Genomic DNA, 54,990 nt, shown 5'->3' on the forward strand with positions numbered 1-54,990 from the left:
AGGGGGGGGGGGGGGGGGGGGGGGGGGGGGGGGGGGGGTGGTGGGGGGGGGGGTGGGTGGGGGGGGTGGGGGGGGGGGGGGGGGGGGGGTGGTTGGGGGGGGGGGGGGGGGGGGGGGGGGGGGGGGGGGGGTGTGCGGGGGGGGGGGGGGGGGGGGGGGGGGGGGGGGGGGGGGGGGGGGGGCCCCCCCCCCCCCCCCCGCTGGGGTGGGGTGATGCGTGCCTGCGCTCGGGTCAAGGGGTCACAGGCGGGGTGGTACGGGGTGGTAGGGGGTGGGCGTGCCCGACCGTTGATACGCGCCGGGCGGGCCGTACGACTCAGACGTTCGCCGCCGCCCGACGGCGCACGACCACGAAGCCGAGCACCGCGGCCGCGGCGGTGGCCGCCGCGCCGGACGCGACCAGGAACGCGTGGTCGCCGCCCTGCTGCCCGAGCTCCGCGCCGGCCGCGACGCCGCCCTTGGGAACGACGGTGGTCTGCTTGCCGTGGGCGGCCGGGGCCGGGGTGGTCTGCTCGGTGCACTTCTCGGGCAGCTTCGGGAAGGCGACGTACGCGTACGGGGCGTCGCCGCCCTCGCTGCGCTGGCCGAACTTCGGCGTGTAGGTGTCGGCGCCCGTGATCTTCAGGCCGTAGCGGCCGTCGACCGGGTGCTGCCGGTCGGCGGTGCCGGCCACCGCGCCCTTGTCGGTGATCAGGACGGCCCGGGGGCCCTTCGCCTTGTCGTTGACCAGCGTGACGGTCCAGTTCGGGAAGACGGAGGCGAACTCCTGGCGGACGGTGCAGCCCGTGACCTTCGGCTGGGTGAGCGGGGTGCCGGCCGCCGGCGTGGGCTTGCCGTCGCCCTCGTCGCCGATCCAGGTGGCGCGCAGGCTGCCGTCCCAGCTGAGCGAGACGCGGATCTCGCCGCCGAAGTCGGCCTCGTCGCGCGTCTTCTTCTGGTCGACCTTGAGCGTGCCGACCTCCTTCTCGCCCTGGAGGATCTTGGCGGTGAAGATGCCTCCGTCCTTGACGTAGACGAGGCCCTTGTAGCCGTGGCCGAGGTCCTGGCGCTTGAACAGCTTGCCGAGCTCACCGCCGTCCTCGGAGCCGTCGTCGACGACGACCGCCGAGATGTCGCCGTTGCCCTTGAGGGTGATCTCGACGCCCTGGACGACCCGCGTGTCCTGGGCCTTGGCGCCCGGGGCGGTGCCCGCCCGCAGGGAGACCATCAGGTCCTCGTCGCCCTTGAAGATCCGGGCGGTGTAGAGGCCCGGCTCCACCTGGTGGACCTTGGCGACGAGGCCGTTGACCAGCGGGACGTCGTGGTCGGGCGTGGCGGGCACAGCGGGCGCCGGGGCGGCCGGCTTCGGCGCGTCCGCGGCGAAGGCCGCTCCGGCGGTGAGGGCCGGGGTGAGGGCCACGCCGGCGACGACGGCGGTGGAGAGGGCGGTGCGAAGGGCGTTGCGCATGACGACTCCTGTGAAGACAGGTGGATGGAGGAAAGAGCCGCATGCCCGCTGATGTGTCTCGTCCGGGTGGGGCCGTAGGAGTTCCCGCTGGCTGCTGAGAAAGAATTTAATGATCTTGTATGCGGGACCTGTCCGCTCCATGTCACGGGGCTGTGACAGCCGTCACGGGCACACGTGTCCACCAGCGCGTTCACCCCCGCGAACGCTGCGTTCGCCACCGTGAAGAAGGTGCCCCCTGTACACGCCGCTACGCGCGTAGATATGCTCGACTGGTGACCATGCCCACCACTGCCTCCGCAGCAGCGGCTTTCGCCGACGTGACCTCGTCCGACAGCTCGCTGCGCCGCTTCCTCCACGGGCTCCCCGGTGTGGACCCCGTGGGTCTCGAAGCGCGCGCCGCGTCTCTCGGCACCCGTTCGATCAAGACGACGGCCAAGGCGTACGCCATCGACCTGGCCATCTCGATGATCGACCTGACGACGCTCGAAGGCGCGGACACCCCGGGCAAGGTCCGGGCGCTCGCCGCCAAGGCCGTCAACCCCGATCCGACCGACCGTTCGACCCCGACGACCGCCGCGGTCTGCGTCTACCCCGACATGGTGGCCACCGCCAAGGCCGCCGTCGCGGGCTCCGGCGTCAAGGTCGCCTCCGTCGCCACCGCCTTCCCGGCCGGCCGGGCCGCCCTGCCCGTCAAGCTCGCGGACACCCGCGACGCGGTCGCCGCCGGCGCCGACGAGATCGACATGGTGATCGACCGCGGCGCCTTCCTGGCCGGCGACTACCTGAAGGTCTACGAGGAGATCCGGGCCGTGAAGGAGGCCTCCGGGGCCGCCCGGCTCAAGGTGATCTTCGAGACCGGCGAACTCTCGACGTACGACAACATCCGCCGCGCCTCCTGGCTCGGCATGATGGCGGGCGCCGACTTCATCAAGACCTCGACCGGCAAGGTCGCGGTCAACGCCACCCCGGCGAACACGCTGCTGATGCTGGAGGCGGTCCGCGACTTCCGCGCCCAGACCGGCGTCCAGATCGGCGTGAAGCCCGCCGGCGGCATCCGCACCTCCAAGGACGCCATCAAGTTCCTGGTCCTGGTCAACGAGACCGCGGGGCCGGACTGGCTGGACAACCACTGGTTCCGCTTCGGCGCCTCCAGCCTGCTCAACGACCTGCTCATGCAGCGTCAGAAGCTGGCGACCGGCCGCTACTCCGGCCCCGACTACGTGACGGTGGACTGATCGACATGACCTCCCCCTTCGAATACGCACCCGCGCCCGAGTCGCGCTCGGTCGTCGACATCGCGCCCAGCTACGGCCTGTTCATCGACGGCGAGTTCACCGAGGCGGCCGACGGCAAGGTCTTCAAGACCGTCTCCCCCGCGACCGAGGAGGTGCTCTCCGAGGTCGCCCAGGCCGGCGCCGAGGACGTCGACCGCGCGGTGAAGGCGGCCCGCAAGGCCTTCGAGAAGTGGTCCGCGCTGCCCGGCTCCGAGCGCGCCAAGTACCTCTTCCGGATCGCCCGGATCATCCAGGAGCGCAGCCGCGAGCTGGCCGTCCTGGAGACCCTGGACAACGGCAAGCCGATCAAGGAGACCCGCGACGCGGACCTCCCCCTGGTCGCCGCGCACTTCTTCTACTACGCGGGCTGGGCCGACAAGCTCGACCACGCCGGCTTCGGCGCGAACCCGAAGCCGCTGGGCGTGGCCGGCCAGGTCATCCCGTGGAACTTCCCGCTGCTCATGCTGGCGTGGAAGATCGCCCCGGCCCTCGCCACCGGCAACACGGTCGTCCTGAAGCCGGCCGAGACCACCCCGCTGACCGCCCTGTTCTTCGCGGACATCTGCCGCCAGGCCGGGCTGCCGAAGGGCGTCGTCAACATCCTTCCCGGCTACGGGGAGACGGGCGCCGCGCTGGTCGCGCACCCGGACGTCAACAAGGTCGCCTTCACCGGCTCCACCGCCGTCGGCAAGGCCATCGCGCGCCAGATCGCCGGCACGGACAAGAAGGTCACCCTGGAGCTGGGCGGCAAGGGCGCCAACATCGTCTTCGACGACGCGCCCATCGACCAGGCCGTCGAGGGCATCGTCAACGGCATCTTCTTCAACCAGGGCCAGGTCTGCTGCGCGGGCTCCCGCCTCCTGGTCCAGGAGTCGATCCACGACGAGCTGCTCGACTCGCTCAAGCGCCGGCTGAACACGCTGCGCTTGGGCGACCCGCTCGACAAGAACACCGACATCGGCGCGATCAACTCCTCCGAGCAGCTGGCCCGGATCACCTCGCTGGTCGACCAGGGCGAGGCGGAGGGCGCCGAGCGCTGGACCGCGGCCTGCGAGATCCCGGCGGCCGGCTACTGGTTCGCCCCGACGGTGTTCAGCAAGGTCTCGCAGGCGCACACCATCGCCCGCGACGAGATCTTCGGCCCGGTGCTTTCGGTGCTGACCTTCCGTACGCCGGACGAGGCGGTCGCCAAGGCCAACAACAGCCAGTACGGCCTGTCGGCGGGCATCTGGACGGAGAAGGGCAGCCGCATCCTCGCGGTCGCCAACAAGCTCCGGGCGGGCGTCGTCTGGGCCAACACGTTCAACAAGTTCGACCCGACCTCGCCGTTCGGCGGCTACAAGGAGTCGGGCTTCGGCCGCGAGGGCGGCCGCCACGGTCTGGAGGCTTACCTCGATGTCTGAGAAGTCCGAGCAGCGACTGAGTGTCCTCAAGACCTACAAGCTGTACATCGGGGGCAAGTTCCCCCGCTCCGAGAGCGGCCGGGTGTACGAGGTGACGACGAAATCATCAGCCGCTGACGCGGCGGGCAAGGGCAAGTGGCTGGCCAACGTCCCGCAGTCGTCCCGCAAGGACGCCCGTGACGCGGTCGTCGCGGCGCGCAAGGCGTTCGGCGGCTGGTCGGGCGCCACGGCGTACAACCGCGGCCAGATCCTCTACCGCATCGCCGAGATGCTGGAGGGCCGCCGCGAGCAGTTCGTGCGCGAGGTCGCGGACGCGGAGGGCCTTTCGAAGTCCAAGGCCGCGGCGGTCGTGGACGCGGCGATCGACCGCTGGGTCTGGTACGCGGGCTGGACGGACAAGATCGCCCAGGTCGTGGGCGGCGCCAACCCGGTCGCGGGCCCGTACTTCAACCTGTCGACCCCGGAGCCGACCGGCGTCGTGACGGTCCTGGCCCCTCAGGAGTCGTCCTTCCTGGGCCTGGTGTCGGTGATCGCCCCGGTCATCGCCACCGGCAACACGGCGGTCGTCGTGACCAGCGAGAAGGCCCCGCTGCCCGCGCTGTCCCTCGGCGAGGTGCTGGCCACCTCCGACCTGCCGGGCGGCGTGGTCAACATCCTGTCCGGCAAGGCGTCCGAGATGGGCCCGCACCTGGCGGCCCACCAGGACGTCAACGCGATCGACCTGACGGGCGCGGGCGCGGACCTGGCGCGCGAGCTGGAGATCGCGGCGGCGGACAACCTCAAGCGCGTACTGCGCCCCCGCTCCGTGGACTTCACGGCCGACCCGGGCACGGACCGCATGACGGCCTTCCTGGAGACCAAGACGGTCTGGCACCCGACCGGCTCGCTGGGCGCGAGCGGGTCGGCGTACTAGAGGTTCAGGAACGCCGAACGGCCCCCGGGTTCGAAGCCCGGGGGCCGTTCTGTCATGCCCGCCCGCGTTCCACCAGGCCGGCCACCCCGTCGAGCACGCACTCCAGGCCGGTCTCGAACAGCCACCCGGCGTCGTCCTTGCGGGCCGCGGCCCGCGTGTAGCGGCGGTAGGTGGGATAGCGGCCGGTGTTCATCAGGTACTCCATCTGCGGTGCGAGGCCCCGTCGGGTGTCGTCGCCGCTCTCCCAGCCGTTCTCCGCCATGTACTGGCCGAGCGCCGCCTCCGACTGGGTCGCTCCGTGCACGTACGCGTGGACGGTCCGGAACACGGCCATCATCGCGTCCTCGTCCAGACCGAGGCCGTCCAGGGACGCCAGCTGACGCTCCGCACCCGCCATCCGGTTCGGGGTCAGCGCGAACAGCGGCGCGGGCATCTGGGCCAGCCAGGGGTGCCGCAGCATCATCGCGCGCGTCCGCTGCGCGTGCACCCGCAGCGTCTCGCGCCAGCCGGAGAGCTCTCCGGGCCCGTCGAGCTCGGCGGAGACCTGGTCGACCATCAGCGCCCACAGGTCCTCCTTGCCGGAGACGTGCCGGTACGCGGCCATGGGCGCGACGCCCAGCTCGGTCGCGATCCGCCGCATCGTCAGGGCGGCGAAACCCTCCCGATCGGCGAGCTCGACGGCGACCGCCGCGATGCGCTGCGGGGTCAGCGACGCCCGGGGCGAGGCCGCCGGCCGGTCCAGGCGCTCCCACAGCGAGACCTCGCCCGGCTCCTGCTCGTCTTCCTTCGCCACTTCGGCCTCCCTCTCCTTGCGTACAGCGTATGCGGAGTAGACGGCGTACACATCGATGTGTACGTTGTACGCCTCAGCGTGTACGTCGTACACATCACCTTTTCCAGGGGGAACCATGAGCTCGCCGCTGCGCCTCGCCGTCATCCAGGGCTCCACCCGCGAAGGCCGCCTCGGGCCCGTCGTCGCGAACTGGCTGCGCACCCACGCGGACGCCCGCCCGGACATGACCGTCGACCTGATCGACCTCGCGGAGACCCCGCTGCCCACCGTCTTCCCGCAGCTCGGACAGGCCCCGGCGGACCAGGCGGACCGCGCCCTGCTGCGCGCGGTCTCGCCCCGGCTCGCCGCCGCCGACGCCTTCGTCGTCGTCACCCCGGAGTACAACCACAGCTACCCGGCGGCCCTGAAGAACGCGATCGACTGGCACAACCGGGAGTGGCACGCCAAGCCGGTCGCATTCGTCGCCTACGGCGGATTCTCGGCCGGCCTGCGCGCGGTCGAGCATCTGCGCGGGGTCTTCGCCGAACTGCACGCCGTCACCATCCGCGAGGCCGTCGGACTCCAAGGCGTCTGGGGGCAGTTCGACGCCGACGGCAAGGCGACCGACCCGGCCGCGGACGCCGCCGCGAAGTCCATGCTCGACCAGCTCGCCTGGTGGGGCGAGGCGCTGCGCGACGCCCGCGCCAAGAAGCCCTACACCGCGTGAGGGGCCCGCGCCATGACGACCACCGCAAGCACCGCACCCGCCGCGACGGCGACGCCCCCGAACTCCGGCCGCATCCCCTACCTGGGCGTCTCCGGCCTCATGCTGGGCATCGTCCTCGGCACCCTCGACGGCACCGTCGTCGGCACCGCCCTGCCCACCATCGTGGGCGAACTCGGCGGCCTCGACCGGCTGTCCTGGGTGGTCACCGCGTACCTGCTCACCGCCGCCGTCGCCACGCCCCTGTGGGGCAAGTTCGGCGACCTGTACGGGCGCAAGGGCGCCTACCTCTCCGCCGTGGTCGTCTTCCTCGCCGGCTCGGTCCTCTCCGGCCTCGCCGCGACCATGGACCAGCTCATCGCCTTCCGCGCCCTGCAGGGCATCGGCGCGGGCGGGCTGATGGTCGGCGCGTTCGCCCTGATCGGCACGTTGGTCTCGCCCCGGGACAGCCCCAGGATCCAGGCGATCACCGGGGCGATGCTGCCGGTCGCCTTCGCCGGCGGCCCGCTGCTCGGCGGCTTCCTCACCGACCACTACAGCTGGCGCTGGGCGTTCTACGTGAACCTGCCGGTCGGCCTCGCCGCCGTGCTGCTCGTCGCCCTCACCCTGCGCGTACGGACCCCGCGCGTGCGCGCCCGGGTCGACTGGGCGGGCGCCCTGCTCCTGACCGCCGGCACCCTCGCCCTCACCCTGCTCGCGAGCTGGGCGGGCACCTCGTACTCCTGGACGTCACCGCGGATCCTCGTCCTGGGCGCGGTCGCCGTGGTGGCCCTCGCCGCCCTGGTACGGGTGGAGCGGCGCGCCGAGGAACCGGTCCTCCCGCCCCGGCTGTTCGCCGGACGCAACTTCACCGTGGCTCAGATCCTGAGCTTCCTGGTCGGCGCGGGCATGCTCGCGGCGATGAACTACCTGCCTCAATACCTGCAGTTCGTGCGCGGCAGGTCCTCGACGGCGAGCGGCCTGCTGCTGCTCCCGATGATGCTCGCCATGGTCGCGGTCCAGGTGACCACCGGCCGGATCATCGCCCGCACCGGCCGCTACCGGGTGTACCCGATCCTCGGCGGGGCGCTGATGACCGCGGGCGCGCTCGCCCTGCTGCTGCTTCGCGTGGACACGCCCACGGCCCTCGCGTCCGCGCTCACCGTCGTCATCGGCGCGGGCATGGGCTTCCTGATGCAGTCGACGATGCTCATCACGATGTACGGCGCGCCGCCGCGCGACATGGGCGCGGCGAGCGGCACGGTCACCCTGGTCCGCACGATCGGCGGCTCGCTGGGCGTCGCCGTCCTCGGCGCGGTCTTCACCGCCCGCCTGGGCGGCGTCGACCCGAACCTGACCCCCGAGCAGGCGCATGCCCTGCCCGGACCGGCGCGGGAGGCCTTCCGGGCGGCCGTGACAGACGGCCTGCACGGGGTCGCGGCGGGCGTCGCCGTGCTGGCCGCGATCGCGTTCGTGGTCGCCTGGTCGGTGCGGGAGGTCCCGCTGGACCGGGCGACGGACGGGTCCTGAGCCCTGGACGGGCCGGCCTCAGAGCGGAAGCAGCCCCGTCGCCTCGCCGACGACCGGGAGGGTGCCCAGCGAACCGCCCTTCGTGACCGGGTCGGTGGCCATGGTCGTGCTGACCGGCTGGAAGTCGGCGACCTGCGTGCCCACGCCGTTGTCCAGCGGGTCCACGCCGGTGTTGGCCAGCGGGTCGAGCTGCAGGTCCTTCACCGGGGCGACGGCGTACGGGAGGGCGTCGACGACGCCCTGCGCGGCCTCTGTGGTGTCGGAGCCGGCCAGCGTGCCCACGGGCAGCGGCACCGGCGCCGTGGCGGCCTGGGCGGCCCCGCCGAGGCCCAGCACCGCGCCGGCGGCGGTGACCGTCAGGCCTGCCGTGCGGAGAAGGGAGCGGCGGGGCGAGGTGGCGGCGTGGCGTGCCATGGGGATCCCCTGTCGATCGGGTAACGGGAAGGGCACCGAGCGTAGTTCCGGTGTGATGCTGGATACCAACGGCCGCCTGGAGTGGTCCCCTGAACGGGGTAATGCTTCACACTGGTGTCCCGTGAGTTCCCAACCGATTCCGACTCGTGTCGTCCTGCTCGCGGGCCCTTCCGGCTCCGGCAAGTCGTCCCTCGCCGCCGTCGCCGGCCTTCCGGTGCTCCGCCTCGACGACTTCTACAAGGAGGGCGACGACCCGACCCTCCCCCTCGTCGACGGTGCCGCCGACATCGACTGGGACTCGCCGCTCTCCTGGGACGCCGACGCCGCGGTCGCCGCGATCACCGAGCTGTGCCGCACCGGCCGCACCGAGGTCCCGGTGTACGACATCGCCACCAGCGCCCGGGTCGACCGGGAGCGACTGGACATCGAGCGCACCCCGCTGTTCGTCGCGGAGGGCATCTTCGCGGCCGAGATCGTCACCCGCTGCCAGGAACTGGGCGTGCTGGCCGACGCGCTGTGCCTGCGCGGCCGCCCCTCGACGACGTTCCGCCGCCGGCTGCTGCGGGACCTCAGGGAGGGCCGTAAGTCGGTCCCGTTCCTGCTGCGCCGCGGCTGGCGGCTGATGCGCTCCGAGCGTTCGATCGTCGCCCGGCAGACCGCGCTGGGCGCGCACCCGTGCGCCAAGCACGAGGCCCTGGGCCGCCTCGCGGCCGCGGCGGCGGGCCGCCACCGCTCGGCGACCACCGCCGCGTAGCGGGAAGGGACCCGCGCACAACACGACGCGGGGCGGACAAGACCCCCCGGCTTGTCCGCCCCGCGCTTTCGTACCCCCGTACGTCCCCCGTACGTCCCCCGTACGTTCCCCCCGTGTCTCCCCCGTGTCCCCCCGTTACCTGCTCCCCCGTGCGGGTACCCCCGTGTCCCCCGTGGGTTCCCGCGACCTTCAGGCCACCAGCTCGCCGAAGGACTCCTCCTCGTCACGGCCGAAGGCCAGCACCTCGTCCTCGCGCAGTCGCCGCAGCGAGCGCCAGATGCTCGACTTCACCGTGCCGACACTGATGTCCAGGATCTCCGCGATCTCCGGATCGGTCCGGCCCTCGTAGTACCGCAGCACCAGCATGGTGCGCTGCAGTTCGGGCAGCCGGGCCAGCGCCTGCCAGAGCACCGTGCGCAGCTCGGTGCCGCGCATCGCGTCGGTCTCGCCCACCGTCTCCGGCAGCTCCTCCGTCGGGTACTCGTTGAGCTTGCGCCGGCGCCAGGCGCTGATGTGCAGATTGGTCATGGTGCGACGCAGGTAGCCGCCGACGGCCGCCTTGTCGCTGATCCGGTCCCAGGCGCGGTACGTGGAGAACAGCGCGCTCTGGAGCAGGTCCTCGGCCTCGAAGCGGTCGCCGGTCAGGTGGTAGGCGGTGGCGTACAGGGAGGCGCGACGTTCCTGGACGTAGGCCGTGAACTCGGCCTCCGACAGGCTCGTACGCTCCCCCTGCACCTCCCCGTACGCCGCTCCCCCGTCAGCCACGGCCGCCATGTACGGCGCCTTGCGCTGACGTCCGACGGTCGTCCGAACGCACCCCCGTCCGTTCGTCACACCGCCGGACTCCTTCACGCTCCGTACGGTGTGGAGTCGCGTGACAACTGCGCTTGAGGTGGTGCTGTGCAGTGCGTTCATCTCGCGCCCCCCATCGGTCGGAGTCTGCTTCGGTCCGTGTGCAAATGAGCTTGCCCGCGCCACTTCATGGCGGTGTCCGTCGACTGTCACAGGCGTGTCACAGGGGAGAGGTCGTACGAAGGTGTCGTACTGGAGAACGGTCACGGTCGAACTCCGGCGGCCCATGCGCCAGAATGACCCGGTGCCTTTCCTGTTGCTGATCGAGGACGACGACGCCATCCGCACGGCCCTCGAGCTCTCGCTGACCCGCCAGGGCCACCGTGTGGCCACCGCGGCGTCCGGTGAGGACGGCCTGAAGCTGCTGCGCGAGCAGCGGCCCGACCTGGTCGTGCTGGACGTGATGCTGCCCGGAATCGACGGCTTCGAGGTGTGCCGCCGGATCCGGCGCACCGACCAGCTGCCGATCATCCTGCTCACCGCGCGCAGCGACGACATCGACGTGGTGGTGGGCCTGGAGTCGGGCGCCGACGACTACGTGGTGAAGCCCGTGCAGGGCCGGGTGCTGGACGCCCGGATCCGGGCCGTGCTGCGCCGCGGCGAGCGCGAGTCCACGGACTCCGCCGCCTTCGGGTCGCTGGTGATCGACCGTGCGGCCATGACCGTGACGAAGAACGGGGAGGACCTGCAGCTCACGCCGACCGAGCTGCGGCTGCTCCTCGAACTGAGCCGGCGGCCCGGACAGGCCCTGTCGCGGCAGCAGTTGCTGCGGCTGGTCTGGGAGCACGACTACCTGGGCGACTCCCGGCTCGTCGACGCCTGCGTGCAGCGGCTGCGCGCCAAGGTGGAGGACGTGCCGTCCTCGCCGACCCTGATCCGTACCGTGCGCGGTGTGGGCTACCGGCTGGACGTCCCTGCGTGAGGAAGGGGATATTCGCCGGCCTGCGGCTGACCAGTCTGCGACTGCGGCTCGTCGTGGTCTTCGCGCTGGTCGCGCTGACCGCCGCCGTGTCCGCGTCGGGGATCGCGTACTGGCTCAATCGCGAGGCGGTGCTGACGCGCGTCCAGGACGGGGCGCTGAACGACTTCCGGCGGCAGATGCAGAACCGGGTGGCCGGGATGCCGCTGCGGCCGAGCGCGGACGAACTGCGCATCACCGCCGAGCAGATGGCGGGGAGCGGCGCCGGGTACAGCGTGCTGCTGCTCGGCGAGCGGGACGCCGGCAAGCCGATCATCGGCGCCTCCGACCCGGACGCCTTCACGCTGGCCGACGTGCCCGCCTCGCTGCAGGAGGCCGTCAACACCGAGCGGAAGATCACCGAGACCAACGCCTACCCGTACCACCTGTTCTGGCAGCGGACGCAGGCCGGCGGCAAGCCGTACCTGGTCGGCGGCACGCGGATCGCGGGCGGCGGGCCGACCGGCTACATGTTCAAGTCCCTGGAGGCCGAGCGGGCGGACATGAACTCGCTGGCCTGGTCGCTGGGGATCGCGACGGCGCTGGCCCTGATCGGATCGGCGCTGCTCGCGCAGGCCGCGGCGACGACCGTGCTGCGGCCGGTGCACCGGCTCGGCGAGGCGGCGCGGCGGCTCGGCGAGGGCAAGCTGGACACCCGGCTGCGGGTCTCCGGCACGGACGAACTCGCCGAACTGTCACGGACGTTCAACGTCACGGCCGAGTCGCTGCAGAAGAAGGTCGCGGACATGAGCGCGCGGGAGGAGGCGAGCCGCCGGTTCGTCGCCGACATGTCGCACGAGCTGCGCACCCCGCTGACCGCGCTGACCGCCGTGACCGAGGTCCTGGAGGACGAGCAGGACGATCTCGACCCGATGATCGCGCCGGCGGTGGCGCTGGTGGTCAGCGAGACGCGGCGGCTGAACAACCTGGTGGAGAACCTGATGGAGGTGACCCGCTTCGACGCGGGCACCGCCCGCCTGGTCCTGGACGACGTGGACGTCGCCGACATGGTGACCGCCTGCATCGACGCGCGGGCCTGGCTGGACGCGGTCGAACTGGACGCCGAGCGCGGGATCATGGCGCGGCTCGACCCGCGCCGGCTCGACGTGATCCTGGCGAACCTGATCGGCAACGCGCTCAAGCACGGCGGCTCGCCGGTGCGGGTGGCGGTGCGGACCGAGGACGAGGAACTGATCATCGAGGTGCGGGACCACGGTCCGGGGATCCCGGAGGCGGTGCTGCCGCACGTCTTCGACCGCTTCTACAAGGCGAGCGCCCAGCGGCCGCGGTCGGACGGCTCCGGCCTCGGACTCTCCATCGCCATGGAGAACGCGCACATCCACGGCGGCGACATCACCGCCGCCAACTCCCCGGACGGCGACGGCGCGGTGTTCGTGCTGCGTCTGCCGCGGGACGCCTCGGAGATCGCCGACACGGAGGACAGGGACCAGTGAGGTCGGGTACGGGGCGGGCCCTGGCGCGCGTGGCGACGGCGGTCGCCTGTGCGGCGCTGCTCGCGGGCTGCGGGATCCGGACGACGTCGGTGCCCGTGGACGCGGGGGCGGCGCCCTCGCGGGCCGCGTGCAGCGTGGACACGCCGCAGCCGCAGACGCGGCCGGGGACGCCGCTGCGGGTGTACCTGGTGTGCGGCTCGCAGCTGGAGGCCGTGGACCGCCGGACGAACCTGCCGGAGCAGCGGGTCTCCGGCAACCGGGTCGCGACGGCGTCGGCGCTGCTGGTGGAGCTGCAGCTCGATCCGTCGGACGCGGAGCGCACGGCCGGGTTCAGCACGGCCGTGAAGGGACCGCTGGTGGTGACCGGCGGCCGGGGAAGCGATCCGAAGGACACGCTGCGGCTGAGCCGGCAGCCGGAGGACCTCACGCCGATCGCGCTCTCGCAGATCGTCTGCACCTTCGCCGAGAGCCCGGCCGGCGGCGCGGGCCGCACGGTCCTGCTCGGCGGCCCGGGCGCGTACCCCCTGCACCGCTACCGCTGCACCGAACAGCTCAAGGCCCGCCCGGACGCGGCGGCCCCGACGGTCGCCGCGACGGCGACGCCGGGGGCCGGTTCCGGTTCCCCCGCGGAGTCCTGAGAGGCACGGAACCGATTCCGGCGGTGGGCGCGTCTTGGGTCACGTGCAGCGTCAAGGTACGGGCGGCAGTGCCGCCATCCACTTCCGCGGGGCGAGGTTCGTCCTCCTCCTCGCGCATCTGCTGCTCGTGGCGTGGCTGACGCTCCGCCCGCTGGACGTGCCGTGGGTGACGGCCCCCAATCTGGAGCCGCTGGCCGGCATCCGCGCCGACCTGGCGCTGGGCCCGGCGCAGGCCGTCCGGCACATCGGCGAGCAGCTGCTGCTGCTCGCCCCGCTCGGGGTCCTGCTGCCGCTGGCCGACGGGCGGCTGAACGTGTCGACGTGGGCGTCGTTCGCCCGCACGGTCACCGCGGGGGCGATGTTCTCGCTGGCCATCGAGCTGCTGCAGACGAGCGTGCCGGGGCAGGTCGTGGACGTGGACTCGCTGCTCCTGAACACCGCCGGCGTGGCGCTCGCGCATCTGCTGGTCGTCCCGGCCGGCCGGGCGCTGCTGCGCCGCCGGGCGGGCCGCGCCTCCGCCCCGGGCGGCAGCCGGACCCGGGTGCGGACCCTGCTGCGGGAGGAGACGCCCCAGGGGGCGACCCCGACGATTCCCAGGGTCGGGATCGCACCATAGACCGACGCTTTGTCCCCTCCCGGCGGCCACCATGGAGTCATCGGGAGCCCGACGGAGCGGCTCCCCGTGAAGAAGGAGCCCACCATGGCCGCACTTGTCCGCCCTCGCGAAGGACGCATGATCGGCGGAGTGTGCGCGGGTCTGGCGCGGCGCTTCGGCATGTCGGCGACCACGATGCGGGTCATCTTCCTGGTCTCGTGCCTGCTGCCCGGTCCGCAGTTCCTCATCTACCTCGCCCTGTGGGTGTTCCTGCCCCAGGAGAAGAACCCCTCGACGGCCTGGTGAGCCGGCACACAGCCGTGGGGCACACGCCCGTCACGGGTGTGTGCCCCACGGATGGGCGCGGTGGGCGTCAGCCGATCGGCAGGCCGCCCGGCAGACCGCCGAGTGCGCCGCCCGCCAGACCGCCGAGCGCGCCGGTCGGCAGCGCCGAGTTGGTGGCCAGGCCGTTGACCGGCAGGCCGCCGAGCAGGGGGCCCAGCGGGGACTGGGCGAGCGCGTTCGGGGCGGTCTGGGTGACCTGCTGCGCGGCGGAGTCGCTCGCCGCCGGCAGGTTCTCCGCGGCCGAGCCGACCGCGCCCTCGCCCGCGGTCAGGGAGTCGGCGGCACCGGCCGGCAGCTCGGTGAGGCCGTCCGCCACCGGCAGGGCCTGCACGGTGTCCAGGGCGCCCGCGGCGTCGTGGGTCATGGGCGCGGCGGAGGCGCCTCCGGCGGCAGCGGCGGCGAAAGCGGCACCGAGAGCGGCGACACCGAGCGTCTTGGCAGACTGCTTCATCGAGAAATCATCCTTGGGGGATCGGAGAAACCCGGACTCGAGGAATCTGGGAATGATGAGCGGCTCTGCAACCTAGCCAGCGGAACGTGACCGCCGCAAACATCTCGGGGCGACCGGAATTCGTGTCTCCCGGCTGTCCCGATCCCCTCCGAACTGCGCTTACTCAGCCTGCCGTCGACGCGGAACCGCTGGTCGCAGCGGTCTGCCGGAACAGCCATTCGGATTTCAGCTCGGCATAACCGGGCTTGATGACGTCGTTGATCATGGCCAGTCGTTCATCGAAAGGAATGAACGCTGATTTCATCGCATTGACGGTGAACCACTGCATGTCGTCGAGCGTGTAACCGAATGTCTCGACCAGGTGCTCGAACTCGCGGCTCATGCTGGTGCCGCTCATCAGCCGGTTGTCGGTGTTGACCGTGGCCCGGAAGTGCAGGGTGCGCAGCAGGCCGATGGGGTGCTCGGCGTACGAGGCGGCGGCGCCGGTCTGCAGGTTGGAGGTGGGGCACAGTTCCAGCGGGATGCGCTTGTCGCGCACGTACGCGGCGAGCCGGCCGAGCCGCACCTCGCCGTCCTCGCCGACCTCGATGTCGTCGATGATCCGCACGCCGTGGCCGAGCCGGTCGGCGCCGCACCACTGCAGGGCCTGCCAGATGGACGGCAGCCCGAAGGCCTCGCCGGCGTGGATGGTGAAGTGGTTGTTCTCCCGCTTCAGGTACTCGAAGGCGTCGAGGTGCCGGGTGGGCGGGTAGCCGGCCTCGGCGCCGGCGATGTCGAAGCCGACGACGCCGGAGTCCCGGTAGCGGTTGGCGAGTTCGGCGATCTCCAGGGCGCGGGCCGCGTGCCGCATGGCGGTGAGCAGTGCGCCGACGCGGATCCGGTGCCCGGCCTCACGGGCCCGGCGCTCGCCCTCGCGGAAGCCCTCGTTGACCGTCTCGACGACCTCCTCGAGGGTCAGCCCGGCCTCCAGGTGCTGCTCGGGGGCGTAGCGGACCTCGGCGTACACGACCCCGTCCTCGGCGAGGTCCTGGGCGCACTCGGCGGCGACGCGGAAGAGGGCCTCGCGGGTCTGCATGACGGCGCAGGTGTGCGCGAAGGTCTCCAGATAGCGCTCCAGGGAGCCGGAGTCGGCGGCCTCGCGGAACCAGACGCCGAGCTTGTCGGGCTCGGTCTCGGGCAGTCCGTCGTATCCGGTCTCGCGGGCGATCTCGATGATGGTGCCGGGACGCAGTCCGCCGTCGAGGTGGTCGTGGAGCAGCACCTTCGGGGCACGGCGGATCTGGTCCGCGGTGGGAACGTGGGGAGTCTGGCTCGTCATTTCCGCACTGTAGCCCCTACGCGCGTAGATCACCTCCTCTCAACTCGCTTGTCGATACGTAACAGTGACCGCACGTACGGATGGCGTACACCTCTGCTTCTGAGACTGTTCTGCCATGGCCCAGTTCGCACTCGTAGGAACGTCCGGCGGCCGGCGACCCCGGCTCGGGCGGCCCGTCGGCGCCTCGCGCACGGAGACCGCGGTCGGCGGCGTGGTGCTGCTGCTGCCGGACGGCGTGCCCGCTTCCGGGCGGGGGCCGTCCGTACGGGCGCACGCGGCCGCGCTGCCGCTGGGCCGGCGGCTGGTGCGGGCGGGACGCTCCGAGGGGCTCGTGGCGCACGTGGTGGGCTACCGGGGGCGCGGCTGGAACGGGGCGGACGCGCGGCTCGCCGAGGACGCCGAGTGGGCGGTCACGGAGGCGGTACGGCGCTACGGGGACGTCCCGGTGTGCCTCGCGGGGCACGGCATGGGGGCACGGGCGGCGCTGCGGGCCGCGGGGCATCCGGCGGTCGGCGCGGTGCTCGCGATGGCGCCCTGGCTGCCGGAGGACGACATGGCGGCCGAGCCGGAGCCGGTGCGGCAGCTGGTCGGGCGGCGGGTCCTGATGGTGCACGGCACCAACGACGCGCGTTCGGACCCGGAGCTGTCCTACCGGCTCGCGGAGCGGGCGAAGAAAACGAACCGCGAGACCTGCCGGTTCGAAGTCCACTCGGACGGGCACGCGTTGCGCCAGCACCACGACGAAGTGCTGTCGCTGGCCGCGGACTTCGTGCTCGGCTCCCTGTTCGCCCGGCCGTACGCGCGGCCGGTCGCGGACGCGCTGGCGGCCCCGCCGCCGCTGGGGCTGCGGATGCCGCTGGCGGCGGGCTTCGGACGCTCGCTGCGGCCGTAGGCGGACCGTACGGGACTACTGCCCGCCGCGGTCCCACTCCGGGAGCAGGGTGCCGCGCTTGCTCAGCAGGAACTTCTTGAAGGCGGCCACCGGGGGCGTGTCCGGGTGGCCGTCCAGCCAGGCCACGCCGATCTCGCGGACCGCGCGCGGGGCCGTCACGTTCAGCTCGACGACACCGGGCCGGGCCACGGCGGGCGGCGGCAGCAGTGCCACGCCGAGGCCCGCGGCGACCAGACCGCGCAGGGTCTCGGCCTCCTCGCCCTCGAACGCGACCCGGGGTTTGAAGCCGGCCTCGGCGCAGAGGTCGTCGGTGATGCGGCGCAGCCCGTAGCCGGGCTCCAGGGTGACGAAGGTTTCGTCGGCGGCCTCCGCGAGCCGCACCCGCTTGCGCCCGGCGAGCCGGTGGTCGTCCGGCACCACCAGACGCAGCCGCTGCTCGTCGAGCCGGCGGGCCACCAGGTCGGGGGCGTCCGGCACCGGGGAGGTGAGGCACAGGTCGAGGTCGCCGGCGCGCAGCCGCTCGATCATGGCCTCGCCGTAGTTCTGCACGAGGGTGAAACGGACCCGGGGGTGGTCGACCCGGAAGGCCCGGATGAGGCCGGGCACGGTCTCGGAGCCCATGGTGTGCAGAAAGCCGAAGGCGACCCGGCCGGCCGTCGGGTCGGCGTCGGCGCGCACCGAGTCGGCGGCCTTCTCCACCTCCGCGAGGGCGCGTTCGGCGGAGGCGAGGAAGGTGCGGCCCGCCGGGGTGAGCGCGACGGTGCGGCCACGGCGGGCGAACAGGGCGACGCCCAGGTCCTCTTCGAGCCGGACCATGGCCCGCGACAGCGTCGACTGCGGCACGCCGAGGTCGGCGGCGGCGCGGGTGACGTGCTCGTGCCGGGCGACGGCGGCGAAGTACGCGAGCCGCGGCGCGAGCAGCAGGCCCATGTCTTCTTCGTTACTGTTCGGTGACAGGCGAGGCTGTGACCTGTACTCATGCACCATGGGAACGATTAAAGCCGTTCCGTGCATTGGACGCATCAAACGGCACCGGCCTACGGTCGACGCATGCCTCCTGCCAGTACCAAGGCGGCCGCCACCGACGCGGTCGCCGACACCCGCCTTTCCCCCGGCCGCCCCGGTCACCGCCGGATGAGCCTGGCGCTCTTCGCCGCGGGAGTGGCCGCCTTCGCCCTCCTCTACTCCACCCAGGCCCTGCTGCCCGCCGTCTCCGCGGAGTTCGGGGCCACCGCCTCGTCCGCGTCCTGGACGGTGTCCGCGGCCACCGGCGCGCTGGCGCTGTGCGTGCTGCCGCTGAGCGCCCTGTCCGAGCGCTTCGGCCGCCGCCCGATGATGACGGTCTCGCTGGTCGTCGCGGTCGTGGTGGGCCTGCTGGTCCCGTTCGCGCCGAGCCTGGAGTGGCTGGTCGCGCTGCGCGCCGTGCAGGGCGCGGCGCTGGCCGGGGTGCCGGCGTCGGCGATGGCGTACCTGGCGGAGGAGGTGCGGCCGAAGGCCCTGGTCGGAGCGATCGGCCTGTTCGTGGCCGGCAACTCGATCGGCGGCATGAGCGGCCGGATCGTCACCGGCTGGGTGGCCCAGCTGTGGGGCTGGCGCGCGGCGCTGGCCGCGGTCGGCGTGCTCGCGCTGCTGTGCGCGGTGGCGTTCCGGCTGCTGCTGCCGAGGGCCCGGCACTTCACGCCCGGTTCGCTGAACCCGAAGGCGCTGGGGCGGACCGTGCGGACTCACCTGGCCGATCCGCTGCTGATGCGGCTGTACGCGATCGGCGCGCTGTTCATGACGGTCTTCGGCGCGGTGTACACCGTGATCGGCTACCGCCTCGTCGAGGCGCCGTTCTCGCTGCCGCAGGGCGTCGTCGGTTCGATCTTCCTGGTGTACCTGGTCGGCACGGTCTCCTCCGCGGCGGCCGGGAAGCTGGTCGGACGGATGGGCCGGCGGGGCGCGCTGTACCTGGCGGTGGGCACCACCGCGGCCGGTCTGCTGCTGTCGCTGTCGGACTCGCTGGCCGCGGTCCTCGCGGGCCTGGTCCTGATCACTGCGGGCTTCTTCGCCGGGCACGCGGTCGCCTCGTCGTCCGTGAGCCGGACCGCGAAGACCGGCCGGGCGCAGGCCTCGGCGCTGTACCAGTCCGCGTACTACCTGGGCAGCAGCGCGGGCGGCACGCTCGGCGCGCTCGCGTACCACCACGGCGGCTGGTCCGGCACGGTGCTGCTCGGCCTGGTGGCGGTGCTCGGCGTCGTGTCGATCACTCTGTACGGCACGCACGCGGCGCGCGTCGAGGAACGGCAGGCGCGCCCGGTCCACCGGGGCGTGCACGGGGTTCACGGTGCGAACCGGACCCCCGCTGTCAGTGGGCTGCGGTAGCTTCGGTTTCATCGGCGTCGAGCGGCGCCGTGGGGGCACGTTGGGGTGAACGCGATGAGCGATCTGGCGACGACCGATGATCTGGACGCCCGGCTGGAGCAGTACCGAAGGGAGCTGACGGGCTACTGCTACCGGATGCTCGGCTCCGCCTTCGAGGCGGAGGACGCGGTGCAGGACACCATGGTCCGCGCCTGGCGGAGCATCGACTCCTTCGAGGGCCGCTCCAGCCTCCGCTCCTGGCTGTACCGGATCGCCACCAACGTCTGTCTGGACTCGCTGAGCGCGGGGAACCGGCGGGCCCGGCCGATGGACCTGACGACGGCGACGCCGGTGGCGCAGGCGCGGCTCAACGAGCGGCCGGAGATCACCTGGCTGGAGCCGGTGCCGGACGGCCGGGTGCTGCCGTCGGTCGCCGACCCGGCGGAGACGGCGGTGGCGCGGGAGTCGATCCGGCTGGCGTTCGTGGCGGCGCTGCAGCACCTGCCGCCGAAGCAGCGGGCGGTGCTGATCCTGCGCGAGGTGCTGGCCTGGAAGGCCGCCGAGGTCGCCGAGCTGCTCGGCACCACGGTCGCCTCCGTCAACAGCGCGCTCCAGCGGGCCAGGGCGACGCTCGCCGAGCAGACGCCGACGGCGTCGGACACGGCGAACCCGCTGGACGAGGAGCAGCAGCAGCTCCTGGAGCGCTATGTCACGGCCTTCGAGGGCTACGACATGAAGGCGCTGACCGCGCTGCTCCACGAGGACGCGACGATGTCCATGCCGCCGTACGACCTGTGGCTGCGCGGCCACGACGACATCGTCGGCTGGATGCTCGGGGTCGGCGAGGTCTGCCGCGGCTCGAAGCTGGTGCCGACGGTGGCGAACGGCTCACCGGCGTTCGCGCACTACCACCCGGACCCGGAGGGCGGCTTCAGCCCGTGGGCCCTGATCGTCCTCGAACTCTCCGACGGGAAGATCGGCGAGATGTCGTTCTTCCTGGACACCAAGCGCTGGTTCCCGCTGTTCGGCCTGCCGGACCGTCTGGAGGCCTGACACTCACAGCAGGATCCCGTCGAGCCCCAGCAGGACCAGGAGCAGCCGCAGCTCCCGGCCCGCGCCGCGGAAGCGCAGCGTGTGCCCCAGCCGGCCGGCGGTGAGCCGGAGCCGGGCGAGCGCCTCCACGACGGCGAGATCGGCCTGCGCGAGCGCGCCGACGTCGCACACGAGCTCGCCGGGATCCAGGCCGGCGAGCCGGCACTCCAGCTCGGCGCAGAGCCCCGGCACGTCGGCGTGGCCGATCCGGCCGGAGACGTGGAGAACGGGCGGTTGAGTGGTGTCCACACCTAGGAGACCCGCGCCGGTCCCCGAACTCATCGGTGTCCGAGGCGCCGCCTAGGCTCGGCCCATGACGAACGGCTTCGACTGGTCCCGTGTCTTCCACGCGTACGGCACGGCGACGGACACCGGGCAGGTCCTGGCGGGCCCGCTGGCGGACGCGCGCGAGCACCTGTGGTCGGCGATCCTGCACCAGGGCACGGTCTGGCCGGCGACGCCGGAAGTACTGCGGATCGTCGGGGGACGGCTGCGCGAGGCCCCGGCGCTCGGCCTCGCCTTCGTACGGGACGTGGCGTCCTCGGTGAACGCAGGCGACGAGGCGGCGACGCTGCGCGCGCAGGTGGCGGCCGCGCCGACGGCGGAGTGGACCGCCGCGTACGTCGCCGCCGACGAGGACGACCAGGTCGACCTGTGGGACGACGACACCGGCAACCTGGTGCTCCTGGGCGCGGCCCTGGACTGCTGGGACCTGCTGCCGGAGCTGCTCGACCCGGTGGCGGAGTTCCTGGAGGACCCGGACCCGCAGGTGCGGACCCACGCGTGGGCGGCGGCCGCGAGGCTGCTCAACCACCCGGGGACCGCGTCCCGCAGGCCGGAGCTGCTGACCCGGCTGGCGCGGCTCGCCGCGGCGGCGGAGTCGGTGGAGGAGCGCGCCTCGCTGGTGATGGACCTGGGCGGGCTCGGCGGCGACCCGGCGCCGTTCCTGGCGGACGAGAGCCCCCTCGTACGCTGCGCGGCCGCGATGAGCCCGCCGCTGGCGGAGCACCCGGCGGCGCAGCAGGAGCTGCTGCGGATGGCGGCGACGCCGACGGATTTCGACGCCCTGAAGGGCCTCCCCCGCTTCGAGGGCGAGCCCCCGCGCTGGACGCTGATCGCGGTCCTGTCCCGCCGCCCGGTCGCCCCGTCGGCCCTCTACGAGCCCGCCCTCGCCGCCCTCCCCCACGCCTTCCGCCTCGCCCCCTGCCCGGACCTGGGCCCGTACCTGGAGATCCTGTTCCCGACCGGCTGGCCGGAGCAGGCGACGGCCGAACAACGGGGCCTGGCCCGGGAGTTGGCGGCCCGGGACGACCTGTGGGCCCCGACGAACGGCAACCGCAGGATCACCCTGCGCGGCCTGGGCCTGCCGGAGGACCGGGAGACGTGGCGCGCGCTCAGCTGACGGGGAACTCGGCGGTGTCGAGGGTGAGGTCGAAGGGGGCGGGAATCTGGATCTTCTCGCCGAACGGAACCGCGCGCAGCACGCGGTAGACGTCGTCCTTCGGCTCACCGTAGAGGGTGACGGTAGGGCCGCCGGGGGCGTACGCGTCGATGAGCAGGTATAGGGGGACGCCTGCCTCGGCGTACGCAGCCGCCTTCATGATCCGGTCGTGGTTCGCGTTCGAGGGGGACGTGACCTCGGCGACCAGCAGTGCCGGCTCGGCCGGGATGTAGTACCCCGGCCGGCCGTCCGCAGCCTCCGCTGGAACGACCACGAGGTCGGGGATGAACATGCCCAGTCGGGACGCGACGGCGATGGACTGGGTCTGGAAGACCTCCCAGTCGTCCGGAATCACGGAGTGCAGGCGTCGGTGCACCCTGGACGCCGCAAGGTTGTGCCGGACAGTGGGCGACGGTGACACGGTGATGATCCCCTCGATGATCTCCACCTTGCAGCCCTCGGGCCAGTCCATCGTCTCCCAACGGCGGACGAGGTCCTCCCAGCCGTTGCCCCAGTGGGGCTCAGGCTCGGCGGCGAGTGCGCTCATGGTGTGCTCCTCAGTCGGTCGTCACCGATCCCAGCATGCCCAACGGGGCCCGCGAGGGTCCACCGGTCGCGTTCGCTCGAACGGGTTCTCGTAAAGTGTTCGACGATCATGGCGGCGCACACGCGCCCGCGGCGCGAAGCGCGACCTACTCGGGGGAGTCATCACATGAGCCGTACGACAGCGGCATCCGGCGGCGCGGTGAAGGCGTTCTTCCGGGCTTGGTCGGTGGACTTCGAGCGGGCGCCCATGGCCGAGCGGGTGGACGACCCGCTCATCTCCCGGATGCAGGTCATGCGTACGGTCCTCGGTCTGGCCGCCGCCGTCTGGCTGATCGCGTCCTATCCGCTGAGCAACGGCGGGCAGGAGTTCGTCCTCAACAAGCTGCTCGAACTGGGCCTCGCCTGCGGCTTCCTGGCTGTGGCGAGCATCCTCGGCGTCACCGCCTTCCTCGTCGCGAGCGCCCCGGACCGACGGCGGGACTTCGCCGGGCGTCTGCGCCGGCCGATCGAGGCCACCCTGACGCTGGTCGCGGGACCGCTCTGCGTCTGGGTGTCCTTCATGACCGTCAAGGGCGACCTCGTCGACGGCACCGACCTGAAGGAGTTCTTCACCGGGATCACCGGCCCCGGGGTCATCTCCTCGGTGCTGGCCTTCCTCGTCCTGATCGTCGGCTGGCTCGTGGCGCTCGTCCTGCTGCTCGGCTCGATCCCGTACACGCTCGTCCTGACCTACGCCAGCATCTTCACGTGCTTCCGGACCATGGACGTGCACCCGCTGCTCCCGCCGCTGCTCTCCCCGCTGCTGGTCTGGTCGCTGTTCGCGTTCCAGGTCTTCAACGGCCCCGACATCGCCGCGCCTCCGGTGGTGCTGTACTCGTTCATGCTCGGCGGCCCCCTGTCGGTGACCGCGCTCTCGGTCTGGGAGGTCCGCCGGCTGCGCGCCCGCCACGGGATCACGCTGCGGGTCGCGCTGGGGCGCTGACCGGGGCGTACGGGACCGGTGGCGGCACCGGTCCCGTACGGCGACCACGTCAGGCGATGCGGTCCAGGACGATCGGGTTCGGGGTGAACGCCGTGCCCTCGGGAGCGATGTCGTACGCCGCCTCCAGGGACCTGAGCGCGTAGTCGAACTTCTCCGGGGTGTCCGTGTGCAGGGTCAGCAGCGGCTGGCCCGCGGTGACCGTGTCGCCCGGCTTGGCGTGCAGCTCCACGCCCGCGCCGGCCTGCACCGGGTCCTCCTTGCGGGCGCGGCCGGCGCCCAGGCGCCAGGCGGCGATGCCGACGTCGTACGCGTCGAGGCGGGTCAGGACGCCCGAGGCGGGCGCGGCGGCGACGTGCTGCTCGCGGGCGACCGGCAGGGTCGCGTCCGGGTCGCCGCCCTGCGCGGCGATCATGCGGCGCCAGACGTCCATCGCCGAGCCGTCGGCCAGGGCCTTCGCCGGGTCGGCGTCCTTGATGCCGGCCGCGTCGAGCATCTCGCGCGCCAGGGCGATCGTCAGCTCGACGACGTCCCTCGGGCCGCCGCCCGCGAGGACCTCGACCGACTCGCGGACCTCCAGCGCGTTGCCGGCGGTCAGGCCGAGCGGGGTGGACATGTCGGTGAGCAGGGCGACCGTCTTCACGCCGGAGTCGGTGCCCAGGCCGACCATGGTGCGGGCCAGCTCGCGGGCGTCGTCGAGGTTCTTCATGAACGCGCCGGTGCCGACCTTCACGTCCAGGACCAGGGAGCCGGTGCCCTCGGCGATCTTCTTGGACATGATGGAGCTCGCGATCAGCGGGATCGCCTCCACCGTGCCGGTGACGTCGCGCAGCGCGTACAGCTTCTTGTCGGCCGGGGCGAGGCCGTCGCCCGCCGCGCAGATCACCGCGCCGGTACCGTCCAGGACCGACAGCATCTCCTCGTTGGAGAGCAGGGCCCGCCAGCCGGGGATGGACTCCAGCTTGTCGAGGGTGCCGCCGGTGTGGCCGAGGCCGCGGCCGGAGAGCTGCGGGACGGCCGCGCCGCAGGCGGCGACCAGCGGGGCCAGGGGCAGGGTGATCTTGTCGCCGACGCCGCCGGTGGAGTGCTTGTCGGAGGTGGGGCGGGAGAGCGAGGAGAAGTCCATCCGCTCGCCGGAGGCGATCATCGCCGCGGTCCAGCGGGCGATCTCGTCGCGGTTCATCCCGTTCAGCAGGATCGCCATGGCCAGCGCCGACATCTGCTCGTCGGCGACCTCGCCGCGGGTGTAGGCGTCGATGACCCAGTCGATCTGCTCGGGGGTGAGCTCGCCCTTGTCCCGCTTGGTGCGGATGACGGAGATGACGTCCATGCAGATGCCTCTTTCTACGCGCATAGAGGGGGAAAGGAGGAGCGGCCCTTCCCATCGTGCCGGAAGGGCCGCTCCGAAGTGCTACTTGGCGAGGTGGTCCGGGCCGAAAGCCTGCGGAAGCATCTCGTCCAGGGTGAGCAGGCCGGCCGGGGTCTCCAGGACGAGAGCCGGTCCGCCGAACTCGTACAGCAGCTGCCGACACCGGCCGCACGGGACCAGCGCCTCGCCGCGGCCGTCCACGCACACGAAGTGCGTGAGCCGGCCGCCGCCGGTCGCCTGGAGCTGCGAGACCAGTCCGCACTCGGCGCACAGACCGAGCCCGTACGAGGCGTTCTCCACGTTGCAGCCGGCGACCATCCGCCCGTCGTCGACGAGCGCGGCCGCGCCGACCGGGAAGCCCGAGTAGGGCGCGTACGCGTGCGACATCGCCTCGCGCGCGGCCTCCCGCAGGGCCTCCCAGTCGACGGCCGGGACGGGCGAGGTCACTTGCCCTCGCCCTTGCGGTACCGCATGCCGTCCGCCTTGGGCATCCGCAGCCGCTGCGCCGAGAGCGACAGCACCAGCAGGGTGACCACGTACGGCGTGGCGCTCACGAACTCGACCGGGACGGTGTCGGTACCGAGGTACCAGATGAAGACGCCGACGCCGATGACGATGGCGATGGACGAGGTGATCCAGCGCTTCTTGTACGCCTTCCACGCGGCGATCGCCACGAGGACCGCGAACAGCAGCAGGAGCAGCGCGTGCACCGACTCGCCGCCGCTGCGGAGCTGGAGCGCGTCGGCGAAGCCGAAGAGGCCCGCGCCCATGGCGAGGCCGCCCGGCCGCCAGTTGCCGAAGATCATCGCCGCGAGGCCGATGTAGCCACGGCCGCCGGTCTGGCCCTCGTTGTAGATGTGCGAGGTGACCAGCGACAGGAACGCGCCACCGAGGCCGGCGAGACCGCCGGAGACGATCACGGCGATGTACTTGTACTTGTAGACGTTGACGCCGAGGGACTCGGCGGCGATCGGGTTCTCACCGCAGGAGCGCAGGCGCAGGCCGAACGCGGTCTTCCACAGCACGAAGAACGTACCGATCACCAGCAGGACGGCGAGGATCGTGACCAGCGAGAGGTTGGTGACCAGGCCGCCGAGGATGCCCGCGACGTCCGAGACCAGGAACCAGTGGTGCTTCTCGATGTCGGCCAGCCAGTCGGACAGGCCCGGGATCGTGACCGAGGTGATCTCCTCGGACGGCGGGGACTGCTTGGGGCTGCCGCCCTTGGCCGCGGCCTCGCCGCTGTTGAACCACAGCTTGGCGAAGTAGGTGGTGAAACCGACCGCGAGGATGTTGATCGCGATACCGGAGATGATGTGGTCGACACCGAAGGTGACGGTGGCGACCGCGTGCAGCAGACCGCCGAGCATGCCGCCCACGATGCCGGCGAGGATGCCGAGCCAGGGGCTGGTCTGCCAGCCGGCCCAGGCGCCGAAAAAGGTGCCGAGGATCATCATGCCCTCGAGGCCGATGTTGACCACACCCGCGCGCTCGGACCACAGACCGCCGAGACCGGCGAGGCCGATCGGCACGGCGAGCGAGAGCGCGGCGCCGATCTGGCCGGCCGAGGTGAGGTCCTGCGCGCCGGTGATGGCCCGGACGGCCGAGAGGGCGATGAGCCCGCCCGCGACGATCAGCAGGATCCAGGAGAGCGAGAGGCGGGTGCGGCCGCCCTTGCCGCCGGCCGCCTTGGGCGCGGCGGGCGGCGGGGTGGAAGTCGCCGTGGCGGTCACGCCGACACCTCCGTCGTGTTGTTGGAACGGGCCTGGGCCGCGAGCTTCTCGCCGACCTGACGCTGCTGGCGCTTGACGCCGTAGCGGCGGACGACCTCGTAGGCGATGACGACGCAGAGGACGATGACGCCCTGCATGACGCCGACGATCTCCCGGTCGTAGTCCTCGAACTCCAGCTGCTGGCCGCCGCGCTCCAGGAAGCCCCAGAGGATCGCGGCGAGCGCGATGCCGATCGGGTGGTTGCGGCCGAGCAGGGCGATGGCGATACCGGTGAAGCCGATGCCGACGGGGAAGTCGCCGCCGAACTCGTAACTGTCGTTGAGCAGCGTCGGCATGCCGATCAGACCGGCCATGGCGCCGGAGATCAGCATGGAGGTGACGACCATCTTCTTCACGTTGACACCGCTTGCCGCGGCGGCCGTGTCGGACTGGCCGACGGTGCGCAGGTCGAAGCCGAAGCGGGTGCGGGAGAGCGTGAACCAGTAGCCGACGCCCGCGATGGCCGCGATGACGACGAAGCCGTAGATCGGGGTGGGCGTGGTCGGGAACTCGAAGAAGTGCGAGGACTCCGGGAGCGGGGTCGTGGCGACCTTGGTGCCGGCCGCGTCCAGGTGGCCGAGGCGGCCGGGCTGCAGCAGGTAGCCGATGATCGCGGTCGCGATGAAGTTGAGCATGATCGTCGAGACGACCTCGCTGACACCGCGGGTGGTCTTGAGGACACCGGCGATGCCCGCCCACATGGCGCCGACCAGCATCGCGGTGATGATGATCAGCGGGATCTGGACGATGCCCGGGAGGGTCAGCGCGCCACCGACGGCGGCGGCGAAGAAGGCCGCGAGCCGGTACTGGCCGTCGACGCCGATGTTGAACAGGTTCATGCGGAAGCCGATGGCCACCGCGATGCCCGCCAGGTAGTACGTCGTCGCCTTGTTGATGATGTAGACCTGGCTGTCCGACTTGATGCCGTAGTCGAACATGATCCCGAAGGCGCTGAACGGCTCCTTGCCGGTGGCCGCGAGCACCAGGGCGGTGATCAGGAAGGCGGCGACGATCGCGAGCACCGGCGCCGCGATCCCCAGGAGCAGCCGCTCCTTGTCGATCTTCTTCATCGGGCCTCGTCCTCCGGGCCGTCGGTGCCCTCAGGGCTCTCTTCGTGCTCAAGGTGACCGGCGGCGGCACCGGTCATGGCCGAGCCGAGCTCCTCCGGGGTGATGGTCGCCGGGTCGGCGTCCGCGACCAGCCGGCCGCGGTACATCACGCGCAGGGTGTCGGACAGGCCGATCAGTTCGTCGAGGTCCGCGGAGATCAGCAGCACCGCGAGACCCTCCCGGCGGGCGGAGCGGATCTGGTCCCAGATCTGCGCCTGCGCGCCGACGTCCACGCCCCGGGTGGGGTGCGCGGCGATCAGCAGCTTGGGGTCGTGGCTCATCTCGCGGCCGACGATCAGCTTCTGCTGGTTGCCGCCGGACAGGGAGGCCGCGGTGACCTCGATGCCGGGGGTGCGCACGTCGTACTCGCGGACGATCCGCTCGGTGTCCTTGCGGGCGGCCTTGAGGTCGAGGATCGCGCCCTTGGAGTTGGGCTTCTCGGTGACGTGGCCGAGGATGCGGTTCTCCCAGAGGGGGGCCTCCAGGAGCAGACCGTGCCGGTGGCGGTCCTCGGGGATGCAGCCGATGCCGTCCTCGCGCCGCCTGCGGGTCGGCGCGGCGGAGATGTCGGCGCCGTCCAGGGTCACCACACCGCGGTCGGCGGCGCGCATGCCCATGATCGTGTCGACCAGCTCGGACTGGCCGTTGCCCTCGACGCCGGCGATGCCGAGGACCTCGCCCTTGTGGATGGTCAGGGTGATGCCGTCGAGGACCGCGCGGATCACGCCGTCGGGGTCGACGGCGCTCAGCGACAGGTCCTCGACCGTCAGCATCGGCACGTCGGTGACGGTCGACTCGCGGGTCTCCGGGGAGGGCAACTCGGCGCCGACCATCAGCTCGGCGAGCTGCTTGGTGGTGGTGTGCTTCGGGTCGGCGGTGCCGACCGTGGTGCCGCGGCGGATGACGGTGATCTCGTCGGCGACCGACAGGACCTCGCCCAGCTTGTGCGAGATGAAGATGACCGTGAGGCCCTCGGCCTTGAGCTCGCGCAGGTTGTCGAAGAGGGCGTCGACCTCCTGCGGGACCAGCACGGCGGTCGGCTCGTCGAGGATCAGGGTGCGGGCGCCGCGGTAGAGGACCTTGAGGATCTCCACGCGCTGGCGGTCGGCCACACCGAGGTCCTCCATGAGGGCGTTCGGGCGGATGCCGAGGCCGTACGCGTCGGAGATCTCCTTGATCCTGGCGCGGGCCTTGTCGCCGATGCCGTGCAGCTTCTCCGAGCCGAGGACGACGTTCTCGAGGACGGTGAGGTTGTCCGCGAGCATGAAGTGCTGGTGCACCATGCCGACGCCGCGGGCGATGGCGTCTCCGGGGTTGTTGAACGTCACCAGCTCGCCGTCGACCGTGATGGTGCCCTCGTCCGGCTTCTGCATGCCGTAGAGGATCTTCATCAGGGTCGACTTGCCCGCGCCGTTCTCGCCCACGAGGGCGTGCACGGTGCCGCGGCGCACGGTGATGTCGATGTCGTGGTTGGCCACGACTCCCGGGAAACGCTTGGTGATGCCGCGGAGTTCTACGGCGTTCGGACTACTGGGGCTGGAGGCTTTGATGACGCACTCTCCTAGGCAGGGAGCGTGAGGAGGACGAGACGGGGACGCAGGCGCTGTCGGTGGCGAAAAATACCCTGTGGACGGGGTGCTACGCGCGTAGCGTGAAGAAAATCGTTCAACTGCCCACGGGCATACGTGTGAAGGGGGCCCGGAGTGTCGGCCGAAGCCGCTCTCCGGGCCCCCGTCCGCTGACGATCAGAGGGTCGTGTTGACCTTGATGGTGCCGTCGACGATCTTCTTCTTGGCCTCGTCGAGCTGGGCCTGGATGTCCTTGAGGTGACCACCGGTGGTGGTCAGCGAGACACCGTTCTCGGCCAGCGAGTAGACGTGCGTGCCGGTCATCGGCTTGCCGTCCTGGACGGACTTGATCAGCTCGAAGACACCGGTGTCGACGTTCTTGACCATCGAGGTCATGATCGAGCCGGCGTACTTGGACAGGGCCGGGTCCTTGGCCTGGTCCGAGTCGACGCCGATCGCCCAGGTGCCCGGCTTCGCGGCGACGGCCTCGATGGCGCCGGCGCCGGAGCCGCCCGCGGCGGCGTAGATGACGTCGATGCCCTTGTCGAGCATGCCCTTGGCGGCGGCCTTGCCCTTGTCCGGGGCGCCGAAGCCGGAGAAGTCCGTACCGGTGGAGAGGTACTGGATGGTGACCGAGGCGTTCGGCTTGGTGTCCTTCACGCCCTGCTGGAAGCCGGCGGCGAACTTCTTGATCAGCGGAGTGTCGACGCCGCCGATGAAGCCGATCTTGCCGTCCTTGGACTTCAGCGCGGCCGCGACACCGGCGAGGTAGGAGCCCTGCTCCTCGGTGAAGACGATGGAGTCGACGTTCTTGGCCTCGGAGACCGAGTCGACCAGGCCGAAGGAGGTCTTCGGGAACTTGGCCGAAACCTTGTCGATCGCGTCCTTGTAGGCGAAGCCGACACCGATGACGGGGTTGAAGCCGCCCTCGGCGAGGGACGTCAGGCGCTGCTCGCGGTCGGCCGGGGTCTCACCGGTCTTGGCGGTGAGCTCCTTGGTCTCGACACCGAGCTCGTCCTTGGCCTTGTCGAGGCCGCGCGCAGCGGAGTCGTTGAAGGAGTTGTCGCCACGGCCGCCGACGTCGTAGGCCATGCCGACCTTGATGGTGTCCCCGGAGCCGGAGCTCTCGGTGGACGACTCTCCGCACGCGGTGGCGGTGAGGGCGAGAGCCGCTGTGACAGCACACGCGGCGGTGATCTTGGATACCCGGCGCACGAGGAGGTCCCTTCAAGACTGACCGAAAGCGCCCCTTGCGGCGCTGGCTTGTGGGCGATCGTAACGCGCGTAGATGTCAGTTAAAGACGCGTTCATGAGTCGTTACCGGATCGACGCCCGCGATCTCCCACCCACTATCCTGCGCCCGACACGCCCCCGGCGCACGCCGTCACGGCGCGATCAGGCCCGGTCACCGTCCTGGGGGAAGCGAGCGGGAGCCGCCGTGGCGGCTTCCCGCTGTCGTCATGCGCGCGCGGGCGTCACGCGCGGGCGTCCAGGAGGGCGGCGGCGGTGAAGAGCTCGACACCGACCTCGATGGCGCGCTCGTCGGCGTCGAAGTCGCCGCAGTGGAGGTCGCCGCGGGCGGTGTCGCCGGGGGTGCGGACGCCGAGGCGGGCCATCGCGCCCGGGACGTGCTCCAGGTACCAGGAGAAGTCCTCGCCGCCCAGGCTCTGCTCGGTGTCCTCGATCGAGAGCGGGCCCCGGCGCGCCGTCATGGCGTCGCGCAGCAGCTCGGTCATCACCGGGTCGTTCACCACCGGCGGGACGCCCCGGACGTACTCGATGGTCGACTTGGCCCGGTGCAGGGTCGCGATCTCGTCGACCGCCGCGTGCACCAGGTCGGGCGCGTCGCGCCAGCCCTTCAGGTCCAGGCAGCGCACGGTGCCGGAGAGCTCGGCGTGCTGCGGGATGACGTTGCAGGCGTGGCCGGCCTCGATCCGGCCCCAGGTGACCGCGAGCCCGGAACGGGCGTCGACCCGGCGGGCAAGGAGTGCCGGGACCTCGGTGGCGACCTTCGCCGCGGCCGTGACCAGGTCCGTCGTCAGATGGGGGCGGGCGGTGTGGCCGCCGGCGCCGTCCAGGGTGATCTCCAGCCGGTCGCAGGCCGAGGTGATCGGTCCGGGCCGCAGCCCGATCCGGCCGACGTCCACCCGCGGGTCGCAGTGCACCGCGAGGATCCGGCCCACGCCCTCCAGGACCCCGGACTCGATCGCGTCGGGCGCGCCGCCGGGCAGCACCTCCTCCGCGGGCTGGAAGATCAGCCGCACCGGGGCGGGAAGCAGGCCCTGCCGGTCCAGCTCGGCCAGGACCAGACCGGCGCCGAGCACGGCGGTGGTGTGGACGTCGTGTCCACAGGCGTGCGCCATGTCGGCCACGGTGGAGCGGTACGGAACCGTTTTGACGTCCGGGATCGGCAGCGCGTCGATGTCCGCGCGCAGCGCCAGCATCCGCCGGTGGCCGCTCCGGCCCTCGCCCCAGGAGCCCACGTCGCACATGAGTCCCGTGCCCGTGGCCAGCACCTTCGGCCGCAGGCCGGCGGCCTCCAGGCGCTCCTTGAGCCGGGCGGTCGTACGGAACTCCCGGTTGCCGAGCTCGGGGTGCATGTGCAAGTCCCTGCGGAACGCGATCAGTTCGGTGCGCAGGGCGGCGGGCAGACGACCGGGCGGGGCGACGGAGTCGGGCTCACGGGACTTCAACTGGTTCACCTTTTGAAGGGTAGGCCCCAAGAGAGATCAACTGCCCGTCGATCAACAAAAGTTCAACCCGTTAGGGGAAGAAAACCGGTGTCGGAAGGCTTGAGGCCCGCTCCTTCTGGGTAAGCTCGGCGGATTCCTGTGGGCAAGCTCACCCGAACTCGAGTCGCTCGATCATGGTCGGCGCGGTGCCGGTCACCCCGGACAGGAAGCCCTGCGCCCGCGGCGAGGCGTTCGAGCGCAGCCACTCGGGCGCCACCTCGCAGACCGCGATCCGCACCCCCGTCCCCTCCAGCACCGCCGGCAGCGTGTGCACCACGGTGGACGGGAAACTGACCACGGTGCGCCCGATGGGACCGCGGCGGGCGATCAGCTCCAGCGGCAGATCCGGCCGGACGATCTCCATCCCGGTCTCCACGGCGATCCGGTGCAGCTTCTCCGCGCTCTCCCGGCGGTGCGCGAAATAGCGGGTCGCGCCGTGCGCCTCGGCCAGGCCGCCGACCGCGTCCGCGTACCGGTCGGGGTGGACCACCCCGGTCTCCACCAGGGAGGTCCCGACCAGGTCCGCGCCCCGGGTCTGCCGCGGCGGGCCGAACCGGGAACGGGTCCAGGCGAAGCGGTTCACGGTCACCGTGGTCTGCGGCGGCGGGTCCACCGGCAGCGCGGTGAAGATCTCCACCGTCCGCCGGCGCGCCGGGGCGAGCCGGTGCCGGGCCAGCGCGCCGACCGGCGCGAGCACCAGCTCCCTCGGCCCGCGGCTGCCCCGCCGGTGCCAGCGCACCAGCCGTTCGCCGCGGGTCAGCTGGGCCGCGTACTCCATGGTCGCGGTGCCGTCGTCGACCACCGTGAGCCGGTCGGCGCGCACCAGGGTGAGCAGCAGCTGGACGTACCGGGAGAACGGGTCGCCGATCACCACCCGCTCCGCCCGGTTCAGCTCCGGCGCAAGCCGGGCGAGGGTGCGCAGCACCGCGCCCGCGCCGCCGCGGGCCTCCTGCCAGCGGACGGTGACGCCCTCGTCGCGGGCCAGCTGCGCCATCCGGCGGAGCTGGCCGCGCGACATGGGGTCGGTCGGCGGGAGGACGACTATGGCGAGGTCACCGCCGAGGCCCTTCGGGGCCTCGGCGGCGCGCTGCGCCGGAACGGGCGTACGCGCGTACGCCCATTCCAGGACGTTCAGGAGCTGGACCGGGCTCTCGACGAACGCCAGCTGGCCGGTCATGCGGCGACGAGCCCCTGGACCCGGCGGAGCTTCTTCATCGGGCCGAGCTCGGACTCGTAGACCTTCTTCACGCCGTCACCGAGCGCGGTCTCGATGGTGCGGATGTCGCGGACCAGGCGCTGCAGGCCCTGCGGCTCGACGGAGGCGGCCTGGTCGGAGCCCCACATCGCGCGGTCGAGGGTGATGTGGCGCTCGACGAACGCGGCGCCGAGGGCGACGGCGGCGAGGGTGGTCTGCAGGCCGGTCTCGTGGCCGGAGTAGCCGATCGGGACGTTCGGGTACTCCTGCTGCAGCGTGTTGATCACGCGCAGGTTGAGCTCCTCGGCCTTGGCCGGGTACGTCGAGGTGGCGTGACAGAGCAGGATGTTCGAGCTGCCGAGCACCTCGACGGCGTGCCGGATCTGCGCCGGGGTCGACATGCCGGTGGAGAGGATGACCGTACGGCCGGTGGCGCGCAGCGCGCGCAGCAGCTCGTCGTCGGTGAGGGAGGCGGAGGCGACCTTGTGGGCCGGGACGTCGAACTTCTCCAGGAAGGCGACGGCCTCGGTGTCCCACGGGGAGGCGAACCAGTCGATGCCGCGCTTCTTGCAGTGCTCGTCGATGGCGCGGTACTCGTCCTCGCCGAACTCCACGCGGTGGCGGTAGTCGATGTAGGTCATGCGGCCCCAGGGGGTGTCGCGCTCGATGTCCCACTGGTCGCGCGGGGTGCAGATCTCCGGGGTGCGCTTCTGGAACTTGACCGCGTCGCAGCCGGCCTCGGCCGCCACGTCGATGAGCGCGAAGGCGTTCTCGAGGTCGCCGTTGTGGTTGATGCCGATCTCGCCGCAGACGTAGACGGACTCGCCCGGGCCGGCGGTCTTGTTGCCGAGGGTGCGGAGACGGGTGTCGCTCATGGGGTGCGGTTCCTTACGCGTTCGGGGGTGTGGAGGCGGGAACAGGGACGGCGGGCATGGGGACGGCGGCCGGTGTGGGGACGGCCGGTGCAGGGGCGGCGGGCACAGGGGCGGCGGGCATCGCGAGTTCGGGGCCGAGGAGCCAGCCGGCGATCTCGCGGATCGCCCCGGAGCCGCCGGGCGTCGTGGTGACGGCCCGGGCGGCGGCCTTGACCGCGTCGTGGGCGCCTGCGACCGCGACCGGCCAGCCGACGAGGTGGAAGCAGGGCAGGTCGTTGACGTCGTTGCCGGCGTAGAGCACGCGCTGCGGGTCGACGCCGTTCTCGTCGCACCACTGCTTCAGGGCCCGGTCCTTGCGGTCGATGCCGTGCAGGACGGGGATCTTGAGCTTGCGGGCGCGGGCGGCGACCACCGCGTTCTGCTCGGTGGACAGGATCAGCAGCGGGACGCCGGCGCGGCGCATCGCGGCCACGCCGAGGCCGTCGCCGCGGTGCACGGCGACGAACTCGTGGCCCTCGGAGTCGAGGAGGACCCGGTCGTCGGTCTGGGTGCCGTCGAAGTCGAGGACGACGGCGTCGACGTCGGCCAGGACCGGCGTGGTGACCGGGTCGAGCAGCGGCGCGAGCGCGCGGGCGCGGGCCAGGTCGTGCGGGTCGTCGATCTCCAGCACCCTGGCCGGGTCGGTGACGACGACGGCGGTGCGGCCGAAGAAGCGGTGACCGTGCTTGCGGAAGCCCTCGGCGCACATGGCGTACGCGGCGCCGGTCTCCAGGTACTCCGGCTCGCGGTCCTGGCGGCGCGGGCGGAACGCCTTGTCGTGGTTGACGCCAAGAGAGTCGCCGGTGTCGCCGGAGCGGGCGCGCCACACGAAGCCGTGCGAGGGGGCCGTGGTCAGGGCGGTGTCGGCGGGGCCCTGCAGCACCTCGGCGGTGACCCCGTCGACGTCCTCGGAGGTGAGGAAGGGGCTGGTGCACTGGACGAGCAGGACCACGTCGGCGCGCCGGCCGTGGGTGGCCTCGAAGGCGTCCATGGCGTGCAGCACCGCGGACTCGCTGGAGGCGGTGTCGCCGGCGATGGACGCCGGGCGGTGCACGGCCTCCGCGCCGGCGGCGCGGGCGGCGGCGGCGATGTCCGCGTCGTCGGTGGAGACCACCACGTCGGTCACCAGGCGCGCGCCGCGGCAGGCCAGGACGGCGCGGGCGACCAGCGGGACGCCGCCGACCTCGGCGAGGTTCTTCGCGGGGACGCCCTTGGAGCCGCCGCGGGCGGGGATCACGGCGAGGACGGTGGCCCGCTCGGCGGCGGTCGCCGGGGCTTCGGTCGTGGTGTCCGTCGTGGTCATCAGAGTTCTCCCAGCCGGCGGATGACGGGAGCCACGCGCTGGACGCCGTGGCGGTACGCGCCCCGGGCGGCCTCGCGGACCAGGCGGCGGAGCCCGCTGTCGGGGGTCTCCGGCGCGGTCACGTCGAGGTTGTGCCGGGCGAGGATGCCGGGCAGGTACCCGGGCGCGGTCTCGGCCGTGTAGTAGGGGGCGATCGGGGGCAGGTCCGGGCCGGCGAGGAGTTCCGCCACGCGGGCGCGGGCGGCGTCGAACGCGGAGTCGTACGAGCTGTCGGAGGCCACGCCCTGGCGGGCGAGCCAGTCCTCGTCCGGGGCCAGCCGCTCGTCCTTGTCGAGCGCGTCGAACGAGGTCAGCAGGCCGGAGCCGATGAAGTGGTGGTTGCCAAGGACCTCGCGGACCCCGAGGTCGGAGAGGATCGCGGTCGGGATCCGGCGGTGCAGGGCCTCCAGGGCGGCCGTCGAGGAGACGGTGACCAGCAGGTCGGTGCAGTCCAGGACCTCGCCCATGTGCCCGTACACCAGGCGGAAGTTGGGCGGTACGGCCAGGTCGCGCACCAGCTTCTGGTACGGCAGCTCCTCCAGGTGCGTGGTGTGCTCGCCGGGCTTGGAGCGCAGCTTGAGCAGCACCTCGCGCTCGGGGTGCAGCCGGGCGTGGCCGACCAGCCGGCGCAACAGGTACATGCGGTCGGCGCGGCTGACCGGCACGGACGGCTGGGCGGCGAAGACGAGCGTGTCACGGCCGGACTCGGGGGTGTACGGGGCGCCGCCGAGGAACGGCAGCGCGGCCTCGACGACCGAGGAGGCGTCGGCGCCCACACCCTCGTACACGGCGCGGAAACGCTCTGCGTCGTGCCGGGAGTTGGCGAGGACGACGTCCGCGCCGTGCCGCAGCAGCAGTCCGTCGGCGAGCTTCTCGTAGACCACGCCGACATAGCCGGTGACGATCACCGGCCGCCGCTGGAGGTCGAGGTCGGCGATCCCTTCGAGGACCGCGCGGACCGTGCCGCCGACCAGCGCGAGCACCACGACGTCGAAGCCCTCGTCCCGCAGCGCCCGCAGGAACTGACCGCCGGTCACCTCGTGCGGGGGCGTGTCGGACACCCCGGCCTCGGCGAGCTGGCGCGCGGTGGGGGTGGCCCGCCCGCGCAGGAGGAATCCGGTCGGCTCCACCCCGCCGGGGGCGATGCGGCGCGCGGTCAGCGCTCCCCATTTCCACCGGGTGTCGGAGTCTGCGAGTACGGCGACGCGCACCGCTGCATTGCTTGGTGATGGCACGTCGGTGACGTTAGAAAGGCATCCGGCTCGATGGCCCAACTCGGCCACAACAAACGGTGAACACCGGCATGACGCATTCTGAAAAGGCCCGGGAATGGCGTGTCGGAAGATCGACGCCCAAGCCGATTCAGCAGACCGTCGCCGCGCGTTCACCGCACATCCGCTTTTCGGCAAGGGCGAATGCCGGGGGCCCGCCTAGCGTCGGCCGCGTGGTCATGCTCTCTGTCGTCGTGCCGTTCTACAACGTGCAGACATACGCCCCCGACACCCTCAGAAGCCTGCACGCGAACGCGCGGGACGACGTCGAGTTCGTGCTCGTCGACGACTGCTCGACGGACGGGACCCGGCACCTCCTGGAGCGCGCGGCCGAGGAGCTGCCCGGGGCGGTGCTGATCCGGCACGAGCAGAACGGCGGACTGGCCACCGCGCGCAACACCGGCCTCGACGCGGCCCGCGGGGAGTACCTCGCGTTCCTCGACGGCGACGACTGGGCCGCCCCCGGTCACTTCACCGAACTCCTCGCCGTCATCGAGGAGTTGGACTGTGACTTCGTGCGCACCGACCATGTCGTGGCCACCGGCCGCAAGCGGTCGGTCAAGCGGGCGCCGATCGGCCGGCGCGACGAGGTGCTGCGGCCGCGGGACGCGATCCTGCCGGCCCACCGGACGACCTCGGTGGACTATCCGTACGCCTGGGCGGGGATGTACCGCCGGCGGCTGCTCGACCGCGGGCTGCTGCACTTCACCGACGGGCTGCGCACGGCCGAGGACCGGCCGTGGATCTGGCGGCTGCACCGCGAGGCGGAGTCGTTCGCCGCGGTGAGCACCCTCGGCGTGTTCTACCGGCGGGGGGTCGCGACCTCGCTCACCCAGATCGCGGACGTGCGACAACTGGATTTCATCCGGGCATTCGACCAGGTGATCGAGGAAACGGCGAACGATTCCGATGCGGACGCGCTGCTGCCGAAAGCAGTGCGTACATACTGTGCGATCATCGCCCATCACCACGCCGCGATCAGCCGATTCGAACCGGCCGTCGCGAGGAAATTGCGGACGCTGAGCGCGGCCGCGCTGAAACGAATGCCGCAGGACATTCTGAAGGAGGCGCTGAACTCCATGGACGCCGATCGCGCGGGTCTGCTGCGCAGAATCCGCCGTCGCCCGGGGTCCGCGGAGGTGGCCGCGGCATGAGCTCTCGTACCACCGGCACCGCGCGCACGACCGGCACCGCACGCACCACCCGTCGTACGACGCAGATCTTCTACGCCTCCACGCTGTACGGCGTGGCCACCCTGGCCGCCGCCCTGGACAGCGGCTGCTTCGGCCCCGCCGACCGGCGACTACTGCTGCTCGCCAACAACGCGGCGGTCCCCGAGACCGCGGTCGCCCCCGACGCCATGCAGGGCTTCGAGCGGCTGCGCGACCGCTTCGACGGGGTGCTCTCCTGGAACGAGGCGATCGCCCCGCTGCACCCCTCCGGCTGGACTCCCCGCCCGGACGACGTGCCGCTCCTGGAGCGCCATCTGCGCACCCTGTGGGACCTCGGCGACGACCGGCTCGAACTCGCCGTGGAATCGGTGCAGGTGACCCCGGCCCTGTCGATCGCCCAACTCTTCCCGGACGCGGCGCTCGACGTGTACGCGGACGGGCTGATGAGCTACGGGCCCACCCGCAACAAGATCGACCCACTGGTCGGCGAACGGGTGCGCCGGCTGTTCCACCTGGACCTCGTGCCGGGGCTCGCGCCGCTGCTGCTCGCCGAGTTCGGCGCGGCGGCCAGGATCGTGCCGACCGAGGCCTTCACCAAGGTCGTCGCCGAACTGGCGGACACGCCCGCCGCCGACGGCACGACCGGTCCGGTGCTGCTTCTCGGCCAGTACCTGGCCGCGCTGTCGATCCTCACGCCCGCCGAGGAGGAGGCGCTGCACCTGCGGATGGTGCGCGGCGCGGTCGCCGCCGGCCACCGCACGCTCGTCTTCAAGCCGCACCCGACCGCCCCGCAGTCCTGGACGAAGGCGCTGCGCGAGGAGGCGGAACGGCTCGGCGCGGAACTGACCGTGATCGAGCGGCCGGTGCTCGCGGAGGTGCTGTACCGGGAGCTGCGGCCGGCCCTGGTGGTGGGCTGCTTCTCGACGGCGCTGCTCACGGCCGCCACGTTCTACGGGCTGCCGGTGGCCCGGGTCGGCACGGACACGCTGCTCGGCCGGCTGAGCCCGTACGAGAACAGCAACCGCGTCCCGGTCACGATCGTCGACGCCCTGCTCCCGGACCTCGCCGACCCGGCCGCCGTCGCCGCCTGGGCCCCGCCCGCGCCGGCGCGGGTCGCCGCCGAACTGGCCGGACTGGTCGGCGCGGTGGGCTTCGCGATGCAGCCGCAGATCCGCGCGGACCTGCGGCCGGTCGCCGAGGCGTACCTGGCGGGCGGCCCGTCCCCGGCGGCCTGGCGCTACTTCACCCGCCGCCGGCTGACGGTCCTGGGCCTGCCCGGCGGACTGCCGGTCCCGCGGCACGCCGCCGTCCGCCGCCTGGCCCGCCGCGCCCGCCGCCTGAAGCGGGCCGCGCTGCGCCGGGTGAGCCGCTGAGGGGCGGCGACACGAAGGCCACGACGGCCGACGGCAGTACGACGGGCCCGCCGCGATGCGGCGGGCCCGTCGCCGTACCGGCGTGGCGGGAGGGGGGAGCGCCCGTCAGCCGGCCCGCACCTGGAACCCCGTGTCGCACTGGTCGCGCACGTAGTCGTCGTGCGTGGCGATGACGACCGCGCAGCCCGCGTCGCTCATCTCGCGGAGGATCTTCACCACCATCACGGTGTTGTCGTGGTCGAGGGCCCCGGTCGGCTCGTCGGCCAGCACGAGCGAGGGCTGCTTGACGATGAGCCGGGCGAGGGCGACCCGCTGCTGCTCGCCGCCGCTGAGCCGGGAGACCCGCTCGCCCTCCCGCCCGGACAGGCCCACCCGCTCCAGGGCCTCGGCGATGGTGGGCCCGCTGCCGCCGCGCGTCCGGCGGCCCTTGGTGACGACCTCCAGGTTGGTGGTGACCGTCGCGTTGTCGATCAGGGCGTAGTTCTGGAAGAGGTAGCCGAGGACGTCCCGGCGGAACACGCGGGCCTGCCCCGGGCGGAACCGGGTGATGTCCCGTCCCTCGTGCAGGATCGCCCCGGACGTGGGTTCGTCCAGCAGCCCGATGCAGTTGAGGAGCGTCGACTTGCCCGAGCCGCTGGGGCCGGTCAGGGCGAGCATCTCGCCGGCCTGGACCGTGAGGTCCACGGCGGACCACAGGGTGCGGGAGCCGTAGGACTTCGCCAGCTTCTCGACGTTGATCACGGTGTGTTGCTCCTGGTGCTCGTGGAAACGGGGACGGGGCCGGCGCACCGCCAGGTGCTAGGCCTCGCTGGTTCCCTCACGGACGATCCGCCGGTGGAAGAGGAAGAGCGCGGTGAGCACGACGGCGAGGGTGAGACCGGCCAGTCCGGCCGCGGCGCCCACGTCCAGTCCCGTGACCTCGGCAGGCGGGCGCGGGGAGGGGATGCCCCGCGCCGCGTACACCGCGAGGTCCTGGTTGTCCCACCAGGTGCGCAGCGGCAGCCAGGCGCACAGCGCCACGGCGATCGCCGCCTCCACCGCCAGCAGGGCCCGGTGGGTGGCCCCGAACGTCCACCCGCTGATGTGCCGTACGAAGATCGCCTGGGCGTTCCTGCGGGCGTGCACGATGCACACGCCGACGGCGGTGATGAGCAGCACCGCGGAGCCCGCGGCGAGTTCGAACAGCTGGAGGCGGAACGCGGCCGACGCCTCGCGCATGGCGGTCGCCGCCTTCTGCTTCACGGGGAACAGCGCCGCGATGTAGGTCTTCATCTTCGGATCCTCCGCGAGGATCCGGTGCACGTCCTTCGGGTCCGGGAAGATCACCTGGTTGCGGGTGGCGAAGGCGTAGTAGTTGATGTCGCTGAGGTAGCGCGAGCCGTCCGGGATCACGAGCAGCACCGGGTCCCGCACGAAGGAGCGGTCGGTGCCGGCGCCGCCGGCCCGGTCCGTGCTGTCCCCGGGCGTGTACGAGAAGATCCGCTGGCCGCTCCGGATCGGGTGGCTCTCGATGTCGCCGGGCGCGATCTTCTTCGGGTCCTCGGGACTCAGGATCCGCGGCGTCTCGTTCTTGAACATCTCCGCCTGGGCGCCGAGGCTCTCCGGTACGAGCAGCTGGACGCGGCCGTCGCTCTTGGGCGGCCGGGACGGCGGGGCGTAGCGCTTGCCGTCCGCGGTGAGCACCGGTTGTGCGGCGAGGAACGACTCGTTGACGATGAGCAGTTCGCCGGGCAGCTCCTGACGGAAGAGGTCGCGCAGCCACTGCCGGCCCGCGACGATGAGCTGCCCGTCCCGGTCCGCCTGGTGGAGGCGGCTGCCCACCGCCTTCTCCATCTCCGGGATCTCGTCGATCCCGACGCTGCCGGTGATCCGGATGCCCGTCGCGTCGCCCGCCGCGACGTACGTCTCCCACACCTGCCGGCGTTCCAGCAGGTCCTGTCCGGCGGCGGCGACCTGGGCCGCGAGCCCCACGATCAGCAGCAGCGCGGGCAGGCGCACCGCGTAGGCGGCGATCGACGAGGCCCGGGCGGGGATCTCGCCCTTGAGGGCGGCGGCCAGTCGGGTCTTCCAGGTCAGCCGGAGCACGGCGGCGTGCGCCGCCAGGACGAGGATCTCCAGGACGACGGCGAGCCCCAGGGCCACGGCGGCGTACAGGCCCAGCCGGGCGAGCCCGTTGTACAGGCCGAGCACCGTGGTCACCGCGGCGGCCACCAGCGCCGCCGTGATCAGCCAGAACCGGCCGAGCTGGGACAGGTCGCGGAGATACGCGCGGGTGAAGGACATGCCCTGGAGCCGGAGCACTCCGTACGTCCGGGCGCTGAGCAGCACGCTCGCGCCGGTGAGCGTCACCAGGGCCAGAGCGGTGATCAGAAAGGATTCGAACAGCGGGCTGTCCGCGTAGGAGTTCCGCAACTCGGAAAAGGAAAGGGGCCTGTTGAGCGAGATCTGCAGGCCGAGCGACTCGAATTTCTCGACGACTTCCCGTTCGGACGGCCGGTCGCCGAACACATAGTAGATTCCCCGCGGGTCACGGTCGCCGACGTCCTGCAAGGGGTGGACCTCGGTGACGAGCTGCCGGCCGAAGTCCGGATAGCCGTCCTTCAGCCAGGAGGCCTCGGCTGCATTCGGGTCACCCGCCGCGAGATACAGATGGCGGCGCCCCTCCGAATCCTCCAGATCGGGCAGCTCCCGCCCGATCACGGCACCATGTTCGGTCGCGAACTCCGAGAGTTCCCGCACCACTTCGCGCCCGCTGACGGAATCGTTCGCTCCGTCGACGAGCAACGCGGCGCGGTTCCCCAGGAACAGCCCCTCGTCGAGATCGCTGACGACGAGGAACGCCAGCACGGCGGAGAAGGCCAGGACGACGGCGTGGACGAACTTGATGCCTCTGTGCAACATGACCTGTCTGTTCTCGCGGGCCTGTGGGGCGCGACTGCGCCTCGCCCCCCACAGGCACTCCTCATTCGGCGAAGTCGCCGGTCAGGACCGGCGAGCGGGATCAGCAGACGCGGTAGTAGGACTTGTCCGCGACGCCGTCACGCTCGGGGGCCGAGGTGATGGACCAGTACCCGGCCGAGGTGTTCGGGCTGCGGTCGGTGTACGAGCCCACCGAGGTGGAACCGTGGCACCGGCCGCCGTGGTAGTAGTCCGACCACACGATGCTGCTGTTGGTGCCGTAGTCCCACGTGCCACCGGCGCTGGGGTACTCGATGGTGGCGAGGGCGGGGGTCGCAGCGGCCATGACCAGCGCACCGGTGGCCACACCGAGCTTGGCGATCATCTTCATGTGAAGAACCTCCTCAGCTCCGATCCCTTCGGAGCGCCTTCACTCTAAGAAGGCCCGGACCTGCGGCGACAGAGATCATTCAGTCAGTCGTCCGCAGGTCCCGGTGCATGGAATCCGCCATGCCGACCGCCTCTTCCGGACCCGCCGGCGCAAGCGAATCGATCATGTCGGCCAGGAAACGGAAGGGAGTCACAGAAGAAACATGACTTACCACCAGTCACATGGGATTCCACTGCTCACCCCGGAGAGCCCGATCTTCCGGTTCCGGCCCCGAATCCCCGGGAAAGGAACCGGATTCACGGTTTGCAGACGTTTCCCGCCACGGCGCGAACGATGCGGTGCGCCTCGGACACGCGCAGGTTTCACGCGTGGCGTGATCCAATCGATCAAGCGCGGATGATCGCCTCCTGGATCTCGGTGATCCACCGGGAACGGTCCTCGGGGCACTCCAGATAGAGCTCGCGGGCGTAGTGCCGCGAGACATAGCCGTTGGCGTCGATCCAGCGGGCCAGGTTCTGCACGGTCGGCAGGATGTTCTCCATCGAGCCGCGGTGGACGATGGTGGCCGCCTCCTCGATGCCGGGCAGCACGTGGACCTCGACGCCCTCGACGGCCGTGCCCGCGGGGACGGTCATCCCGGCGTGCACCAGGATCGAACCGTCGCCCCGGCCGGCGTCCTCGTAGTACGCGAGGCCCGGGCCGAAGCCGGTGACGCCCGCGGCCTCCAGACGGGCGCACAGCTCCTCGTACAGGGGGGTGATGACGGGGCCGATGTCGTGCGGGCCGAAGCTCGCGGCGACGGCGCTCAGTTCGGCGATCCGGACGGCGGGGATCTTCTTGACGACGACGTCCTGCGTGGACATGCGTCCCTCGCTCTCGATGGCTCGGAGCCGCGCACCGACCTGGGCCAGGCGCGACCGCGCCTCCTCCAGGGCCGCTTCCAGCTCGGCCCTGCGCAGGCGCAGCATGCCCCGCAGTTCCTCGGCGCCCACCTGCTCGCCGAGGATCACGGCCACCTGTTCCAGGGTGAAGCCGAGGTCCTTGAGCGCGATGACGCGGTTGAGCCGGGCGAGCTGGCCGGCCTCGTAGTACCGGTAGCCGCTGTGCGGGTCGACATGGGCGGGGCGCAGCAGTCCGATCGCGTCGTAGTGACGCAGCATGCGGACCGACACCTGGCCGTGCCGGGCGAAGTCTCCGATGGTGAAGATGACGCCCCCTACGCAACGGCCTCACACCGTGTCAGGGTCAAGCGGCGCTGCTCAGGCTCAGCTTCACGGCGAAGCCGAGGAACAGCGCGCCGGCCGCCGAGGTCGCGCCGGCCGAGAGCCGCTTGCGGCGGCGGAAGGCGGCGGCGAGACGCGAGCCGCCGAATATCAGCGTCGTCAGGTACAGGAAGCTGCCCAGCTGGAGCAGGGCGCCGAGGACCAGGAAGGAGAGCGCCGGGTAGGCGTACGAGGGGTCCACGAACTGCACGAAGAACGAGATCAGGAAGAGGATCGCCTTGGGGTTGAACAGGCTGATGACCAGCGCCCGGCGGTACGGGTTCTCCCCCGCCGCCGTCCCGGCCTCCTGCGCGAGCACCGCCTCGTCGACCGGCTCGCCGCGCGCGATCCACATCGCCCGGGCGGCGCGGAGCATCCCGATCGCCATCCAGGTCAGATAGCCCGCGCCCGCGTACTTCACGATCATGAAGAGCAGCGGGGTGGTCTGGAGCAGCGAGGCCGCGCCGACCGCGGCCAGGGTCATCAGGACCGCGTCCCCGGTGAACACCCCGGCCGCCGCCTGGTACCCGGTACGGGCGCCCTTGCGGGCGGCGACCGACAGCACGTACAGCGAGTTCGGCCCCGGCAGAAGGATGATGAGGACGAGCCCCGCGAGATAGGTCGGCAGATCGGTGACACCCAGCATGAAGCGGAGTGTCGCACGTGGGTGCGACACTCCGCTTCACGGTTTCGTATGGCGGAAGATCAGAACGCGTCCGTCGGGACGTACGTGCCCCAGACCTCGCGCAGCGCGTTGCAGACCTCGCCGATCGTGGCCCGCGCCTTGAGCGCGTCCTTCATCGGATAGAGCACGTTGTCGGTGCCCGCGGCGGCCTTCTTCAGCGCCTCCAGGGCCGCGTCGACGGCCGCCTGGTCGCGCTCGGCGCGCAGCTTCGCCAGGCGCTCCGCCTGCTGGGCCTCGATCGCCGGGTCGACGCGCAGCGGCTCGTACGGCTCCTCGACGTCGACGGTGAAGCGGTTGACGCCGACGACGACCCGCTCCCCGCTGTCGGTCTCCTGGGCGATCCGGTACGCGGAGCGCTCGATCTCGTTCTTCTGGAAGCCGCGCTCGATCGCGTTGACCGCTCCGCCCAGGTCCTCGACCTTCCGCATCAGCTCCAGGGCGGCGGCCTCGACCTCGTCGGTCATCTTCTCGACCACGTAGCTGCCGGCGAACGGGTCGACGGTGGCGGTGACGTCGGTCTCGTAGGCGAGGACCTGCTGGGTGCGCAGCGCGAGCCGGGCGGACTTGTCCGTCGGCAGCGCGATGGCCTCGTCGAAGGAGTTGGTGTGCAGCGACTGGGTGCCGCCGAGGACCGCGGCCAGCCCCTGTACGGCGACGCGGACCAGGTTGACCTCGGGCTGCTGTGCGGTCAGCTGGACGCCGGCGGTCTGGGTGTGGAAGCGGAGCATCAGCGACTTGGGGTTCTTCGCGCCGAACTCGTCCCTCATCACCCGGGCCCAGATCCGGCGCGCGGCGCGGAACTTGGCGACCTCCTCCAGGATGGTCGTACGGGCCACGAAGAAGAACGAGAGGCGGGGCGCGAAATCGTCCACGTCCATGCCCGCGGCGACGGCGGTACGGACGTACTCGATGCCGTCGGCCAGCGTGAACGCGATCTCCTGCGCGGGCGAGGCGCCGGCCTCGGCCATGTGGTAGCCGGAGATCGAGATGGTGTTCCACTTCGGGATCTCGGCCCTGCAGTACTTGAAGATGTCGGCGATCAGCCGCAGCGAGGGCTTCGGCGGGAAGATGTACGTGCCGCGGGCGATGTACTCCTTGAGCACGTCGTTCTGGATGGTGCCGGTCAGCTTGTCCGCCGCGACGCCCTGCTCCTCCGCGACCAGTTGGTAGAGCAGCAGGAGCAGCGAGGCCGGGGCGTTGATCGTCATCGACGTGGACACCTTGTCCAGCGGGATCCCGTCGAACAGCACCTTCATGTCGTCGACCGAGTCGATCGCCACGCCGACCTTGCCGACCTCGCCGTGCGCGATCGGGGCGTCCGAGTCGTGGCCCATCTGGGTGGGCAGGTCGAAGGCGACCGACAGGCCCATGGTGCCGTTGTCGATGAGCTGCTTGTAGCGGGCGTTGGACTCCACCGCGGTGCCGAAGCCGGCGTACTGCCGCATCGTCCACGGCCGGCCGGTGTACATCGACGGGTACACGCCGCGCGTGAAGGGATACGAGCCGGGCTCGCCCAGCTTCTCGTCGGGGCTCCATCCGGCCAGGGCGTCCGGCCCGTAGACCGGCTCGATCGGAAGACCCGACTCCGACTCGCGCGACATCGCTGCGCCTCTCGATAGACCTACTGTGCGGTACGACCCCCGTGACGGACTGTATCGGCGGCCGCGCGGCCGATGGAGCGGCGCACGCTGGGACCTTCCTCACAGGATGCTCCCCGGTGCGCAACCAAGCACGCGCGGGAAGCATCAATAGGTACACACACATGCCTTGGGGGGTCTTCCATGCGCCACCGTTCCGTCATACACAGAGCCGTCCTGGCCGCCGCCGCGGTCGCCCTGGCCGTCGGCTGCACGCCGGAGGCCGGGGCCGGCGGCACCGCCGACCCGTCGCCGGTGCCACCGTCGTCGAGCGCACCGTCGTCCGCCGCGCCGTCCGAGACGCCGACGAGCGACGACAAGCCCTCGCAGGCGCCGAGCAGCGAGGCCCCCTCGCCCTCCGCGACGCCGACGACGGAGCGGCCGCAGCCGCAGTCCAAGGTCCTGATGAAGGACGGCGACGAGAGCGCGCAGGTGCGGGAACTCCAGGCGCGGCTGCGTCAGATCGGCTACTTCGACCGCGCCCCCACGGGCTTCTACGGCTCGATCACCGGCACCGCGGTGAAGGCCTTCCAGAAGAAGCGGGAGCTGCCGCAGACCGGTTCGGTGGACGAGATCACCTGGCAGAAGCTGCTCGGCATGACGCGCAAGCCGACGAAGGACGAGCTGCGCCCGTCGACGAGCAACAAGCTGGACAAGCCGGACCCGCGCTGTATGAAGGGCCGGGTGCTGTGCATCAGCAAGGAGACCCGGACGCTGGCGTGGATGATCGACGGCAAGGTGCTCTCGTCGATGGACGTCCGCTTCGGCTCGGAGAACACCCCCACCCGTGAGGGCACGTTCAGCGTCGGCTGGAAGGCCCGCAAGTGGACCTCGACGATCTACCACACGCCGATGCCGTACGCGATGTTCTTCAGCGGCGGCCAGGCCGTGCACTACTCCGCCGACTTCGCGGCCCGCGGCTACGCCGGCGCCTCGCACGGCTGCGTGAACGTCCGGGACAAGGGGAAGATCGCCGCCCTCTTCGACCAGGTGAAGGTCGGGGACAAGGTCGTCGTCCACTGGTAGGGACGAGAGAGGGCGCGGGCGGGACCGGGGGAACGTGTCCCGCCCGCGCCTGGTGCGCCGAGCCGTAGGTACGGGGGGAACCCCGGCTCGTTATGCGCCGCCGATGACCAGTCGGCTCATTCAGTACTGCGTCACCGCTTCCAAAAACGTCACACCCTCTCGGAAACGAAACGATAACGGGCGCAAGGCCGCGCATCATCGCAGGTCAGAAGGGTGTGCGAGGAGGTGAGCGCTCAGACGGAGCGGGTGACGAGCGTCCGGGCGGCACCGTCGTCGGAGGCATTCGCGCCATCCGTACCGGCGCCATCGGCCTCGTCCGCCCCGTCGGCCACCGGGCCCGGGCTGGGCGAGAGCGGCCGGAACGAGACCGTGGGCACGGGGGTGGAGACGTCGGCCCCCGCGGCGCGGTCGCCGGAGCCCTCGCCGACGCCGGTACGCGTTCCGGTGCCCGAACCCGTGCCGGAGGTGTCGTCGCCCTTGTCGGCGTCGCCGTCGCCGGAGGAGCCGCCCGAGTCGCCGGAGCCGTCGGAGCCGCTCGTGTCCCTGTCGCTTCCGGACCCGTCCGCCTCGCCGAGCAGCCGGTCGCAGAACGCCTTCACCGTCTGGCCGCTCTTGGGCGCCGCGGCCAGTCGGCGGCGCTCGGCGGAGTCGAGCTTGCCGGCCCGCAGATCGAGGCAGGCCTCGATGTACCGGGCGCGCAGCTCGGCACGCTTCTTGCCGTCGCCGTCCGTCTTCGGGGCGTCGCTCGCGCCGGAGTCGGGCGTGCCGGTCGCCGGCGGGGTGCTCGACGGGCCGCCGGAGGGCGGCGCGGACGGGTCGGCGCCGTGGGAGTGGCCGTCGTCCGGGGTGTGGGTGGAGTCGCTGCCGTCGTCCGGCCCGTCGGTGTCCTCGGGGCCGGGCGAGACCGCGGCCGAGACGGAACTGGCGGGCACCGGACCGTCGAACGGCGTCGGCAGCATCCCGGTACCGGCGGCCACGGCCACGCCGCCGACCGCGAGGCCGGCGACCGAGGCCGCGAGACCGAACCGGAACGAGCGGGACCAGCGGGCGCGGCGGGCCCGGCCGGCGGGCGCCACGAGCCGTACGTCGCCCAGATCCACGGGCGCGGGAGCCGCGCCGGCGGCGGCCCGCCTGCCGTGGGGCAGGGAGACCGCGCGGAACGCGGCCATCGCCGCCTCCTCGCCCGGAAGCGGAGCCGTTCCGGCGAGCGGGGCGGGGCGGGCGGATTCGAGGGCCTCGGCCAGCCGTTCGGCCGCGGCGCGTTCGTGATCGTCGACGGGGTCGACCTTGTCGCCGCGCAGCAGTCGCTCCGCGGCCTCCAGGTCGAGCCACTCGTACCGCTCGTCGGCCATCACATGTCCTTCTGCGTCCGCGCGCGTGATTGCGTCACACCGCCCGGCGCGGTCGTATCCGACCTGCGCCCGCGCTGCGGGGGCACGCCCTCCAAGGAAGAGGAGGTTCCGCTCGCGTCGGTTCCGTGTCTGCCGGATCCGTCGCCGAGGAGTTCGGCCAGTCTTTTCAGTCCGCGGTGGGCGGCCGTGCGGACCGCCCCGGCGCGCTTGCCCAGGGTGTCGGCGGCGGTCTTCGCGTCCAGGCCGACGACCACGCGCAGCACCACGGCCTCGGCCTGGTCCTGCGGCAGCCGGGCGATCAGGTCCATGGTGCGGCTGGTGGCCAGGGCCTCCATCGCCTCGGCCGCGGTGTCCGCGTCGGCGGGCTTGTCCGCGAGCTCGGTCTCGTCGCCGCCGACGGCGGGGCGGCGGCCGCGCATCCGTATGTGGTCCAGCGAGCGGTTGCGGGCGATCCGGGCCGCCCAGCCCCGGAAACGGTCGGCGTCGCCGCTGAACCGGTCGAGGTCACGGGCGATCTGGAGCCAGGACTCGGAGGCCACGTCCTCGGCGTCGGTCTCGCCGACGAGGGAGCGTATGTAGCCGAGCAGCCGGGGATGCACGGCTCGATAGACCGCCCTGAAGGCGTCCTCGTCCCCGTGCTGCGCCGCAAGCACCGCGGCGGTCAGCTCCGCGTCGTCCCCCAGCAAACCCCACACCTGTTCGTCATCGCGGCTGGTCACCGCCACCGCGCGGCTCGCGCGCAGCGCAACGCTACGTCCTCACCGGGTGTCACGTCCATGCGCATCGGCGTGTTTGTACAAGCTGCAACTGAACGCCGACGCAGTGGGGTGTGACAGAAAACGCAGCCGCGGCGCTGAGTGGAGTACGGGGCCGTGCTGCGGCTCCGACGATGACGACCGGGGCCTCTCCTGTGGGGGGTGGCGGCCCCGGTCGTCCTCGCTTTCCGGGGCCGGACGCCATGGCCCGCCCCGTCACTGCTGCTGCTTCTTCCGCTTGCGGTCCAGTTCCCGGTCCTGCTCCGGCCCCCGGTCCTGCTCGTCGAGCACCGGGGCGCAGTACGCCGCCACCCGCTCCGGGCCTCCGGCCGCCTCCTCCAGCCGCTCGAACGCCGTGCCGTTCGGCGCCTTGCCCTTGCGGGACAGGGCGGCGAGGTACGTCCGGCAGTGCGCCGCCTCGTCCTTGGCCGTGTCGGGGCGCTCCCGCCCGGGGCGTCCGGTGGAGGGCGTGGGCTCGGGGGCGGGCGTCCCGTCCGGCGTGCCCTCGGGGCCGGGCGACGGGTCCTCGTCGACGGGGCGGGGGGTGCGGGAGGCGGAGGCGGTGGGCTCGGGGGCCAGCGGGTCGGGGATCACACCGGCCCCGGCGGCCACGGCGACCCCGCCGAGCAGCACGGCGACGGCGACCCCGAGGCCCGCGGCCCGTACCGGCGTCGCGGCTCCGCGCCGTACCGCCTCCGGCCGCCAGTCGTCCCGCCGCCGGGTCCGGCGCGACCGGTGCTCCCCGGAGTCCCGGGCCCGCCGGAACGCGTCGACGGCGGCGGCCTCACGGGGATCCCGCGGCTCGCGGCGCCCGCCCGCCTCGGGGCCGACCCGCAGCGCGCTCCGCAGGGAGTCGGCAAGGGGCGCAGCAGGTGCGGCCGGGGTGTCCGGTTCGGCGTCCGCCGGGGTCTCCCGGGGGTCGCGCTGGCGTGTCATGGTCTTCTCTTGTCCTTCTGCCCCTGCGGCGGGTCGGCGGCCAGCAGTCCGGCCAGTTTCCTCAGTCCCCGGTACCCCGCCGTGCGGACCGCCCCCGGGCGCTTGCCGAGGACGCGCGCCGCCGCGGGGCCGTCGAGTCCGACGACCACCCGCAGCAGCACCGCCTCGGCCTGTTCCCGCGGCAGGTTACGGATCAGGGCGAGCGCCTGCCCGGTCGACAGCGATTCAAGCGCAGCGTCTTCGGTGTCGTGCACCCCGGGCAGTTCCAGCAGGTCCTGCTCGAGTAACGCGGTCCGGGGCCGGCGCCGCTGCCGGCGCAGATGGTCGAGCGCCCGGTGGCGGGCGATCGTGGCCGTCCACCCCCGGAACCCCGCCCCGTCGCCGCGGAACCGCCCCAGGTCCCGGGCGATCTCCAGCCAGGCCTCGGAGGCCACGTCCTCCGCGTCCTCCCCGACCAGTCCCCGTACATACCCGAGCAGTCCCGGATGCACCAGCCGGTAGGCCCGGGCGAAGGCGTCCTCGTCCCCGCCCTGGGCCCGCTCGACCTCGGCGCCCAGCTCCTCGTCGTACGCCCCCACGCTTCCCTCTTCGCGCCGACTCGGCACCGGTCATCGTGCCCATGTCCCCCGAGGGCACACCGCAAGCCGCCCCCCGTCGATCAGCGCCCCCGCCCACAGAAACGTCACAGGTCACACAGGTCACACGGGTCACAGGCAGCGCACGGGGGTCCGGGGGCGCCCGTGGAGCAGCAGGAAGAACCGCTCCACGGAGTCCTCCGGCCCGTTCTCGAACCGGTTGACGACCTTGCCGAGCGGGTTCCACGCCCGCCCGTCGGGCATCCGGATGCCCACCGGCTGCCCGAAGTACTCGCGCTGCGCCTCGTCGAAGTCCAGCCAGCGGCCGCCGGCCCGGCGCACGATCACCTCGCCGGTGTACGCGCCGAGCCCCCGCAGGATCGCGTCGACCCGCACCCGTTCCGGCCGGTCGCGCCGGAGCCCGTCCACGACCAGGTCGACCAGACGCAGGCTGGCCACGGAGTAGTCGAGGGGGAGGCGGTTGCGCCGGGTCAGTCCCTCGACGAAGCGCGTGACGTAGGGCCGCATCCCGTTCGCTGTCGGCAAGCTCAAGTCTTCATCCACGCCAGACCAAGCGCCGTCCCCGACAAGATCGTCACGCTCCCGCAACGTGTCCGTCGTCACATCACAGGCCACGCACATGTCAACCGACGGTTGACACCCCTCGACTGTCAACCTAGGGTTGCCTCATGACGACGAACCCGCGTGGTACGAACGTTCCCGTGCGCCTCGACGACCTGATCGAGGCCATCAAGAAGGTCCACACCGACGCCCTCGAGCAGCTCTCCGACGCGGTCCTCGCGGCCGACCACCTCGGAGACCTGGCCGACCACCTCATCGGCCACTTCGTCGACCAGGCCCGCCGCTCCGGCGCCTCCTGGACGGACATCGGCCGCAGCATGGGCGTCACCCGGCAGGCCGCGCAGAAGCGGTTCGTGCCGAAGGAGCCGGACGCCGCGAAGATGGACCCGAACGCCGGGTTCAGCCGCTTCACCCCGCGCGCCCGCAACGTGGTCGTGGCCTCGCAGGAGGAGGCCCGGGCCGCCGGCAACGCCCAGATCCTGCCCGCCCACCTCGTCCTCGGCCTGCTCGCCGAGCCCGAGTCGCTGGCGATGAAGTGGCTGACCGGGCGCGGCGTCACGGCGGAGGCGGTCCGCAACGCGGTCACGCCAACGCTGCCCCCGCAGGCCGACGAGGTCCCGCCGCTGATCCCGTACGACGCGGACGCCAAGAAGGTCCTGGAGCTGACGTTCCGCGAGGCCCTGCGCCTCGGGCACAACTACGTCGGCACCGAGCACATCCTGCTGGCCCTCCTGGAGCACGAGGACGGCCGGGGCGCGCTCTCGGGCCTCGGCGTGTCGAAGGCGACCGCGGAGACCGAGATCGCCGAGGCGCTGGCCTCGATCACCCTCACCGAGCCGCAGCCCCCGACGGCCTGACGGACCGGCGACCGGCCACCAACAGCCGACCCGGCGGCCGACAGGAACAGGGGCCCGCCGGACATCGTCCGGCGGGCCCCTGCCCGTACGTCAGTTGCCGCGCGCCCGCCGCGAGACCACGGCCTTCAGGACCCGGCGGCCCTCCGTCGACAGGTCACGGGCCCGGCGCAGGCCGGTCGGGCCGTGGGCCGCGGAGTCGAGCACGGCCTGCTGGCGGCGGAGCTCCCCGGCGAGCAGCGGGCCGGCGCCGGAGGGCTCGCCCGACCGGCAGCGCTCCACGAGTCCGGCGCGCTCGTCCGCCTCGCCCGCGTCGTACGTCGCGTGCAGCGCGAGCGCGGTGGCCGAGCAGGCGTCGGCCCAGGCGCGCAGCGGTCCGTCGGACCAGTCGGCGGGCGCGTCGCCCAGCATGCCGCGCACGTCCGCGGCGTGCGGCCCGGCGGCCCCGGCGAGTTCGACGCCGGCCTTGGCGACCGCCTCGCCCCAGGCGTCCCCGCCGCCCCCGCGCGCGACCGCGGCCCACGCCGGACGCAGCACGTCCGCCGCGTCGGGGTCGAGCAGCGGCAGACAGCGGTCCAGACAGGCGAGTCCGGCCGCGGCCAGGGTCCGCTCGTCGGCCACGGCGATCATTTCCAGCAGGCTTCGGCTCGTTGCCGACGTCATGGACGCCTCCCGTCGCGGACGCAGTACTTCCCTCTACTGCGCCGACTGGCGTGTTTTCGTCACTGTGCGGCCGAAAATATGCCATCGGCTCATGCCTGTTGGCTAGGGGTCGTCCACAACGAGTAACCGACGAGCAGAAGAACGAGCAGGCAGCAGCAAGGACCCGGATCAGCCGCGCACTTCATCCGCCAGCGCCCGGAACCGCTCCCAGCTCAGCGCCGGCTGCCGCGCGTCCCAGAGCTTCTGGGACGTCGCCGCCAGCGGCAGCCGGATCCCGGCCGCGACCTGAGCCTGCGTCTGCGCCCCCGACAGGTCGCACCACACGGCGAACGTGCCGCCGAGGATCTGCGCGTCGTAGCGGGCCGGCACCGCCGTCGAACCGCGCAGCACCCGCGGCGTCCACTCCTCGTAGATGCGCCGGCCCGTCGGGTACGTGAACTGGTTCGGCTCGCCGAGCACGTAGTAGAGGTACTCGTCGTTGAGGTTGACGACCTTCCGGCCCTCGGCCAGGTACTCCTCGGGCGGGCGGGCCCCGATCTCCTTGCCGGTCCAGTACTCCACCTCGATGCGCCGGTCGGCGCTCACCGTCCCGCCCCGGAAGAAGCCGTCGTTCCAGGCCTTCGCCGTCTTGCCCGCGGCGCGCACCACCGCCGCCCGGTCGTTCAGCCAGCCCTCCGCGAGGTCCCGGACGGTCGCCGACGGGCCGTACTTCCGCGCCGCCGCGCTCGCCAGCTGCGGGTACGAGGCGGCCGGGTCGCGCACCGTCAGGGCCTGGTACTCGTCCGCGCCGACGTGGAACCAGGCGCCGGGGAACAGCGCCGCGTACTCGCGCAGCAGCTCGTCCACCAGCCGCGCCGACTCGGGCTTGGAGATGTCGATCGCGCCCTGCCGCGGCGTCCCCTGCACATTGAGCAGCCGGAGCCCGGGGTGGGCCCGCAGGACCGCGCCGAGGTGCCCAGGCGAGTCGATCTCGGGCACGACGGTGACGTGCAGGCTCCGGGCCAGGGCGATGATCCGGCGCACCTCGGCCTTGGTCAGGTGCTGCGCCGAGACCACCTCGGGATGCGTGTCCGACGCGATGCGGAAGCCCTGGTCGTCGGAGAAGTGCAGACCGATCTGGTTGAGCTTCAGGTCCGCGAGCTCCCGGATCCGGGCCTCGATCCAGCCCGCCGTGAAGTGCTTGCGGGCGATGTCGACCATCAGCCCGCGCTGCGGCTTCGCCGGCCGGTCACGGATCACGCCCTCGGGCACCACGCCCGCGGACCTCACCGCCTGTTTGACCGTGCGGGTGCCGTAGAAGACGCCGGCCTCGTCGGGACCCGTGATCCGGACCCGGCCGCCGGAGGCCGTCAGCGTGTACGACTCCGGCGCGCCCGAACCGCCGAGCGCCAGCTGGACGTCGCCCGGCCCGGCGGCGGCCTCGCCCCGGTAGGCGACCTGCAGTTCGCCGGCGAGCAGCCGCGCCTCGTCGGCGAGCGCCTCGCTGCCGGGGGCGATCACGATCCCGGCGTCCGGGCCGGGGCTCCAGCCGGGGCCGCGGGCGGGCGTGTGCTCCTGGACGGCGGGCACGGTGCGCGGCGCCGTGGAGAGCGGGTACGTCCGGGTCGGCGAGGGTTTCGGGGCCGGGGCGGACGTCGTGGCCGGGGCCGCGGCGGAGGAGGTCGCGGGCGGCGCGCTCGTCCCGGGGCCGGCCCCGGACGAGCCGTTGGAGCAGGCCGCCACGGTGGCCGTCGCCACCGCGGCGGCCACCAGCGCGGGGCCGGTCCGCCGGCCGCGTATGAGGTGCCGCATCACTCGGCATCCTCCCCCAAACGGGCGACACCGGCCATTCGGGGCGTTTCGACGGCTCCGCCGCGGCCGCGCCGCCCCGAGGGCGGAGGCGACACTCCCGACGGCGGAGGCGACACTCCCAGCGGCCTCGGTGCCACACAGGTGCGGCGTAATTCACCCGTCCGTTCACCCTCCTTCGTCCAGCCCGAGCCCCGAAACCCTCCCCTTCGGGTGAAATTCGCGCATCCGTCGGACACTTCCTCCGGCCCGTCGATAGCGTGACGCCACATCCACCTCACCCTTCCCGTCCCGCGTTCGGAGCTCACGCTGACCAGCGACACCCACGCCCGCTCCGGGAAGCCGGTCTCGCGCGCCATACCTGCCCAGCTCGGCAGCGCCCGGCACCCCGGCGGCCCCGGCGGCCTCGCCGGCTTCAACACCGCCCCGCGCCCCGCCGCCGAGGCCACGCTCCTCCGCTGCTGCGGCAGCCGCCGCTGGGCCGAGCGGATCGCCGCCCACCGGCCCTACCCCACCCTCGACGCGCTGCTCGCCGCCGCCGACGAGGCCAGCTACGACCTCTCCCGCGCCGACCTCGACGAGGCCCTGGCCCGCGAGTCCTCCACCACGGCCGCCGCCGGCGCCCCGGCCGCCGCGCTGACCGCGCTGCGCGCCG

The 54,990-nt window shown here is 72.2% G+C and carries 54 protein-coding genes (1 of these 54 running past the window's edge); 21 read left to right on the plus strand and 33 right to left on the minus strand.

All coding sequences use genetic code 11. From position 1 onward, the window contains the following. Positions 1-316: 316 nt before the first annotated feature. Positions 317-1,447 carry a hypothetical protein gene (locus ACGFMM_RS12020; protein ID WP_393645649.1) on the minus strand — a complete coding sequence of 377 codons (1,131 nt, stop codon included), beginning with the start codon at positions 1,445-1,447 and terminating at the stop codon, positions 317-319. Between the two features lie 278 nt (positions 1,448-1,725). Here ACGFMM_RS12020 and deoC point away from each other — a divergent pair, with 278 nt between their 5' ends. From deoC to ACGFMM_RS12035, 3 genes are read left to right on the plus strand one after another with little or no spacing between them, the layout of a single operon-like run. Beyond that, entirely contained in the window at positions 1,726-2,682 is a 957-nt protein-coding gene (gene deoC / locus ACGFMM_RS12025) for a deoxyribose-phosphate aldolase (protein WP_393646283.1), read from the plus strand. A 5-nt stretch (positions 2,683-2,687) separates the two neighbouring features. Beyond that, entirely contained in the window at positions 2,688-4,124 is a 1,437-nt protein-coding gene (locus ACGFMM_RS12030; RefSeq protein ID WP_393645651.1) for an aldehyde dehydrogenase family protein, read from the plus strand. Then, positions 4,117-5,037: an aldehyde dehydrogenase family protein gene (locus ACGFMM_RS12035; RefSeq protein ID WP_393645653.1), complete on the plus strand. Its 921-nt coding sequence runs from the start codon at positions 4,117-4,119 to the stop codon at positions 5,035-5,037. The genes ACGFMM_RS12030 and ACGFMM_RS12035 overlap by 8 nt, the downstream gene beginning before the upstream one ends. A gap of 52 nt (positions 5,038-5,089) precedes the next feature. Here ACGFMM_RS12035 and ACGFMM_RS12040 read toward each other — a convergent pair whose 3' ends face one another. Beyond that, a complete protein-coding gene (locus ACGFMM_RS12040; RefSeq protein WP_393645655.1) occupies positions 5,090-5,830 on the minus strand; it encodes a TetR/AcrR family transcriptional regulator in 741 nt (246 codons plus the stop codon). A gap of 115 nt (positions 5,831-5,945) precedes the next feature. Here ACGFMM_RS12040 and ACGFMM_RS12045 point away from each other — a divergent pair, with 115 nt between their 5' ends. Further along, entirely contained in the window at positions 5,946-6,536 is a 591-nt protein-coding gene (locus ACGFMM_RS12045) for an NADPH-dependent FMN reductase (RefSeq protein WP_393645657.1), read from the plus strand. Between the two features lie 12 nt (positions 6,537-6,548). Beyond that, entirely contained in the window at positions 6,549-8,042 is a 1,494-nt protein-coding gene (locus ACGFMM_RS12050) for an MDR family MFS transporter (RefSeq protein WP_393645659.1), read from the plus strand. An 18-nt stretch (positions 8,043-8,060) separates the two neighbouring features. Here the strand turns inward: ACGFMM_RS12050 and ACGFMM_RS12055 are convergent, their stop codons facing one another. Further along, positions 8,061-8,456, minus strand: a complete 396-nt coding sequence (locus ACGFMM_RS12055) for a hypothetical protein (RefSeq protein ID WP_393645661.1) — start codon at positions 8,454-8,456, stop codon at positions 8,061-8,063. Positions 8,457-8,511: 55 nt separating this feature from the next. On the opposite strand from ACGFMM_RS12055, the gene ACGFMM_RS12060 reads away from it, so the two are divergent. Beyond that, positions 8,512-9,210, plus strand: coding sequence for a uridine kinase (locus ACGFMM_RS12060; RefSeq protein ID WP_393645663.1), 699 nt, complete (start codon positions 8,512-8,514; stop codon positions 9,208-9,210). A 189-nt stretch (positions 9,211-9,399) separates the two neighbouring features. Here ACGFMM_RS12060 and ACGFMM_RS12065 read toward each other — a convergent pair whose 3' ends face one another. Then, the gene (locus ACGFMM_RS12065) at positions 9,400-10,125 is read right to left on the minus strand and encodes a SigE family RNA polymerase sigma factor (protein ID WP_393645665.1); all 726 of its coding nucleotides are present in this window, start codon (positions 10,123-10,125) and stop codon (positions 9,400-9,402) included. Positions 10,126-10,306: 181 nt separating this feature from the next. Here ACGFMM_RS12065 and afsQ1 point away from each other — a divergent pair, with 181 nt between their 5' ends. From afsQ1 to ACGFMM_RS12090, 5 genes are all read left to right on the plus strand, one after another. After that, positions 10,307-10,984 carry a two-component system response regulator AfsQ1 gene (gene afsQ1, locus ACGFMM_RS12070; protein WP_393645667.1) on the plus strand — a complete coding sequence of 226 codons (678 nt, stop codon included), beginning with the start codon at positions 10,307-10,309 and terminating at the stop codon, positions 10,982-10,984. Then, positions 10,981-12,474, plus strand: coding sequence for an ATP-binding protein (locus ACGFMM_RS12075; protein ID WP_393645669.1), 1,494 nt, complete (start codon positions 10,981-10,983; stop codon positions 12,472-12,474). The genes afsQ1 and ACGFMM_RS12075 overlap by 4 nt, the downstream gene beginning before the upstream one ends. Further along, positions 12,471-13,112, plus strand: a complete 642-nt coding sequence (locus tag ACGFMM_RS12080; protein ID WP_393645671.1) for a hypothetical protein — start codon at positions 12,471-12,473, stop codon at positions 13,110-13,112. Before ACGFMM_RS12075 ends, ACGFMM_RS12080 begins: the two co-directional genes overlap by 4 nt. A gap of 43 nt (positions 13,113-13,155) precedes the next feature. Beyond that, positions 13,156-13,728: a VanZ family protein gene (locus ACGFMM_RS12085; protein WP_393645673.1), complete on the plus strand. Its 573-nt coding sequence runs from the start codon at positions 13,156-13,158 to the stop codon at positions 13,726-13,728. A gap of 84 nt (positions 13,729-13,812) precedes the next feature. After that, a complete protein-coding gene (locus tag ACGFMM_RS12090; RefSeq protein ID WP_393645675.1) occupies positions 13,813-14,013 on the plus strand; it encodes a PspC domain-containing protein in 201 nt (66 codons plus the stop codon). Positions 14,014-14,080: 67 nt separating this feature from the next. Here the strand turns inward: ACGFMM_RS12090 and ACGFMM_RS12095 are convergent, their stop codons facing one another. After that, positions 14,081-14,503 carry a hypothetical protein gene (locus tag ACGFMM_RS12095; RefSeq protein WP_393645677.1) on the minus strand — a complete coding sequence of 141 codons (423 nt, stop codon included), beginning with the start codon at positions 14,501-14,503 and terminating at the stop codon, positions 14,081-14,083. Positions 14,504-14,666: 163 nt separating this feature from the next. Further along, complete coding sequence (locus ACGFMM_RS12100) at positions 14,667-15,821, minus strand: adenosine deaminase (protein WP_393645679.1); 1,155 nt, start codon at positions 15,819-15,821, stop codon at positions 14,667-14,669. 115 nt (positions 15,822-15,936) lie between these two features. Between ACGFMM_RS12100 and ACGFMM_RS12105 the strand changes: the two genes are divergently transcribed. Continuing rightward, positions 15,937-16,713, plus strand: a complete 777-nt coding sequence (locus ACGFMM_RS12105; RefSeq protein WP_393645681.1) for an alpha/beta hydrolase — start codon at positions 15,937-15,939, stop codon at positions 16,711-16,713. A gap of 15 nt (positions 16,714-16,728) precedes the next feature. On the opposite strand, the gene ACGFMM_RS12110 is transcribed toward ACGFMM_RS12105, so the two are convergent. Beyond that, complete coding sequence (locus ACGFMM_RS12110) at positions 16,729-17,700, minus strand: LysR family transcriptional regulator (protein ID WP_393645683.1); 972 nt, start codon at positions 17,698-17,700, stop codon at positions 16,729-16,731. Between the two features lie 63 nt (positions 17,701-17,763). On the opposite strand from ACGFMM_RS12110, the gene ACGFMM_RS12115 reads away from it, so the two are divergent. Both ACGFMM_RS12115 and ACGFMM_RS12120 read left to right on the plus strand, forming a co-directional pair. Continuing rightward, on the plus strand, positions 17,764-19,077 hold the full coding sequence (locus ACGFMM_RS12115) for an MFS transporter (protein ID WP_393645685.1): 1,314 nt from the start codon (positions 17,764-17,766) through the stop codon (positions 19,075-19,077). Positions 19,078-19,131: 54 nt separating this feature from the next. Further along, positions 19,132-20,109 carry a sigma-70 family RNA polymerase sigma factor gene (locus ACGFMM_RS12120; RefSeq protein ID WP_393645687.1) on the plus strand — a complete coding sequence of 326 codons (978 nt, stop codon included), beginning with the start codon at positions 19,132-19,134 and terminating at the stop codon, positions 20,107-20,109. 3 nt (positions 20,110-20,112) lie between these two features. Here ACGFMM_RS12120 and ACGFMM_RS12125 read toward each other — a convergent pair whose 3' ends face one another. After that, positions 20,113-20,397 carry an STAS domain-containing protein gene (locus tag ACGFMM_RS12125; RefSeq protein WP_393645689.1) on the minus strand — a complete coding sequence of 95 codons (285 nt, stop codon included), beginning with the start codon at positions 20,395-20,397 and terminating at the stop codon, positions 20,113-20,115. A gap of 64 nt (positions 20,398-20,461) precedes the next feature. Between ACGFMM_RS12125 and ACGFMM_RS12130 the strand changes: the two genes are divergently transcribed. Beyond that, on the plus strand, positions 20,462-21,550 hold the full coding sequence (locus ACGFMM_RS12130; RefSeq protein WP_393645690.1) for a hypothetical protein: 1,089 nt from the start codon (positions 20,462-20,464) through the stop codon (positions 21,548-21,550). Here the strand turns inward: ACGFMM_RS12130 and ACGFMM_RS12135 are convergent. Continuing rightward, positions 21,543-22,136 carry a Uma2 family endonuclease gene (locus ACGFMM_RS12135; protein WP_393645692.1) on the minus strand — a complete coding sequence of 198 codons (594 nt, stop codon included), beginning with the start codon at positions 22,134-22,136 and terminating at the stop codon, positions 21,543-21,545. The genes ACGFMM_RS12130 and ACGFMM_RS12135 overlap by 8 nt on opposite strands. A gap of 165 nt (positions 22,137-22,301) precedes the next feature. On the opposite strand from ACGFMM_RS12135, the gene ACGFMM_RS12140 reads away from it, so the two are divergent. Beyond that, on the plus strand, positions 22,302-23,117 hold the full coding sequence (locus ACGFMM_RS12140) for a hypothetical protein (protein ID WP_393645694.1): 816 nt from the start codon (positions 22,302-22,304) through the stop codon (positions 23,115-23,117). Positions 23,118-23,166: 49 nt separating this feature from the next. On the opposite strand, the gene ACGFMM_RS12145 is transcribed toward ACGFMM_RS12140, so the two are convergent. From ACGFMM_RS12145 to ACGFMM_RS12195, 11 genes are all read right to left on the minus strand, one after another. After that, positions 23,167-24,444 carry a thymidine phosphorylase gene (locus tag ACGFMM_RS12145; protein WP_393645696.1) on the minus strand — a complete coding sequence of 426 codons (1,278 nt, stop codon included), beginning with the start codon at positions 24,442-24,444 and terminating at the stop codon, positions 23,167-23,169. A gap of 81 nt (positions 24,445-24,525) precedes the next feature. Continuing rightward, positions 24,526-24,930, minus strand: a complete 405-nt coding sequence (locus tag ACGFMM_RS12150; RefSeq protein ID WP_393645698.1) for a cytidine deaminase — start codon at positions 24,928-24,930, stop codon at positions 24,526-24,528. Then, positions 24,927-26,216, minus strand: a complete 1,290-nt coding sequence (locus ACGFMM_RS12155) for an ABC transporter permease (protein ID WP_393645700.1) — start codon at positions 26,214-26,216, stop codon at positions 24,927-24,929. Before ACGFMM_RS12155 ends, ACGFMM_RS12150 begins: the two co-directional genes overlap by 4 nt. After that, positions 26,213-27,325 (minus strand): ABC transporter permease, encoded by a 1,113-nt coding sequence (locus ACGFMM_RS12160; protein ID WP_393645702.1) that lies wholly within the window; start codon positions 27,323-27,325, stop codon positions 26,213-26,215. The genes ACGFMM_RS12155 and ACGFMM_RS12160 overlap by 4 nt, the downstream gene beginning before the upstream one ends. Continuing rightward, the gene (locus ACGFMM_RS12165; RefSeq protein ID WP_393646284.1) at positions 27,322-28,914 is read right to left on the minus strand and encodes an ABC transporter ATP-binding protein; all 1,593 of its coding nucleotides are present in this window, start codon (positions 28,912-28,914) and stop codon (positions 27,322-27,324) included. The genes ACGFMM_RS12160 and ACGFMM_RS12165 overlap by 4 nt, the downstream gene beginning before the upstream one ends. A 195-nt stretch (positions 28,915-29,109) precedes the next feature. Further along, positions 29,110-30,147, minus strand: a complete 1,038-nt coding sequence (locus ACGFMM_RS12170; protein WP_393645704.1) for a BMP family protein — start codon at positions 30,145-30,147, stop codon at positions 29,110-29,112. A 260-nt stretch (positions 30,148-30,407) separates the two neighbouring features. Continuing rightward, positions 30,408-31,634, minus strand: coding sequence for an amidohydrolase (locus tag ACGFMM_RS12175; RefSeq protein WP_393645706.1), 1,227 nt, complete (start codon positions 31,632-31,634; stop codon positions 30,408-30,410). 139 nt (positions 31,635-31,773) lie between these two features. Then, positions 31,774-32,841 (minus strand): hypothetical protein, encoded by a 1,068-nt coding sequence (locus ACGFMM_RS12180; protein WP_393645708.1) that lies wholly within the window; start codon positions 32,839-32,841, stop codon positions 31,774-31,776. Beyond that, positions 32,838-33,734 carry an N-acetylneuraminate synthase family protein gene (locus ACGFMM_RS12185; protein ID WP_393645710.1) on the minus strand — a complete coding sequence of 299 codons (897 nt, stop codon included), beginning with the start codon at positions 33,732-33,734 and terminating at the stop codon, positions 32,838-32,840. The genes ACGFMM_RS12180 and ACGFMM_RS12185 overlap by 4 nt, the downstream gene beginning before the upstream one ends. Positions 33,735-33,747: 13 nt before the next feature. Then, complete coding sequence (locus ACGFMM_RS12190; RefSeq protein WP_393645712.1) at positions 33,748-35,076, minus strand: cytidylyltransferase domain-containing protein; 1,329 nt, start codon at positions 35,074-35,076, stop codon at positions 33,748-33,750. Then, positions 35,076-36,350, minus strand: coding sequence for a DUF6716 putative glycosyltransferase (locus tag ACGFMM_RS12195; protein ID WP_393645714.1), 1,275 nt, complete (start codon positions 36,348-36,350; stop codon positions 35,076-35,078). Before ACGFMM_RS12195 ends, ACGFMM_RS12190 begins: the two co-directional genes overlap by 1 nt. Positions 36,351-36,559: 209 nt before the next feature. Here ACGFMM_RS12195 and ACGFMM_RS12200 point away from each other — a divergent pair, with 209 nt between their 5' ends. Together ACGFMM_RS12200 and ACGFMM_RS12205 are read left to right on the plus strand one after the other, a co-directional pair. Next, positions 36,560-37,540, plus strand: coding sequence for a glycosyltransferase family 2 protein (locus tag ACGFMM_RS12200; protein WP_393645716.1), 981 nt, complete (start codon positions 36,560-36,562; stop codon positions 37,538-37,540). Next, entirely contained in the window at positions 37,537-38,931 is a 1,395-nt protein-coding gene (locus ACGFMM_RS12205; RefSeq protein WP_393645718.1) for an alpha-2,8-polysialyltransferase family protein, read from the plus strand. The genes ACGFMM_RS12200 and ACGFMM_RS12205 overlap by 4 nt, the downstream gene beginning before the upstream one ends. A gap of 105 nt (positions 38,932-39,036) precedes the next feature. On the opposite strand, the gene ACGFMM_RS12210 is transcribed toward ACGFMM_RS12205, so the two are convergent. The 6 genes from ACGFMM_RS12210 to ACGFMM_RS12235 all read right to left on the minus strand — a co-directional run bounded on the left by ACGFMM_RS12210 (position 39,037) and on the right by ACGFMM_RS12235 (position 45,768). Beyond that, positions 39,037-39,672, minus strand: coding sequence for an ATP-binding cassette domain-containing protein (locus ACGFMM_RS12210; protein ID WP_393645720.1), 636 nt, complete (start codon positions 39,670-39,672; stop codon positions 39,037-39,039). Positions 39,673-39,729: 57 nt separating this feature from the next. After that, the gene (locus ACGFMM_RS12215) at positions 39,730-41,832 is read right to left on the minus strand and encodes a hypothetical protein (RefSeq protein ID WP_393645722.1); all 2,103 of its coding nucleotides are present in this window, start codon (positions 41,830-41,832) and stop codon (positions 39,730-39,732) included. Between the two features lie 100 nt (positions 41,833-41,932). After that, positions 41,933-42,220, minus strand: coding sequence for a lactococcin 972 family bacteriocin (locus tag ACGFMM_RS12220; protein ID WP_393645724.1), 288 nt, complete (start codon positions 42,218-42,220; stop codon positions 41,933-41,935). A 386-nt stretch (positions 42,221-42,606) separates the two neighbouring features. Further along, positions 42,607-43,428 carry a MerR family transcriptional regulator gene (locus tag ACGFMM_RS12225; RefSeq protein WP_393646286.1) on the minus strand — a complete coding sequence of 274 codons (822 nt, stop codon included), beginning with the start codon at positions 43,426-43,428 and terminating at the stop codon, positions 42,607-42,609. 37 nt (positions 43,429-43,465) lie between these two features. Then, positions 43,466-44,128 (minus strand): leucine efflux protein LeuE, encoded by a 663-nt coding sequence (gene leuE / locus ACGFMM_RS12230; protein WP_393645726.1) that lies wholly within the window; start codon positions 44,126-44,128, stop codon positions 43,466-43,468. 59 nt (positions 44,129-44,187) lie between these two features. Continuing rightward, complete coding sequence (locus ACGFMM_RS12235) at positions 44,188-45,768, minus strand: methylmalonyl-CoA mutase (RefSeq protein ID WP_393645728.1); 1,581 nt, start codon at positions 45,766-45,768, stop codon at positions 44,188-44,190. 180 nt (positions 45,769-45,948) lie between these two features. Here ACGFMM_RS12235 and ACGFMM_RS12240 point away from each other — a divergent pair, with 180 nt between their 5' ends. Beyond that, complete coding sequence (locus tag ACGFMM_RS12240; RefSeq protein ID WP_393645730.1) at positions 45,949-46,830, plus strand: L,D-transpeptidase family protein; 882 nt, start codon at positions 45,949-45,951, stop codon at positions 46,828-46,830. Positions 46,831-47,063: 233 nt separating this feature from the next. Here ACGFMM_RS12240 and ACGFMM_RS12245 read toward each other — a convergent pair whose 3' ends face one another. The 5 genes from ACGFMM_RS12245 to ACGFMM_RS12265 form a co-directional block, all read right to left on the minus strand. Then, complete coding sequence (locus tag ACGFMM_RS12245) at positions 47,064-48,182, minus strand: hypothetical protein (protein ID WP_393645732.1); 1,119 nt, start codon at positions 48,180-48,182, stop codon at positions 47,064-47,066. After that, positions 48,182-48,868, minus strand: a complete 687-nt coding sequence (locus ACGFMM_RS12250; RefSeq protein ID WP_393645734.1) for an RNA polymerase sigma factor — start codon at positions 48,866-48,868, stop codon at positions 48,182-48,184. Before ACGFMM_RS12250 ends, ACGFMM_RS12245 begins: the two co-directional genes overlap by 1 nt. A gap of 285 nt (positions 48,869-49,153) precedes the next feature. After that, positions 49,154-49,873 carry a hypothetical protein gene (locus tag ACGFMM_RS12255; protein ID WP_393645736.1) on the minus strand — a complete coding sequence of 240 codons (720 nt, stop codon included), beginning with the start codon at positions 49,871-49,873 and terminating at the stop codon, positions 49,154-49,156. Then, on the minus strand, positions 49,870-50,451 hold the full coding sequence (locus ACGFMM_RS12260; protein WP_393645738.1) for an RNA polymerase sigma factor: 582 nt from the start codon (positions 50,449-50,451) through the stop codon (positions 49,870-49,872). The genes ACGFMM_RS12255 and ACGFMM_RS12260 overlap by 4 nt, the downstream gene beginning before the upstream one ends. 129 nt (positions 50,452-50,580) lie before the next feature. Further along, complete coding sequence (locus ACGFMM_RS12265) at positions 50,581-50,976, minus strand: hypothetical protein (protein WP_393646288.1); 396 nt, start codon at positions 50,974-50,976, stop codon at positions 50,581-50,583. Between the two features lie 161 nt (positions 50,977-51,137). On the opposite strand from ACGFMM_RS12265, the gene ACGFMM_RS12270 reads away from it, so the two are divergent. Next, positions 51,138-51,887, plus strand: coding sequence for a Clp protease N-terminal domain-containing protein (locus ACGFMM_RS12270; protein ID WP_393645740.1), 750 nt, complete (start codon positions 51,138-51,140; stop codon positions 51,885-51,887). A 90-nt stretch (positions 51,888-51,977) separates the two neighbouring features. On the opposite strand, the gene ACGFMM_RS12275 is transcribed toward ACGFMM_RS12270, so the two are convergent. Then, complete coding sequence (locus ACGFMM_RS12275) at positions 51,978-52,547, minus strand: hypothetical protein (protein WP_393645742.1); 570 nt, start codon at positions 52,545-52,547, stop codon at positions 51,978-51,980. Between the two features lie 168 nt (positions 52,548-52,715). Continuing rightward, positions 52,716-54,338 carry a glycoside hydrolase family 20 protein gene (locus ACGFMM_RS12280; protein ID WP_393645744.1) on the minus strand — a complete coding sequence of 541 codons (1,623 nt, stop codon included), beginning with the start codon at positions 54,336-54,338 and terminating at the stop codon, positions 52,716-52,718. A gap of 354 nt (positions 54,339-54,692) precedes the next feature. On the opposite strand from ACGFMM_RS12280, the gene ACGFMM_RS12285 reads away from it, so the two are divergent. Next, positions 54,693-54,990, plus strand: the 5' portion of a protein-coding gene (locus tag ACGFMM_RS12285; RefSeq protein ID WP_393646290.1) for a 2-oxo-4-hydroxy-4-carboxy-5-ureidoimidazoline decarboxylase. 197 nt of this gene lie beyond the right edge of the window; only the first 298 of its 495 coding nucleotides appear in the window; its start codon is at positions 54,693-54,695; its stop codon lies beyond the right edge, outside the window.

This window comes from Streptomyces sp. NPDC048604, from assembly GCF_043199435.1.
Classification (GTDB): Bacteria; Actinomycetota; Actinomycetes; order Streptomycetales; family Streptomycetaceae; genus Streptomyces.

What these genes read in the sequence shown, in the direction of transcription:
- ACGFMM_RS12060 (WP_393645663.1), top strand. Translation starts at nt 8,512, where the DNA reads ATGCTGGATACCAACGGCCGCCTGGAGTGGTCCCCTGAACGGGGTAAT.
- ACGFMM_RS12240 (WP_393645730.1), top strand. Translation starts at nt 45,949, where the DNA reads ATGCGCCACCGTTCCGTCATACACAGAGCCGTCCTGGCCGCCGCCGCG.
- ACGFMM_RS12160 (WP_393645702.1), bottom strand. Translation starts at nt 27,325, where the DNA reads ATGAAGAAGATCGACAAGGAGCGGCTGCTCCTGGGGATCGCGGCGCCG.
- ACGFMM_RS12030 (WP_393645651.1), top strand. Translation starts at nt 2,688, where the DNA reads ATGACCTCCCCCTTCGAATACGCACCCGCGCCCGAGTCGCGCTCGGTC.
- ACGFMM_RS12245 (WP_393645732.1), bottom strand. Translation starts at nt 48,182, where the DNA reads ATGGCCGACGAGCGGTACGAGTGGCTCGACCTGGAGGCCGCGGAGCGA.
- ACGFMM_RS12095 (WP_393645677.1), bottom strand. Translation starts at nt 14,503, where the DNA reads ATGAAGCAGTCTGCCAAGACGCTCGGTGTCGCCGCTCTCGGTGCCGCT.
- ACGFMM_RS12235 (WP_393645728.1), bottom strand. Translation starts at nt 45,768, where the DNA reads ATGTCGCGCGAGTCGGAGTCGGGTCTTCCGATCGAGCCGGTCTACGGG.
- ACGFMM_RS12280 (WP_393645744.1), bottom strand. Translation starts at nt 54,338, where the DNA reads ATGCGGCACCTCATACGCGGCCGGCGGACCGGCCCCGCGCTGGTGGCC.
- ACGFMM_RS12275 (WP_393645742.1), bottom strand. Translation starts at nt 52,547, where the DNA reads ATGACGTCGGCAACGAGCCGAAGCCTGCTGGAAATGATCGCCGTGGCC.
- ACGFMM_RS12255 (WP_393645736.1), bottom strand. Translation starts at nt 49,873, where the DNA reads ATGACACGCCAGCGCGACCCCCGGGAGACCCCGGCGGACGCCGAACCG.
- ACGFMM_RS12185 (WP_393645710.1), bottom strand. Translation starts at nt 33,734, where the DNA reads ATGAGCGACACCCGTCTCCGCACCCTCGGCAACAAGACCGCCGGCCCG.
- ACGFMM_RS12020 (WP_393645649.1), bottom strand. Translation starts at nt 1,447, where the DNA reads ATGCGCAACGCCCTTCGCACCGCCCTCTCCACCGCCGTCGTCGCCGGC.
- deoC (WP_393646283.1), top strand. Translation starts at nt 1,726, where the DNA reads ATGCCCACCACTGCCTCCGCAGCAGCGGCTTTCGCCGACGTGACCTCG.
- ACGFMM_RS12180 (WP_393645708.1), bottom strand. Translation starts at nt 32,841, where the DNA reads ATGACCGGCCAGCTGGCGTTCGTCGAGAGCCCGGTCCAGCTCCTGAAC.
- ACGFMM_RS12065 (WP_393645665.1), bottom strand. Translation starts at nt 10,125, where the DNA reads ATGAACGCACTGCACAGCACCACCTCAAGCGCAGTTGTCACGCGACTC.
- ACGFMM_RS12050 (WP_393645659.1), top strand. Translation starts at nt 6,549, where the DNA reads ATGACGACCACCGCAAGCACCGCACCCGCCGCGACGGCGACGCCCCCG.
- ACGFMM_RS12135 (WP_393645692.1), bottom strand. Translation starts at nt 22,136, where the DNA reads ATGAGCGCACTCGCCGCCGAGCCTGAGCCCCACTGGGGCAACGGCTGG.
- ACGFMM_RS12115 (WP_393645685.1), top strand. Translation starts at nt 17,764, where the DNA reads ATGCCTCCTGCCAGTACCAAGGCGGCCGCCACCGACGCGGTCGCCGAC.
- ACGFMM_RS12035 (WP_393645653.1), top strand. Translation starts at nt 4,117, where the DNA reads ATGTCTGAGAAGTCCGAGCAGCGACTGAGTGTCCTCAAGACCTACAAG.
- ACGFMM_RS12105 (WP_393645681.1), top strand. Translation starts at nt 15,937, where the DNA reads ATGGCCCAGTTCGCACTCGTAGGAACGTCCGGCGGCCGGCGACCCCGG.
- ACGFMM_RS12120 (WP_393645687.1), top strand. Translation starts at nt 19,132, where the DNA reads ATGAGCGATCTGGCGACGACCGATGATCTGGACGCCCGGCTGGAGCAG.
- ACGFMM_RS12110 (WP_393645683.1), bottom strand. Translation starts at nt 17,700, where the DNA reads ATGGTGCATGAGTACAGGTCACAGCCTCGCCTGTCACCGAACAGTAAC.
- ACGFMM_RS12055 (WP_393645661.1), bottom strand. Translation starts at nt 8,456, where the DNA reads ATGGCACGCCACGCCGCCACCTCGCCCCGCCGCTCCCTTCTCCGCACG.
- ACGFMM_RS12045 (WP_393645657.1), top strand. Translation starts at nt 5,946, where the DNA reads ATGAGCTCGCCGCTGCGCCTCGCCGTCATCCAGGGCTCCACCCGCGAA.
- ACGFMM_RS12140 (WP_393645694.1), top strand. Translation starts at nt 22,302, where the DNA reads ATGAGCCGTACGACAGCGGCATCCGGCGGCGCGGTGAAGGCGTTCTTC.
- ACGFMM_RS12215 (WP_393645722.1), bottom strand. Translation starts at nt 41,832, where the DNA reads ATGTTGCACAGAGGCATCAAGTTCGTCCACGCCGTCGTCCTGGCCTTC.
- ACGFMM_RS12265 (WP_393646288.1), bottom strand. Translation starts at nt 50,976, where the DNA reads ATGCGGCCCTACGTCACGCGCTTCGTCGAGGGACTGACCCGGCGCAAC.
- leuE (WP_393645726.1), bottom strand. Translation starts at nt 44,128, where the DNA reads ATGCTGGGTGTCACCGATCTGCCGACCTATCTCGCGGGGCTCGTCCTC.
- ACGFMM_RS12130 (WP_393645690.1), top strand. Translation starts at nt 20,462, where the DNA reads ATGACGAACGGCTTCGACTGGTCCCGTGTCTTCCACGCGTACGGCACG.
- ACGFMM_RS12220 (WP_393645724.1), bottom strand. Translation starts at nt 42,220, where the DNA reads ATGAAGATGATCGCCAAGCTCGGTGTGGCCACCGGTGCGCTGGTCATG.
- ACGFMM_RS12100 (WP_393645679.1), bottom strand. Translation starts at nt 15,821, where the DNA reads ATGACGAGCCAGACTCCCCACGTTCCCACCGCGGACCAGATCCGCCGT.
- ACGFMM_RS12145 (WP_393645696.1), bottom strand. Translation starts at nt 24,444, where the DNA reads ATGGACGTCATCTCCGTCATCCGCACCAAGCGGGACAAGGGCGAGCTC.
- ACGFMM_RS12090 (WP_393645675.1), top strand. Translation starts at nt 13,813, where the DNA reads ATGGCCGCACTTGTCCGCCCTCGCGAAGGACGCATGATCGGCGGAGTG.
- ACGFMM_RS12205 (WP_393645718.1), top strand. Translation starts at nt 37,537, where the DNA reads ATGAGCTCTCGTACCACCGGCACCGCGCGCACGACCGGCACCGCACGC.
- ACGFMM_RS12190 (WP_393645712.1), bottom strand. Translation starts at nt 35,076, where the DNA reads ATGACCACGACGGACACCACGACCGAAGCCCCGGCGACCGCCGCCGAG.
- ACGFMM_RS12270 (WP_393645740.1), top strand. Translation starts at nt 51,138, where the DNA reads ATGACGACGAACCCGCGTGGTACGAACGTTCCCGTGCGCCTCGACGAC.